Origin of the sequence: Micromonospora sp. NPDC051300 (assembly GCF_044455315.1) — a bacterium.
Taxonomy (GTDB): Bacteria; Actinomycetota; Actinomycetes; order Mycobacteriales; family Micromonosporaceae; genus Micromonospora; species Micromonospora robiginosa.
The window spans coordinates 275,061-330,937 of sequence record NZ_JBITEP010000002.1 but is presented as its reverse complement, the minus strand read 5'-3'; the positions used below and the strand labels follow the sequence as shown (position 1 = coordinate 330,937).

Genomic DNA, 55,877 nt, shown 5'->3' with positions numbered 1-55,877 from the left:
GACCGGCCAGCTCGATGAGCCGGTTGTCCAGGGCGACGTCGAGGCCGTGGTCCTGGGCGCGGACGCCCCGCCGGGCCGTGCCCTCGGGCAGCTCCGGCAGGTGCAGGACGCGGCCCAGGTCGAGGCCGTGACCCTTCCAGTGGTCGATCGCGCCGGCGACGTCGAGCAGCTCGGTGTGCCCGATCGCCTCGTCGATGCTGCGGAAGCCCAGCTCGGCCAGGTAGCCGCGGACCTCCTCGGCGAGGAAGAGGAAGAAGTTCTCCACGAACTCGGGCTTGCCGGTGAACCGCTCGCGCAGCACCGGGTTCTGGGTGGCGATGCCGACCGGACAGGTGTCCAGGTGGCAGACCCGCATCATGACGCAGCCCTCGACGATGAGCGGGGCGGTGGCGAAACCGAACTCCTCCGCGCCGAGCAGCGCCGCGACCAGCACGTCCCGACCGGTCTTGAGCTGGCCGTCGACCTGCACGGTGACCCGGTCGCGCAACTTGTTGAGCAGCAGCGTCTGCTGCGCCTCGGCCAGGCCCAGCTCCCACGGGGTGCCGGCGTGCTTGAGCGAGTTGAGCGGGGACGCGCCGGTGCCGCCGTCGTGCCCGGAGATCAGGATGACGTCGGCCTTGAGCTTGGCCACGCCGGCCGCCACGGTGCCCACGCCCACCTCGCTGACCAGCTTGACGTGCACCCGGGCGGCCGGGTTGACGCACTTCAGGTCGTGGACGAGCTGGGCCAGGTCCTCGATGGAGTAGATGTCGTGGTGCGGCGGCGGGGAGATCAGGCCGACGCCCGGGGTGGCGTGCCGGGTGCGGGCGATCCACGGCCAGACCTTGTTGCCCGGCAGTTGACCGCCCTCGCCGGGCTTCGCGCCCTGCGCCATCTTGATCTGGAGGTCGTCCGCGTTGACCAGGTATTCGCTCGTCACGCCGAACCGGCCGCTGGCGATCTGCTTGACCGCCGAGCGGCGGGCCGGGTCGTGCAGCCGGTCGACGTCCTCGCCGCCCTCGCCGGTGTTGGACTTGCCGCCCAGCCGGTTCATCGCGATCGCCAGGGTCTCGTGCGCCTCGGCCGAGATCGACCCGTACGACATGGCGCCGGTGGCGAACCGCTTGACGATCTCGGTGGCCGGCTCGACCTCGTCCAGCGGCACCGCCGGGCGGACGCCGGTGCGCAGCGTGAACAGCCCGCGCAGCGAGCCCGCCTTCGCGGCCAGCGCGTCGACCTTCGCGGTGTACTGCCGGAAGACGTCGTACTGGCGGCTGCGGGTGGCGTGCTGGAGCAGGAAGACGGTCTCCGGGTTGAACAGGTGCAGCTCGCCCTCGCGGCGCCACTGGTACTCGCCGCCGACCTCCAACCGGTCGCTGGCCTGGCTGCCCGGCGCCGGCCAGGCAAGCGCGTGCCGGGCGGCGACCTCGGCGTGGATGTCCGCGAGCCCGATGCCGCCGATCGTGCTCGGGGTGCCGCGGAAGTAGCGGTCGACCAGGCGGGTGTCCAGGCCGACCGCCTCGAACACCTGCGCCCCGCAGTACGACGACACGGTGGAGATGCCCATCTTGGACATGATCTTCAGGACGCCCTTGCCGAGCGCCTTGACGTAGTTGCGGACCGCCTTCACCCGGTCCACGCCGACGAGCGCGCCCGTGGAGATCATGTCCTCGACCGACTCGAACGCCAGGTACGGGTTGACCGCCGCCGCGCCGTAGCCGATCAGCACCGCCGCGTGGTGCACCTCCCGGCAGTCGCCGGACTCCACGACCAGCGCCACCTGGGTGCGGGTCTGCTCGCGGACCAGGTGCTGGTGCACCGCCGCGGTGAGCAGCAGCGACGGGATCGGGGCCAGGTCGGCGTTGGAGTCCCGGTCGGAGAGCACCAGGATCCGGACACCGTCCTCGATCGCCTCGGAGACGTGCCGGCAGATCTCGGTCAGCCGGGCCTTGACGCCGGCGCCGCCGTCGCGGATCCGGTAGAGGCCGGAGACCCGGACCGCCTTGAATCCCGGAAGGTCACCGTCCTCGTCGACGGAGAGGAGCTTGGCCAGCTCGTCGTTGTCGATCACCGGGTAGGGCAGCACGATCTGCCGGCAGCTCGCCGGGCCCGGGTCGAGCAGGTTGCCCTCCGGCCCGATGGTGGACGCCAGGCTGGTCACCAGCTCCTCCCGGATGGCGTCCAGCGGGGGGTTGGTGACCTGGGCGAAGAGCTGGTGGAAGTAGTCGTAGAGCAGCCGGGGCCGGGTGGACAGCGGCGCGATCGGGGTGTCGGTGCCCATCGAGCCGATCGGCTCCGCGCCGCTGCGGGCCATCGGGCCGAGCAGGATCTTCAGCTCCTCCTCGGTGTAGCCGAACGTCTGCTGCCGGCGGCGCACCGAGTCGTGGGTGTAGACGGTGTGCTCGCGCGCCGGCAGGTCGTCCAGCTCGATCAGGCCGGCGTGCAGCCACTCCTGGTAGGGGCGGGCGGCGGCCAGCTCGGTCTTGATCTCGTCGTCGGAGACGATCCGGCCGTTGACGGTGTCGACCAGGAACATCCGGCCCGGCTGGAGCCGGCCCTTGGCCACCACCGTCGCCGGGTCCAGGTCGAGCACGCCGGCCTCGCTGCCGAGCACCACCAGCCCGTCGCTGGTGTGCCACCAGCGGCCCGGACGCAGGCCGTTGCGGTCGAGCACCGCCCCGACGATCTCGCCGTCGGTGAACGCGACCGAGGCGGGACCGTCCCACGGCTCCATCAGGCTGGCGTGGAAGCGGTAGAACGCGCGCTTGTCGGCGCGCATGTCCGGGTCGTTCTCCCACGCCTCGGGGATCATCATCAGCACCGCGTGCGGCAGGCTCCGCCCGGCCAGGTGCAGCAGTTCGAGCACCTCGTCGAAGTTGGCCGAGTCGGACGCGGCCGGCGTGCAGACCGGGAAGACCCGCCGGATGTTGCCCGGGATGCTCGGGCTGCGCAGCAGCGCCTCCCGGGCCTGCATCCAGTTGCGGTTGCCGCGGATCGTGTTGATCTCGCCGTTGTGCGCGATGAACCGGTACGGGTGCGCCAGCGGCCAGGACGGGAAGGTGTTGGTGGAGAAGCGCGAGTGCACCAGCGCGATGGCGCTGTCCACCCGCTCGTCGGTCAGCTCCGGATAGAACGCCGGAAGCTGGTCCGGGGTGAGCATCCCCTTCCACACCATCGTCCGGCCGGACAGCGACGGGAAGTAGGCCGGCACGCCCCGCTCGGCGGTCTCCCGCTCGACCTGCTTGCGCAGGCAGAACGCCACCCGGTCCAGGTCGAGCCCGGTCAGCGGGTCACCTGCCGCGCCGGCCGGCGTGTCGGTCAGCCGGCGCGCGGCCACGAAGAGCTGCCGGACCCGGGGCATCGCCGCGAGCGCGGTCTCGCCGAGGTCGGACGCGTCGGTCGGCACCGTGCGCCAGCCGAGCACGTCGGCGCCCTCGACAAGCGCGTACTTGTCGACCACCTGGCGGGCGCGGGCCTCGGCCGCGTCGTCGTCGGGCAGGAAGACCAGGCCGGTGGCGTACTGCCCGGCCGGGGGCAGCGGGAAGTCGACTGTCGCGCGCAGGAACGCGTCCGGCACCTGGATCATGATCCCGGCGCCGTCACCGGTGTTGTGCTCCGCGCCCCGGGCGCCCCGGTGGTCCAGCCGGCGCAGCGCGCCGAGGCCGTTCGCGACGACCTGGTGCGAACGCCGCCCGTGCAGGTCGGCCACGAAGGCCACGCCGCAGGCGTCGTGCTCGTACGCGGGGTCGTAGAGACCGGGCGTCGGCGGGGCCGGCTGCGGGTTGTGAGGGTACGGAAAGGCCACCGGGCCTCCTGTCGTCACTCAGGTTGGTACATGGTGGGGACGACGTCGGCCCGCTGGGGTTTATTGAGTCTACGTTAGGGCGTACCGCGCAAGGCCACTTCAGATTGATCACACTTCCAGATGCTGGGACGTGTAGTCTCGCGCGGTGGATGTCGTACGTGGTGACGTGCTCGACCGGTTGGAGCGGTTCTACGACGCGGTGCCCCGCGACGGGGCCCGTACGGAGGAGTTCGACTCCCTGGTCCTGTTCGTCCGCGACGGCGCGGGTTGGCCGTTCTACGCCCGCCCCCGCCTCGACGCCACCGAGCCGCCCACGCTGGCCGAGGTGACCGCCGTCCGCGCCCGGCAACGGGAGCTGGGCCTGCCGGAGGCGTTCGAGTGGGTGCACGAGCACCAGCCGGACCTGCTGGCGGTGGCCCGCTCGGCGGGGCTGAGCGTGCTGGAGGCGCCACTGATGCTGCTGGAGGCGGATCGCCTGCCCGACCCGGGGACGCTCAGCGACGTACCGGTGCGGGTGCTGGATCCGGCGCACCCGAGCTTCGCGGCGGACATCGCGCTGCGCCGGGCCGTCGCCGCGGTCGGCTTCGCCCACGGCGGCACCGCCCGGGGCGAGGCCGGGCCGGCCGAGCGGGACGCCGCGCTCGCCCGGCTGGACGTGGACGCGCTGGAGGAGGAGGCGGCCCGGGTGGCCGACGGCCGGCGGATCTCCGTCCTGGCCGCCACCGCGCGGGAGGGCGCGCTCGCCAGCGGCATGGCGATGCGGGTCGGCGACGTGGCGGAGGTCGCCGGGGTGGCCACGCTGCCGTCGGCCCGGCGACGCGGCCTCGGCACGGCGGTCACCGCCACGCTGGCCCGGGAGCTGCGCGCCGCCGGCACCGACCTGATCTTCCTGAGCGCCGGCAGCGAGGACATCGCCCGGGTCTACCTGCGGGTGGGGTTCCGCCGGGTCGGCACGGCCTGCATCGCCGAACCGACCGCGGTCATCTGAGCGCCGGCCCGCGCCCGGTCAGGACGGCGGCTGCCAGTCGGCGGCGGCCGCCGCGGCCGTGTTGCGCAGCCGGGGGCTGATGGTGCCCAGCGCGGCGTCCCGGGCCCGCAACGCCAGCCGGCCCCGGGTCTGCAGCACGGCCGACATCCGGCGGGTCTGCCGGACCATCGTCGCGGCCCGGGGGCGACGCAGCCGGTCGTAGGCGCTCACCGCGTCCGGCAGCCGCGACTCGCGCAGCAGCGCGGCGAGCGTCGCCGCGTCCTCGAACGCGAGGCAGGCGCCCTGCCCGAGGTGCGGTGGCATGGCGTGCGCGGCGTCGCCGAGCAGCACCAGGCCGCCCGGACCGGCCGCGAAGCCGTACGCCCGGGGCAGCGGCCGCAGCTCGCGGACCTCCTGCTGCACCACGTCGGCCGGGTCGGTGGCGTCCAGCAGCGTGGCGATCGGCGCGGGCCAGCCGGCGAACCAGCGCTTGAGCAGGGCGAGCTGGATGTCCGGCGGCTCCGGGCGGGGCGCGCCCGCCGCGGTGGCCACCCAGTAGATGCCGCCCCGCCGGGACGCGCCGGCGGTGCCCCGCTCGCCCAGCGACGCGGCCACGAACCGGTAGCCGGCGCCCAGCGTCTCGCCGTTCGGCTGCTGGTCGTCGGGGAGCTGCGGGGCCCGGTACCAGGGAATGACCGCCCGCCAGGCGGCACAACCGGAACTGACCACGGCGGTCTCCGGGGCGAGCTGTCGGCGGATCTCGCTGTCGGTGCCGTCGGCCGCGACCACCAGGTCCGCCTCGAACAGGTGCCGGCCGTCGCCCACCGCGGGACGCTCGCCGGCCGTCGCGCGCACGCTCCGCACGCTCACCCCGGTACGCAGTTCCACCCGCTCGCCCAGCCCGGCGATGAGCGCGTCGTGCAGGTCCTCCCGGTGCACCACCACAGGCATCCGGTCGGCCGGCGTGGGGCGCGGCTGCACCAGCCACTGGCCATCCGGGCGACGGATCCCCCCGTCGGGCAGCGGGGTGGCGATCGCGTCCAGCCCGGCGCCGAGACCGAGGGCGCGCAACGCGCGTACCCCGTTCGGCCAGAGCACCACGGCGGTCGACTCCGGCCGCACCCGGTCGGCCTTCTCCAGCAGCGTGACCTGCCAGCCGGAGCGGGCCAGCGCGCCGGCCACCGCCATCCCGCCGAGGCCGGCGCCGACCACCACCGCGCTGCGCATGGCTCCCCCGCTCAGCTGTCCCGGTCTGTCGGGCGCCCGCCGGCGTCCGCCCGGCCGGCGTGTTCGGCCGCTTCCGTGCCGCCGATCGCGTCACGGTCGCCGGTCACCTCGCGGTCGCCGAAGACGTCCCGGTCCCCGGTCACGTCACGGTCGCCGGTCACGTCACGGTCGCCGGTCAGGTCCGGTCCGGGTCCGTCGCCGACCTCGGGCCGTCCGGTCGACTCGCGGGCGGTCACGTCGGCGTCGTCGGTCGCGTCCCGGTCGGTCGGGTCGGCGCCCCCCACCGCGTCGGGCTCGTCGTCCGTCGGGGGCAGCGCGCCGGTCTTCTTGTACGTGCGGAACTGCTCCTCGGTGACCACCCGGTAGCCCTCGGGCGCCACCGTCGCCGCCCCGCCCTCGCGGCGGGCGAGGTCGACCTGGGACACGTCGCCGGACGGCGTCACCGGCGCGGCCGGCTCACCCAGCGGGACGAGGTATTCGCGCGGCCCGCGCACCCGGATGAAATAGGCGAGCGCGCCGAGGAAGACCAGCGCCGCGGTCCAGACGTTGAGCCGGACACCGAGGATGTGGTTGGCCTCGTCGGTGCGCATCAGCTCGATCCAGAACCGGCCCGCCGTGTAGCCCATCACGTAGAGCGCGAACGCCCGGCCCCGGCCCAGCCGCAGCTTGCGGTCGAGCACCAGCACCAGCCCCGCGACCCCGAGGTTCCAGATCAACTCGTAGAGGAACGTCGGATGGTAGAGCCCCGGTTGCAGGACCGGGTTGCCGGCGTCGTCCCGCAACGCGTGGCCCGGGTTGTCCGGGTCCATCACGTGCACCTCGAGCCCCCACGGCAGGCTGGTGCGCCCGCCGTAGAGCTCGTTGTTGAACCAGTTGCCCAACCGGCCGACGGCCTGCGCCAGGGGCATGCCCGGGGCCAGCGCGTCGGCGACCACGGTGAGCGGGATGCCGAGCTGCCGGGCGGCGAGCCAGGCGCCGACCGCCCCGCCGGCCACCGCGCCCCAGATGCCGAGCCCGCCCTCCCAGATGGCGAACGCCTTGAGCGGCTGGCCGCCGTCGCCGAAGTATTTCTCCGGCGAGGTGATCACGTGGTAGATCCGGGCGCCGATGATGCCCGCCGGCACCGCCCAGACGGCGATGTCGAGCACCGCGCCGGGAGCGACGCCGCGACGGCGCAGCCGGTACTCGGTGACCACGCAGGCCACCACGATGCCGGCGATGATGCAGAGCGCGTACGCCCGGATCGGAACCGGACCGAGCTGCCAGACGGCGGTGCTGGGGCTGGGCATGGCCGCCAGGGAAGTCATCGGAGCGAGGGTCACGGGTGCACACGGTACCGGTGCGGACCGTGTCCGCGGCACCCCGGGCCGCTCCGCCGCGCGGGACGGGGCGGCGACGGCGCCCGGAGCCGGCTCGCCCCGGGCGGCTCGGAGTGTCCTGGCCGATGCCTGTCGAGCTGACATCAGAAACGACTCACCGACGCCCGACCGGCCAGCCCCTGACCAGAACGGAACAACCAGGACGGCCCGACCGGGACAGCACGGCCAGGACAGCGGCGAGCAGCCGATCCGCAGGCCGGCAGCGTCGGCGGGACGGCAGCGTCAGTGGGACGGCAGCGTCAGTGGGACGGCAGCGTCAGCGGGACGGGTTGCGGACGCCCTCGGCCAACTCGGCGCTGAGCTTGCGCAGCGCGGTCAGGCCGGCGGCCTGGTCGGGCGCGTCGAGCACGGTCCGCACCAGCGCGCTGCCCACGATCACCGCGTCGGCGTAGCCGGCGACGGTGGCGGCCTGCGCGCCGGTGCCCACGCCCAGCCCGACCCCGACCGGCAGGTCGGTGACCCCGCGCAGCCGGGAGACCAGGATCGGCGCCGCCTCCGAGGTCTGCGCGCGGGCGCCGGTCACCCCCATGATCGCGGTGGCGTAGACGAAGCCCCGGCAGTGCTCGACGGTCATCCGCAGGCGGGCGTCGGTGGAGGACGGCGACACCAGGAAAGTCCGGTCGAGGCCGTGCGCGTCGGAGGCGGCCAGCCATTCGGCGGCCTCGTCCGGGATCAGGTCTGGCGTGATGAGCCCGGTGCCACCGGCCGCGGCCATGTCACGGGCGAACGCGTCGACGCCGTACTGCTCGATCGGGTTCCAGTAGGTCATCGTGACCACCGACGCGCCGGTCGCGGCGACCGCCTCGACGATGCGCAGCGCGTCCGCGGTGCGTACGCCGCCGGCCAGCGCGATGTCGCTCGCCTTCTGGATGACCGGGCCGTCCATCACCGGGTCGGAGTAGGGGATCTCCACCTCGATGACGTCGACGCCCGCCTCGACCATGGCGGTCATGGCGGCGATGCTGCCCTCGACGGTCGGGAAACCGGCCGGCATGCAGCCGACCAGCACGGCCCGCCCGTCGGCCCGGGCCTTGTCGAAGGCGACCCCGATGCGGCTCACGCTGTCACTCCTTGTCGAGGATGCCGAAGTACGCCCCGGCCGTGTGCACGTCCTTGTCGCCCCGGCCGGAGAGGTTGACCACGATCACCGGCTCGCGACCCAGCTCGGCGGCGAGTTCCGGGGCGATCCGCCGGGCGCCGGCCAGCGCGTGCGCGCTCTCGATCGCCGGGATGATCCCCTCGGTGCGGCAGAGCAGCTCGAACGCCGCCATCGCCTCGGCGTCGTCGACCGGCAGGTAGGTGGCCCGGCCGGCGTCGTGCAGCCAGGCGTGCTCCGGCCCGACGCCCGGGTAGTCCAGCCCGGCCGAGATCGAGTGCGACTCGATGGTCTGGCCGTCGGCGTCCTGGAGCACGTAGGTGCGGGTGCCGTGCAGCACGCCCGACGAGCCGCCGGTGATGCTGGCGGCGTGCCGGCCGGTCGCCACGCCCTCGCCGCCGGCCTCGAAGCCGTAGAGCCGCACGTCGGCGTCGGGCACGAAGGCGTGGAAGATGCCCAACGCGTTGGAGCCGCCGCCGACGCACGCCGCGACCGCGTCCGGCAGCGCGCCGGTCAGGTCAAGGCACTGCTGCCGGGCCTCCACGCCGATGCCCCGGACGAAGTCCCGCACCATCTCGGGGAACGGGTGCGGCCCGGCGGCGGTGCCGATCAGGTAGTGGGTGTCCTCGACGTTGGCGACCCAGTCGCGCATCGCCTCGTTCATCGCGTCCTTGAGCGTGCGCGAGCCGGCGGTCACCGGGATCACGGTGGCGCCGAGCATCCGCATCCGGGCCACGTTGAGCGCCTGCCGCTCGGTGTCCACCTCGCCCATGTAGACCACGCACTCGAGGTCGAACAGCGCGGCGGCGGTCGCGGTGGCCACGCCGTGCTGGCCGGCGCCGGTCTCCGCGATCACCCGGCGCTTGCCCATCCGCCTGGTGAGCAGCGCCTGGCCGAGCACGTTGCGGATCTTGTGGGCGCCGGTGTGGTTCAGGTCCTCGCGCTTGAGCAGGATCCGCGCGCCCACCTGCGCGGAGAGCCGCCGGGCCTCGTACAGCTCCGAGGGTGTGCCGGCGTAGTCACGCAACAGGGCGTCGAACTCGGCGAGGAACTCGTCGTCGCCCATCGCCTTCCGGTACGCCGCGTCCAGCTCGTCCAGCGCGGCGACGAGCGCCTCGGGGACGAACCGGCCGCCGAACCGGCCGAAGTGGCCGGCGGAGTCGGGAACCTGGCCGGCTGCGGGTGCGGCGCTCATCGCGGGCGTCCTCTCGGATCGGGTGACCCGGCGCGGCTCAGCGCACCGGGCGGGGCGTGGCCGGGTGGTTACCGGCGTTGACCAGCTCGGCGACCGCCTCGCGCGGGCTCTTCTGGGTGACCAGGCCCTCACCCACCAGGACGGCGTCGGCGCCGGCCGAGGCGTACCGGATGAGGTCGTGCGGACCACGCACGCCCGACTCGGCGATCTTGACGACGCTGCTCGGCAGGCCGGGCGCGATCCGCTCGAACACCGAACGGTCGACCTCCAGGGTACGCAGGTCGCGGGCATTGACGCCGATCACCTGCGCGCCCGCCTCCAGGGCCCGGTCCGCCTCCTCCTCGGTGTGCACCTCGACCAGCGCGGTCATGCCCAGCGACTCGATCCGCTCCAGCAGCCCGACAAGCGCGTTCTGCTCCAGGGCGGCGACGATCAGCAGCACCAGGTCGGCGCCGTGCGCGCGGGCCTCGTGCACCTGGTAGCTGGACACCACGAAGTCCTTGCGCAGCACCGGCACGTTCACCGCGGCCCGCACGGCGGCCAGGTCGTCGAGCGACCCGCCGAACCAGCGACCCTCGGTCAGCACGCTGATCGCCCGCGCGCCACCGGCCGCGTAGTCGCCGGCCAGGTCGGCCGGGTCGGCGATCTCGGCCAGCCGCCCCTTGGACGGCGACGAGCGCTTCACCTCGGCGATCACGGCCACGCCGGGCCGGCGCAGCGCCGCGTACGCGTCCAGCGGCGGCGGCGCGGCGGCGGCCAGCTCACGGATCCGCTCCAGCGGAATCTGCTCCTGCCGCCGGGCGACGTCCTCACGCACGCCGGCCAGGATCTCGTCGAGCACGCCTGCGGACGTCGCCGCTCCGGCGTCGTCCCCCTCCGCGTGCGCATGCTCAGCAGTCACCAACGGACTCCCCTCTCCGGGTGTCATGGGCCGATGCTAGGGGGCGCCACCTGGCGACACGTGCCGGGGGGTATGGCGCACCTCACCACATGGGCTGTGGCATGATGGCCGACTTCCGGTGAACGCGATGTCACGCAGCGCCACCTGATGCATCGACCACCGCCCATGCCCTATCTCACCATGCCCGGGCGCGCGCCGCAGGCCGGCTGTGACCAAGCTCAAGGACCTCCGGCCCTGCCCAGGTCGGCCCCGCTGCGGGACCGTTGACCTGGGCGTCACGGCGGCGAAACGTGAGACCGGCAGCATCGTCCTCGGGCAGACTCGTCGAGGCGGCTGCCGACCGTCACCAAACGATCTCGTGTGGGGTGAACCATGAGCGCCAACGGGCCGAACCAGAACCTCGGGCTGACGACCATCTCCCGGACCGTCGCCTCGCTCGCCGTCGGGGCGGTGCACACGCTCGAACGCGCCGCGGCGGGCGACGGGCGGACGCGCACCGCCCGAGGCAACGCCTGGGAGGCGGTCTGCGCCGACCGGGCCCGGGCCGCCCAGCGCCGTGAGCTGGAGCGACTGGTGGCCGAGCTGACCGCCGCCCGGGCCGCGGCCCGGCACCGCCGCGACGCTCGCGAGGCGCAGCCGGTCAGGTGACCGTCGGGTCCTCGCCCCGGTCCAACGCGTCCCACGCGTCCCGGGTGCCCCGCTCGACCGCCGGCCGGTCCGCGTCGGCTGACCCGCCTGGCCCGGCCGCCCGCCGCTCGTAGCGGGCGCCCATCGCCGGCCAGCCGGCGCCGCGCGCCGCGGTGAACGCCCCGCCGGCCGCCAGCGCCAGGCCACCCACCAGCACCAGTGCCGGCCAGTGCCGGGTCACCCCGGCCTCGGTCAGCCCGACGCCGCCGCCGACCGCCACGCCCAGCCCCACGCCGGTCAGCAGCAGGCCCAGCGCCCGGCGCAGCCGCCCCCGGGTGGCCAGCACCGCGCCACCGCCGGCCAGTCCGACGTAGGCCAACGCCGACGCCCAGGGCAGCAGGTCCGCGCCGGTGCTCCGCCGCTGACCGGACGGCAGCGCGCCGCGCGCGGTCGGCTCGACCGACCAGCCCCGGGTCACCGCCCACGCCGCCAGGCCCGCCCCGGCGAGGCAGAGCAGCACCGCGTACGCCAGCTCGCGCCGGCCCGGGGCGGCGGCCCGGCCGGCCGCGGCGGTGACCGGCGCGCTCATCGGGCCGGCCGCAGCGTCTCGGCGGCGGCGATCGCGGCCAGCACGGCGGCGGCCTTGTTCCGGGTCTCCTGGTCCTCGGCTGCCGGATCGGAATCGGCCACCACCCCGGCGCCGGCCTGCACGTAGGCCCGGCCGTCGCGGATCAGCGCGGTGCGGATGGCGATCGCCATGTCCAGGTCGCCGCCGAAGGCGAAGTAGCCGACGGTGCCGCCGTAGACGCCGCGGCGGACCGGCTCCAGCTCCTCGATGATCTCCATGGCCCGCACCTTGGGCGCGCCGCTGAGCGTGCCGGCGGGGAACGTCGCGGCCAGCGCGTCGAACGCGGTGCGGTCGTCACGCAGCTCGCCGACCACCGTCGAGACGATGTGCATGACGTGGCTGTAGCGCTCGATGGTGGCGAACTCCGGCACCTGCACCGTGCCCGGGCGGCAGACCCGGCCCAGGTCGTTGCGGCCCAGGTCGACGAGCATGACGTGCTCGGCGCGCTCCTTCGGGTCGGCGAGCAGCTCGGCGGCGAGCCGGGCGTCGGAGTCGGCCGACCCGCCGCGCGGCCGGGTGCCGGCGATCGGGTGCAGCAGCGCCCGGCGGCGCCCGTCCGGGCCGGCGCTCACCTTGAGGTGCGCCTCCGGCGACGAGCCGACGATGTCGAAGCCGTCGAAGCGCAGCAGGTACATGTACGGGCTGGGGTTGGTGGTCCGCAGCACCCGGTAGACGTCGAGCGGGTCGGCGTCGGTGGCCCGTTCGAAGCGCTGGCTGAGCACGATCTGGAAGCACTCGCCGGCCCGGATCGCCTCCTTGGCGGCCTCCACCGCCTTCGGGTAGCCGCCGTCGGGCGTCCGGCTGGTCACCTCGCCCATGCCCGGCCGGTCGACAGTGGAGACCATGGGCGGAATCGGTCGGGACAGCGCGGTGGTCATCGCGTCCAGCCGGCCCACCGCGTGGTGGTACGCGGCGGCCACCCGCTCCGGCCGGTCGGGCGCGTCCGGCGGGGGCAGCACCGCGTTGGCGACCAGGATCGCCGAGCCCTCGTAGTGGTCGAGCACCACCAGGTCGGTGGCGAGCATCATGCCCAGCTCGGGCACGTCCAGCTCGTCCTCGGTCAGCTCCGGCAGCCGCTCGAAGCGGCGGACCAGGTCGTAGCCGAGGTAGCCGACCAGGCCACCGGTGAGCGGCGGCATGTCGCCGCCCGGGTCCCAGGCCGGGCCGGCGAGCGCGGCGACGGTCTCCCGCAGCACGGTGACCGGGTCGCCGGAGGCGGGCACGCCGGCCGGCGGGGCGCCGGTCCAGCTCGCCTCGCCGTCGCGCTCGGTGAGCGTGGCGGCGCTGCGGACGCCGATGAACGAGTAGCGCGACCAGGCCGTGCCGGCCGAGCCGACGCCCTGCTCGGCGGACTCCAGCAGGAACGTGCCGGGACCGCCGGCGAGCTTGCGGTAGACCCCGACCGGGGTCTCCGCGTCGGCCAGCAGCCGCCTGGTGACCGGCACGACCCGCCATCGGGCGGCCAACTCGGTGAACGCGGACCGGTCCGGGGTGACGGCGCCGTCGGTCACGGGGTCACCTCCGGCGAGCTGACCGGGAGGTCGGTGAAGAAGCAGGTCCGGTGCCCGGTGTGGCAGGCCGCGCCGACCTGTTCCACGCTGACCAGCAGCGCGTCGCCGTCGCAGTCCAGGGCTACCGAGCGGACGTACTGGTGGTGGCCGGAGGTGGCGCCCTTGACCCAGTACTCACCCCGGCTGCGGGACCAGTAGGTGGCCCGGCCGGTGGTGAGCGTGCGGTGCAGCGCCTCGTCGTCCATCCAGGCGACCATCAGCACCTCACCCGAGTCGTGCGCACGGACCACGGCGGCGACCAGGCCGTCGGGGCCGCGGCGCAGCTTCGCCGCGATGGCCGGGTCGAGCCGGGAGGGGCGGGCCGGGCCGGGGGCCACGGGGCGGGTGGGTGCGCCGGTCACCGGCGCGTCAGAGGCGGGCACGGTTGACCATTCTCCCGCACGCGGCGCCGGCACCGAAGACGCGTCCCGGGTGACGGGCGGCACCGCGTGCAGCGCGCGGGCGAGCTGACCGAGGTAGCGGTCCACCCGGCCGTCGGCGAGCGCCTCGGCCAGGTCGGCGCCGGCCACCGCGGTGACCTCGTCGGCGTACGGGCGGACCAGCGGGACGATCCCGGTGACCAGGCGGCCGGCCGCGGCACCGACCTCGGTCGGGTCGCCGGCGCGCAGCCCGAGGCAGAGCAGCATGTCGGCGCGGTAGCCGGGCGGCGCGACCGGCAGGTCCAGTGCGGCGGTCAGGGCGGCCCGCCGGGACACCACCCGGACCGACGGGTTGGCCAGCCGGAGCACCGAGGGGCAGAGCCGGGCCAGGTCGGCGGCGGCGAGCCGGACGCCGATCGGGTCACCGGCCCAGCGGGCGCCGGCCACCTTGCCCAGCGTGGCGATCAGTTCCTCCAGGCGTGGTTCGTCCGCGGGCTGGCAGAGCACCGGCAGGTCGATCCGGCGGCGCCACTCCGGCACCGCCCAGAGCAGCCGGGCGGGCGCGGTGACCGGGAGCCCGAACGCCCAGTCGGCGGGCTGGCCGAGCCGGTGCACCCAGGAGCGGACGTCCCGGGAGGCGACCGAGACGTGCACGAGGCGGCCGTCGAACTCGGTCAGGTAGGCGCGCCGCGCGGCGTAGGGGTCGGTGGGGCGGGGGCGGGTCGACGAGGCGGGCCGGTCGTCGTCGGCCGCGACCAGCACGTCCACGTCGACGTCGCTGTGCTCGGTGGCGGCCCGCCGGGCGTGGCTGCCGCGCAGCATGATCCCGACGACCGGGCGGTCCGCGGCCTGCCGGAGGCGGGCGGCCCAGTCGTCGAGGAATCCGGACTCGGGCAACGAAGCGGGACCCACCGCGACATGGTGCCGGAAGTCCGATCTTCGGCGCAATGACCGATGGCGGACCGGGTGTCCGCTGCGGGCGGCTTCAGCCCAGTTCCTCCTCGGCGCGCCGGTACGCGTCGATCTTGTGGTCGAGCACCTTCAGGTCCTCGGTCAGGTCGGCCATCCGGGCCAGCACCCGCACCCGGTGCGCCTCGAACAGCGCCCGGCGCGCGCCGAGCGTGCGGTCGCCCTGCCGGGCCAGCTCGGCGTAGCGGCGCATGTCGCGTACCGGCATGCCGGTGCGTCGCAGCCGGGTGAGCAGGAACAGCCAGTTGACGTCGGCCTCGGTGTAGCGCCGGCGGCCGGCGGAGTCCCGCCCGACCGGGGCGACCAGGCCCTCCTGCTCGTACCAGCGCAGCGTGTAGGTGGTCAGGCCGACCCGCTCGGCCGCCTCGCCGACGCTCAGGCTCTTCTCCCGGATACCGATGTCCACGCCGACCAGGCTTCCAGTTCGAGTCCACTCGAAGTCAACCGCTATTGCCGGGTGGAGAGAATTCATCTAGCGTTGATTTCATCAGTTGACGAATTGTCGGAGGCGGTCATGGACGGCGCGGTGTCGGTCCGCGACCTGGTGGTCGACCGGGGTGGGCGGCGGGTGCTGCACGGCATCAGCTGCGACGTTCCCCGGGGTACGGTCACCGGGTTGCTGGGCCCGAGCGGCAGCGGCAAGACCACGCTCATGCGGGCGGTGGTCGGCGTGCAGCGGATCGGCGGCGGCACGGTCGACGTGCTCGGCCGGCCCGCCGGCTCGGCCGAGCTGCGTCGCCGGGTCGGCTACCTCACCCAGGCGCCAAGCGTCTACGCCGACCTCACGGTCCGGGAGAACGCCCGCTACTTCGCCGTGCTCCAGGGCCGGGGCCGCGCCGAGGCCGACCGGGCGGTGACCGACGTCGGCCTGGCCACCGCGGCCGACCAACTGGTCGGCACGCTCTCCGGCGGCCAGCGCAGCCGCGCCTCGCTCGCCTGCGCCCTGGTGGGCGACCCGGAGCTGGTCGTCCTCGACGAACCCACGGTCGGGCAGGACCCGGTCCTGCGGGCCGACCTGTGGGCCCGGTTCCACACCATGGCCGCCGCCGGCACCACGCTGCTGGTCTCCAGCCACGTGATGGACGAGGCGGCGCGCTGCGACCGGCTGCTGCTGATCCGCGAGGGCCGACTGGTCGCCGACCACACCCCGGCCGCGGTCCGCGCCGCGACCGGCGAGGACGACCTGGAGGAGGCGTTCCTCCGCCTGATCCGCGACGCCGAGCCGGAGGCCACGTCATGAACGGTCGCATCCTGGCCGCCACCACCGGGCGGATCCTGCGCCAGCTCCGGCACGACAGGCGCACCCTCGCGCTGCTCGTCGTGGTCCCGGTCGTGCTGCTCACGCTCGTCTACTTCATGTACGTCGACCAGCCCACCCCGCCCGGCGCGCCGAGCACCTTCGACCGGGTCGCCCTGATCATGCTGGGCTTCTTCCCGTTCATCATCATGTTCCTGGTGACCAGCATCGCCATGCTCCGCGAGCGCACCACCGGCACGCTGGAGCGGCTGCTCACCACGCCGCTGGGCAAGCTCGACCTGCTCTTCGGCTACGGCATCGCGTTCGGCCTGGCCGGGGTGCTCCAGTCCACCGTCGCCTCCCTGGTGGCCTACCAGGTGTTCGGGCTGGACACCGCCGGCAGCCCGTGGCTGGTGGTGCTGATCGCCGGCGTGAACGCGGTGCTGGCGGTGGCGCTCGGCCTGCTCTGCTCGGCGTTCGCCCGCACCGAGTTCCAGGCGGTGCAGTTCATGCCGGTGGTGGTCGCCCCGCAACTGCTCCTCTGCGGGCTGTTCGTGCCGCGCGACCAGATGGCCGGCTGGCTCCAGGCGATCAGCGACGCGCTGCCGCTGTCGTACGCGGTCGAGGCGCTCCAGGAGGTCGGCGCGCACACCGACCCGACCGGCACCATGTGGCGCGACGTGGCGATCGTGGCCGGGGCGGCGGTGGTCGCGCTGGTGCTGGCCGCCGCGACGCTGCGCCGGCGCAGCGGATGAGCCCGCGCCGCGACGCCGCCGAGCCGGCGCGCCCGCGTCGCACCGGGCGGCGGCCCGGCAGCCCGGACACCCGCGAGGCGATCCTGAACGCGGCCCGGGAGGCGTTCGCCGAGCGCGGCTACGACGCCACGCCGATCCGGGCGGTCGCGGCGGCCGCCGGCGTGGACCCGGCGCTGGTGCACCACTACTTCGGCACCAAGGAGGACCTGTTCCGCGCCGCCATGGCGATCCCGATCGACCCGGCCGCGCTGGTGCCGCGGGTCATGGCGGGCGGCCCGGACGAGGTCGGCGAGCGGCTGGTCCGCACGTTCCTGTCGGTCTGGGACTCCCCGGCGGGCGTGGCCGCGGTGGCGCTGCTCCGCTCCGCGGTGAGCAACCAGTGGACCGCCCGTCTGCTGCGGGAGTTCCTGACCACCCAGATCCTGCGCCGGGTGGTCGCCCAGCTCGACCTGGACCCGGCCGAGGTGCCGCTGCGCGGCGCGCTTGTCGCCACCCAGGTCGCCGGCCTGGCCATGATGCGTTACGTGATCCATCTGGAGCCGGTCGCGTCCGCGTCGCCGGACACGCTTGCCGCCACGATCGGCCCGACCCTCCAGCGTTACCTCACCGGCCCGCTGGAGCAGACCCGCTAGCTGGCGGGCCTGCTCCAGCCCTGCCGGACCCGCAGGATCAGCGTGTCTGCTCCAGCCCTGTGGGACCCGCGGGATCAGCGGGTCTGCTCCAGCCCTGTGGGACCCGCGGGATCAGCGGGTCTGCTCCAGCCCTGTGGGACCCGCGGGATCAGCGGGTCTGCTCCAGCCAGGACGCGTAGAGCAGGGCGTAGACCGAGTCGGTGTCGCGCACCAACTCCTCGTGCGGGCCGCGCTGGACGATCCGACCCCGGTCCACCACGATCACCTCGTCGGCCGCCTGCGCGGTGGACAGCCGGTGCGCGATGGCGAGCGTGGTGCGCCCCCGGGTCACCGCGTCCAGCGTGCGTTGCAGGCGGACCTCGGTGGCCGGGTCGACCGCGCTCGTCGCCTCGTCCAGCACCAGCAGGTCCGGGTCGGCCACGTAGGCGCGGGCCAGCGCCACGAGCTGCCGCTCGCCGACGCTGAGCGCCTCGCCGCGTTCCCCGACCGGGGTGTCCAGCCCGGACGGCAGCCCGTCCAGCCAGTCGGCGAGGCCCAGCTCGGTGAAGGCGGCGGTGAGCCGCGCGTCGGTCAGGTCCGGCCGGGCGAAGCGGACGTTCTCCCCGACCGTGGTGTCGAACAGGAAGCCGTCCTGCGGCACCATCACCACCCGGGTGCGCAGCGAGTCGAAACGGACCTGGCGCAGGTCGAGGCCGGAGAGGAGCACCTCGCCCTCGCTCGGGTCCATCAGCCGGGTGAGCAGCTTGGCGAACGTCGTCTTGCCGCTGCCGGTCTCCCCCACCACCGCCACCCGGCTCTTCGCCGGGATGTCCAGCGTCACGCCGTGCAGCACCGGCGGCCCGCCCGGGTAGGCGAACGTCACGCCGGCGAAGCGGACGTCGAGCGGCCCGGCCGGCAGCTCCCGGCCCTGCTCGCCCGGGTCGGCCACGTCCGGGGCGACGTCCAGCACGTCGAGCACCCGGCGCCAGCCGGCGATCGCGTTCTGCGCCTCGTTGAGCACCTCGGTGGCGATCTGCACCGGCTGGATGAAGAGCGTGACCAGGAACAGGAACGCGGTGAGCTGGCCGACCGACAGGGTGCGGTCGACGCCGAGGCTCACCCCGACCACCACCACGCCGGCCAGCGCCAGGCCGGCGGCCAACTCACCGACGGAACTGCCCACGATGCTGATCCGGATGGCCCGCTGCTGGGCCAGTCGCTGCCCGTCGATCGCCGCGTCCAGCCGGCGCGCGGTGCGCCCGGAGATGCCGTACGCCCGGATCACCGGGGCGCCCACCACGCTCTCGCCGATCGCGCCGAGCAGCGTGCCGGTGCGCTGCCGGACCAGTCCGTACGCGCCGGCCAGCCGGCGCTGCAACAGTCGGATGATCAGCACCGCCGGCGCGAACGCGACGAGCACCACGAGCGTCAACTGCCAGGAGTACGCGAGCATCACCGCGGTGGTCACCAGGAGCTGGCCCAGGTTGACGATGAGGATCACGCCGCCCCACTGGAGGAACTGGGTGATCTGGTCGACGTCGCTTGTCACCCGCGAGACCAGCGACCCGCGCCGCTCCGACTGCTGGTGCAGCATGGACAGGTCGTGCACGTGCCGGAACGCGCGGGTGCGCACGCCGGCCAGCGCGGTCTCGCTCACCGTGAACAGCCGGCGCATCATCAGGTAGCCGCAGGTGGTGGTGACCACCAGCACGGCGGCGGTGATCGTCACGGTCAGCGAGATGACGTCCAGGTCGAGGCCGCCGACGATGCCGTGGTCGATGCCGCGCTGCACCGCCACCGGCACGGCCACCCGGCCGACCATGTAGACCAGCGCCAGCGCCAACGTGCCGGCGAGCCCGGTCTTCAGCTCCGGGGAGAGCGCCAGCCCCCGCCGCAGCGTCCCCCAGGTCGACTCGGCCGACTCCGCCGTGGGCCGCTGCGCCTCCGCCGAAACACTCACCGGTCAACCTCGATCTCCAGGCCGGAGGTCATCGGGGTGACCTCGTCGTACGTGCGGTTCTGCTCGCGCTCCTGCTCGGCCTGCTCGTACGCGGTGACCAGGTCGGCGTAGCCGGGCACGGTGGCCAGCAGCTCCGGATGGGTGCCGCGGGCGACCACCCGGCCGTGCTCCACGTAGATCACCTCGTCGGCGAGCGCGATGGTGGCCCGTCGGTAGGCCACCACCAGGATCGACGCCGGCGCGCCGCCGTCGTCGGGGGCGCGCAGGCCGGCCAGGATGGCCGCCTCGACCCGCGGGTCGACGGCGCTCGTGGCGTCGTCCAGCACCAGCAGCCGGGGCCGGCCGGCGATCGCCCGGGCCAGGGTGAGGCGCTGCCGCTGCCCGCCGGAGAGCGAGGTGCCCCGCTCGCCGACCATGGTGTCCAGCCCGTCCGGCAGCGCGGCCACGAAGCCGTCCGCCTCGGCCAGCCGCAGCGCCGCCCACACCTCGTCGTCGCCGATGCCGTCGCGGTCGAGCGTGATGTTGGCCCGGACCGTGTCGTCGAAGACGAACGGCACCTGGGCCACCAGCGCCACGGTGCCGGCGAGGGAGGCGGCGGTCAGGTCGCGCACGTCGACGCCGTCCAGCGTGACCCGGCCGGTGCGCGGGTCGACCAGGCGCACGGCCAGCGAGGTGATGGTGGACTTGCCGGCGCCGGTCGGCCCGACCAGGGCGACGGTCTTCCCGGCGGGCACGGTGAAGGTCACCTCGCCGAGCACCTCGGCGCCGGGCAGGTGCGCCTCGGCCGGCTCGTACGCGAAGTGGACGTCGGTGAAGCCCAGCGTGGCCGGCGTGCGGACGGCCGGGTCGAGCGTCACGTTTCCGTACGGCATCTCGCCGGTGGCGTCGAGGACCCGGCGGACCCGGTCCCAGCCGGCGACGCTGCGCGGCAGCTCGGCGAGCACCCAGCCGATGGCCCGCACCGGGAACGCCAGCACGGTGAACAGGAACGCGACGCTGACCAGCTCGGTCACCGTGATCGCGCCCTGGCGGAGCCGGATCGCGCCGACCACCAGCACGGCGAGCGTGCCGAGGCTGGGCAGCGTCTCCAGCATCGGGTCGAAGACGCCGCGCAGCCGGCCGACGGAGATCAGCGCGTCGCGCAGCTCGCCGGCGCGGGCGCCGAAGCGGGCCGTCTCCTGCGACTCACGGCCCATGGTCTTGACCACCAGCGCGCCGTCGAAGCTCTCGTGCGCGATGCCGCTGACCTCGGCGCGCAGCCGCTGCGCCCGGGCCTGCCGGGGGGCCATCCGGCGGGAGTAGACCACGTTGAGCGCGAACAGGGCGGGGAAGACCGCGAGGCCGACCAGGGCGAGCGCCCAGTCGGTGAGGAACAGCGAGGCCACGGCGCCGACCAGCATCACCAGCGTGCCGACCGCGAACGGCAGCGGCGCGATCGGGTACCAGGCGGCCTCCACGTCGGAGTTGGCGTTGGACAGCAGCGTGCCTGTGGAGTTGCGGTGGTGCCAGGCCAGCGGCAGGTCGAGGTAGCGGCGGGTGACCCGGCGGCGGTAGGCGGCCTGGAGCCGGTACTGCATGTAGCCGGCGCCGAGCCGTCGGCCGAAGATGCCGACCACCCGCAGCACGCTGATCCCGAACAGCGCGGCGGCGGCGAGCGCGAGCGCGCCGGTGGCCACCGAGCCGCGCTCCACCGCCGGCACCACCAGGTCGCCGACCACCGCGCCGACGACGTACGCGCTGGCGATCACGAGCAGGCCGAAGAGCACGCTGCCGGTCACCGCCACCGCGAAGATCCGGGGTTGTTCCCGGATCGCCCGGCCGAGCACCCGCAGTCCTCTGCCGAGCACGTCCCGACTTGTCCTGCTCGCCACGCTCTCCCCCGCCGTAAGCCGCAATTTTCTCCCCCATCCTTACCGCTCGCCGCCACCTCCGCCGACCCGGCCGGGATATGTCCGCCGTCACGTTCCCCGCGAGCCCGGGCCACCGGCTTCGGCCGCCGCGGCGCCCACGCCGCGCCGACGGCCCCGATCGGGCCTACCATCGGGGCCATGCCGCGGTACGCCCGGGCGGAGCGCGAGGCGCTCGCCGACCTGATGCTGGAACTCGGACCGGACGCGCCGACGGTCAACGAGGGATGGACCACCCGTGACCTGGCGGCGCACCTGCTGGTGCGGGAGCGCCGGCCGGACGCGGCCGGCGGCATCCTGCTGCCGCCGCTGCGCGGCCACGGCGAGGCGGTCCGCCGCCGGGTCGCCGCCGGTCCCTACGCCGACCTGGTGGCCCGGGTCCGCCGGCCGCCGGTGTGGAGCCCGGTGAGCAACCCCCTCACCGACGAGCTGGCCAACGGCGTGGAGTTCTTCATCCACCACGAGGACGTCCGGCGGGCCGGCGCCGGCTGGCGTCCCCGTGACCTGCCGACCGGCCAGCAGGCGATGCTCTGGAAGCGGGTCGGCCTGCTGGCGCGGATGGCGCTGCGGCGGTTCCCCGCCGAGGTGCTGGTGCAGGCGCCGGGGCACGGCGAGTTCCGGGTGGGCCGGGGCGGCGAGCGCCTGCGGCTGGTGGGCGCGCCGGGCGAGCTGATCCTGTTCGTGAGCGGCCGGCAGCGGGTGGCCCGGGTGCAGGTGGACGGCCCGACCGGGGCCGCGGACCGGCTGCGCGCCGCCGAGCTGGGTTTCTGACCGAGCGTACGCGGGTCATGACAAGCGCATTGTGAAAATTGCATATCCCAGCGATGGGTGCCGATTCACCCTGCCGTACGCTCCTGCCCGCCGGTCGAGACCACGGGCGGCGGACAGGGGGCAGGGATGCGTGGCTACGCGCTCTCGGCGCTGCACGAGCCGCCCTTCGCGGCCCGGCGGCACCCCGCGGTCGACCGGGTCGCCGCGGCGAGCGCCGACTGGGCCCGCGACCTCGGCCTGGTCGACGACCCGGCCGGGCAGCGGAGGCTGGCCGGCGCGCACGCCGCCGAGCTGGCCGGGCGGGCCTGCCCGGACGCGACGGTGGACGGGCTGCGGCTGCTCACCGACCTGATCACCTGGCTGTTCGTGGTGGACGACGCCTGCGACGACGGCGACCTGGGCGTGGACCCCACCCGGCTGGCGCCCACCGTGGCGACGCTGCTCACCGCGCTCGACCGGCACGGCGACCCGGCCGCGCCCGCGCCGACCGACGCCGGCCCGCTCGCGGTCGCCCTGCACGACCTGTGCCGACGGGCGCGCGACGTGCGACGGCCGGCGCTGCTGCTGCGCCTGGTCAGCCAGTTGCGGGAGTACCTGCTGGCGCTGCTCTGGGAGGCGGCCAACCGGGAGCACCGGCGGGTGCCCGGGGTGGCCGAGTACGTGCAGATGCGCCGGCACACCGGCGGCGTCCGGCCCAGCTTCACGGTGACCGACCTGGCCCACCCGGCGCGGCCCGGCCCGGCCCGGCGGGCGGATCCGGCGCTGGCCGCGCTGGACGTGCTCGCCACCGACCTGGTCTGCTGGTGCAACGACCTGTTCTCCTACGACAAGGAGCGCGGCGTCGCCCCGGGCTCGCACAACCTGGTGACCACGATCGCCGGCGAGACCGGGCAGGGCGAGGAGGCGGCGTTGCGCGCCGCGGCCGCCCGGTTCAACGCGACGCTCGACGTGTACGCGGAGCGGGACGCCGCGCTTGTCGCCGCCGCCGACGACGGGACGAGGGCCTTCCTCGCCACCCGGCGGGACTGGGTCCGGGCCACCTACGACTGGTCCCGCGCCGCCGCCCGGTACGCCTGAGCACGGCACCCCGACCGTTCGGCACTAGCCGCTGCCCGGGTGCACGCAATACTCTTCGGTAACCGCAGACCGGCGTGACCCCCGTCACGTCCCTCCACCCCTGAAGGCGGCTACCACGATGGCTCTCGATGTACCGTACCGTTCCGTACCGCACATGTTCCTCAAGCGCGTGGCGGATTCCCCCGACCGGCACGCGTTCGCCCACCCCGCCCAGGACGACTCGGGCCCGGTCTGGCTGACGTGGGAGCAGGTCGGGCAGCGCGCCAAGGCGATCGCGGCCGGGCTGCACGGGCTCGGTGTGGGCCTCGAGGATCCGGTCGCGATCCTGGCCAACACGCGGCTGGAGTGGGTGCTCGCCGACTTCGGCGTGATGTGCGCCGGCGGCGCCACCACCACCGTCTACCCGACCACCGAGCCGGAGGACGCGGTCTACATCCTCGCCGACTCCGGCTCGCGCGTGCTGTTCGCGGAGAATCCGGCCCAGGCGGCGAAGATCGCCGGCGCCGAGCTGCCGGCGCTGACCCACGTGGTGCTCCTGGACGGCACGCCGGACCCGGCCGCCGGCGTCCCCCAGCTCACGCTGGCCGAGCTGGAGGAACGCGGGGCGGCGGCGCTGGCCACCGAGCCCGACCTGGTGGACCGGCTGGTCGCCGGGATCGGCCCGGACCACCTGGCCACCCTGATCTACACCTCGGGCACCACCGGTCGGCCCAAGGGCGTGGAACTGCTGCACGGCGGCTGGTGCTGGGAGGGCGTGGCGCAGGCCGAGCTGGGCCTGCTGCGCGTCGACGACCTGCAATACCTCTGGCTGCCGCTGTCCCACTCGTTCGGCAAGACGCTGCTCTGCGGCGCCACCCACGTCGGACTGCCCACCTATGTCGACGGCCGGGTGGACAAGCTGGTCGAGCTGCTGGGCGTGGTGCGGCCGACGCTGATGTGCGGCGCGCCCCGGGTCTTCGAGAAGGTCTACAACAAGGCGGTGACCACCGCGCAGTCCGCCGGGGGCGCGAAGGCGAAGATCTTCGCCTGGGGGGTCACGGTGGGCAAGGAGAAGGTCGCGCTGGAGCAGGCCGGCAAGCCGGTCCCGGCCGGGCTGCGCCTGAGGTACGGGCTGGCCGAGAAGTTGGTCTTCAGCAAGCTCCAGGCGCGGCTCGGCGGCCGGATGCGGGTCCTGGTCTCCGGCGCGGCGCCGCTGAGCCAGGAGATCGCCACCTTCTTCGCCGCCGCCAACCTGCCCATCTCCGAGGGGTACGGCCTCACCGAGACCAGCGCCGGCGCGTTCGTCAACCCGCCCGACGGGCTCAAGATCGGCAGCGTCGGCCGGGCCATGGGCGACCTGGAGTGCCGGATCGACACCGACGGCGAGATCCTGGTCCGCGGTCGCCCGGTCATGCGCGGCTACCACAACCTGCCCGGCGAGACCGCGGAGGCGTTCACCGAGGACGGGTTCTTCCGCACCGGCGACATCGGCACGCTCGACGACGACGGCTACCTGCGCATCACCGACCGCAAGAAGGACCTGGTCAAGACGTCCGGCGGCAAGTACGTCGCGCCGTCGCACATCGAGGGCGTGTTCAAGGCCGTCTGCCCGTACACCTCGCAGGCGGTGGTGATCGGGCAGGCCCGCAACTACTGCACCATGCTGGTGACGCTGGACCCGGACGCGATCCAGGCCTGGGCCGCCGGCACCCGCCTGGAGGGCAGCGACTACACCACGATCGTCACCTCGCCGGAGGCGCAGGAGATGGTCGAGGGCTACGTGGCCGAGCTGAACGCCAAGCTCAACCGCTGGGAGACGATCAAGAAGGTGACGATCCTCCCCCGCGACCTCACCATCGCCGACGGCGAGGTCACCCCGTCGCTGAAGATCAAGCGCCGCAGCGTGGAGACCAACTTCGCCGGTGAGATCGACAAGATGTACGAGGGCACGCTCGCCGAGCTGTAGCCCGTCCCGGTCGCCGCGCCGGCCGTGCCCCACCGTCCCGGGGCACGGCCCGCGCGGGCCGGCCCGGCCGGCGTACCCCGGTCACAGGTGTTCCCGCCGCCACCGGCTCTGCTCGGTCTCGGCGGCGACCTGCTCCTCCAGGGCGAGCTGGCGCACCCGCCGCCGGCGGCCGTCCTCGCTGCGGGTCTCCCAGGCGACGCCGGCGGCGGTCAGCACCGCCAGCACGCCCAGCGCGAACACCTCCGGCACCCGGAACGCGAACGGGGCGGACGCGGCAAGCGCGGCCACCGTGACCAGCAGCGGGCGGTGCACCTCCCGCTCCGCCAGCCACCAGCAGCCGGCGATGCTGAGCAGGTAGAGCGCGACGCCGGAGAAGAGGACCCCGCCCCAGAAGCCGCCCAGCGGCCACCCCCACTGCGGGACGGCCGGGTCGGCGACCTCGGCCAGCAGGTCCTTCAGGCCGAGCGCGTAGAGGATGGTCCCGGTGGTCATCGGCAGGTGCAGGAACGTGTAGACCGAGCGGGCCAGCCGGAGCCGGGCGGACCGGTCGCGGGCGTGGTGCAGCGCCTGCTCCAGCGCGAACGCCAGGGTGTCGAAGTAGACCCACCAGAGCGCCGCCACGACGAGGATGCCGAGCAGGGCGGCCACCGCCACCGGACCGGTCAGCGGCAGCCCGGTCTTCGGGCCGAGCCCCAGCGCGATGATCGACTCGCCGAGCGCGACGAGCACCATCAGCGCGTGCCGTTCCGCCCAGTGCCCGGCCGACACCACCACCCACCAGTGCCAGGCCACGGTGGCCCCGACCCCGTACTCGACGAGCACGGCGAGCGTCCAGAGCGCCAGTTGCAGCCCGACGGCGAACCGGCCCTCCGGCAGCTCGGCGCGGACGACCGCGGCGACCACCAGCAGCGCGGTCGCCACCACCGGCACCAGCAGGCGCAGCAGGAACCGCCGCCGGCGCACCGGGTCGGGGCGGTCCACCCGGGCGAACACGAGGAGCTGGGCCATCCGGATCACGAAGTAGCAGCCGGCGAAGACCAGCGGGCCGGGCAGGCCGCCCGGCCGGTCCTGGAACGCGCCGGGCGCGCTGAGCACCAGCAGGAACGTCGCCGCCACGGTGACGAACCCGACGAGCGGCAGCATCCCCTGGTCGGCGCGGTAGGCGTTGCCCAGCCGGGCGAACCCGGTCCACGACCACCAGAGCAGCGCCAGCACCAGCAGGAAGCGGTAGAGGTTCGCCGGGGTCAGCTCCGAGGCGGTCAGTGTGGTGACGCTGAGGAACGCGAAGACGAAGACCAGGTCGTAGAAGAGTTCCAGCCGCGTGGTGCGGGAACCGGGGGCGGCCGCTCGTAGCGCCCACGACCAGCGGGCGTCGCTCCGGTTCCCCACCCGGGCAGTCTGCGGTGCGTGCCCGGCCCACCGGCCAGGTTCCGCCGATCCCCACCGGAACGGTCACCGGCTCAGGCGATGACGCTCGGCTCCCGCCACTGCGGGCGGCCGGCCCGGTCCAGGTCGTAGCGGACCGCGGCGAGCCGGCCCACCGCCTCCACCAGGTCGGCGGCCGGCAGCGTGAACGGCAGCCGGAGGAACCGTTCCAGCGTGCCGTCCAGCCCGAACCGGGGCCCGGGCGCCAGCCGTACGCCGACCTCCTCGGCCGCCCGGGCCAGCGCGCTGGAGATCGGGCCGTCCAGCTCGGCCCAGAGCGTGACGCCACCACGCGGCACGGTGACCCGCCAGTCGGGCAGCCGGTCGGCGAGCGTGGCGACGAGCGCGTCGCGCTGGGCGGCGAGCTGCGCCCGGCGGGCGGCGACGATGGCCGGCGCCTGGGCGAGCAGGTGCACCGCGACGAGTTGGTCGAGCACCGGGCTGGCCATGTCCACCCCGACCCTCGCCGCGGCCAGCCGCTGCACCTGGGGCGCGGAGGCGCGTACCCAGCCGATCCGCAGGCCGCCCCAGTAGGGCTTGCTCATCCCGCCGATGCTGATCACGCGGGAGTGCCTGTCGAAGACCGCGACCGGCGGCGGCAGCGGGGTGCCGTCCAGCGGCAGGTCGACGAAGGACTCGTCGACCACGAGGTCGGTGCCGGCCGCGTGGGCCGCGCCGACCAGCCGCTCGCGCAGGTCGGCCGCCATCAGGTGGCCGGTCGGGTTGTGGAACTCCGGGATGACGTACGCGAGCTTGGGCCGGGTCTGCCGCAGGCTGCCGAGCAGCAGGTCGGCGTCCCACCCGGTGTCGGAGAGCCCGTGCGTGGTGATCCGGGCCCGGCGGGCGGCCAGCGCGGCGAGCGCGTTGGGATAGGTGGGCGACTCGACGAGCACCGGGCCGCCGGGTGAGAGCGCCAGCCGCAGCACCAGGTCCAGCGCGTGCTGGGTGCCGCTGGTGACCATGATCTGCTCGGGGCTGGTGGGCAGTCCACGCTCGGTGTAGCCCCGTGCCACCGCCTCGCGCAGCTCGATGATCCCGGTCGGGTGGTAGCCGGCGCCGCCGAGATAGCGGGGCAGGTCCTCGGCCGCGGCCCGGGCGGCCGGGACGAGCTGGGGCGGGGCGGACAGCGCGGCCACCCCGAGGTCGATCATGTCCCGGTCGTCCAGCGGGGTCCAGAGCCCGGTGCTGGCCACCCGGTGGGTGCCGGGCAGCATGGTCCAGCTCCCGGCCCCGCGCCGGCTGGCCAGGTGGCCGGACTCGCGCAGTTCCCGGTAGGCGGCGGTGACGGTGGTCCGGCTGATCCGCAGCGCCTCGGCCAGTTCCCGCTCGGCCGGCAGGCGTACCCCGAGGGGGAGCCGGCCGTCGGCGAGCAGGCCGCGGACGGCGGCCGCGAGCGCGACGTAGTCGGGGCTGCGGCGGCGGCCGGGCAGGGCGTGCCACTGACCGAGCAGTCGCGCCAATTGGACGCCACGAACCTGGCTGGTCATAGCCACCCCTCCCCGATTGGCCTCTCCGCGGCCGGCAATTGGACCCTAGGGTGGCATGCATGGCACAGCTTGGCAATCTCCGGCACCGGCCCGTGCGGCGACTCACCCAGCTCTACGCCGGCCTGGTGCTCTACGGCGTCAGCATGGCGCTGATGATCCGCTCCGGGCTCGGCCTGGACCCCTGGGACGTGTTCCACCAGGGGCTCGCCCGGCAGACCGGCCTCTCCTTCGGCACCGTCACCATCGCCGTCGGCGCCCTGGTGCTGCTGCTGTGGATCCCGCTGCGGCAGCGCCCCGGCCTCGGCACGGTCAGCAACGTGGTGGTGATCGGGCTGGTCGTCGACGCCACAGTGCTCGTGCTGCCACCGGGCGAGGGGCTGCCGGTGCGCGCCGCGCTGCTGGTGGTCGGGATCGTCGCCAACGGCGCCGCCACCGGCCTCTACCTGGGCGCCGGCCTCGGCCCCGGGCCGCGCGACGGGCTGATGACCGGCTTCACCGCCCGGCACCCCCGCCTGTCGCTGCGGCTGGTCCGGACCGTCATCGAGGTCACCGTGCTCGCCCTCGGCTGGCTGCTCGGCGGCACGGTCGGCGTCGGCACCGTGGCCTACGCGCTGGCCATCGGACCGCTCGCCCAACTGTTCATCCCGATCTTCGCGCTGCCGGCCCGACCGGCGAACGCCTACGCTGGGTGAGCGCCGCCGGGCCCACCGCCACCGCGCGGGCCGAACCGGACGGCGCTGAGCTGCGACGACGTGCGACCGCAAAACCGGGTGTTTCCTCCGCCCTCGCGGGCGGGCATCATTCGTGCATGGGGGAGAACGGATGGCGTTGGAGCGACGCCTGGATCTTCGTGGCACTGGTCATCGCGAGCGGCGCCGGCCGGCACCGCCGGGCCGCCGCCACACGCCGCCCCGAAGGGGTACGCCTCGCCGACGTGCTCTCCACCGCCGACCACCTCAACCAGGCCATTCCGGAACGGCACGAGGTCGAGGGGGCGGTCCGTCGGCTCGCCGGGGCCGGCCTGGTCAGCGTCTCCGACGGATGGTTCCGGGTCACGCCGGACGGCGAACAGCTCTGGCGCACCCGGCCCAGCGCCGGGCTGGGCACCACTGTCGACACCGTGCAGGGCGTGCTCACCCGCCGGCACCCACCGGGCGAGGCCGAGTGGCAGCTCGCCGAGGACGACCACGCGGCGGCCGTCCAGGAATACGTGGTGCGGTCCATCCCGATGCCCCGCCGCTCCCCCGAGGGGCGTTCCGGCCGGCCCTGAGCGCCGGCCCGACGGGCGCTCAGCGCACCGGGTGACCCGCGCCGCGCAGCGCGTCCTTCACCTCGCCGACGGTCAGCTCGCCGAAGTGGAAGACGCTTGCCGCGAGCACCGCGTCCGCGCCGGCGTCGACCGCCGGCGGGAAGTGCGCCACCGCGCCCGCGCCGCCGCTGGCGATCACCGGCACGTCGACCACCTCGCGGACCGCCTGGATCAACGACAGGTCGAACCCGGCCTTGGTGCCGTCGGCGTCCATCGAGTTGAGCAGGATCTCGCCCGCGCCCAGCTCGGCGCCGCGCGCCGCCCACTCGACCGCGTCCAGCCCGGCGCCACGCCTGCCGCCGTGCGTGGTGACCTCGAAGCCGCTCGGCGTGCCGCCGGCCGGGGCGCGACGCACGTCCAGCGAGAGCACCAGCACCTGCCGGCCGAACCGGTCGGCGATCTCGGCGATCAGCTCCGGCCGGGCGATGGCCGCGGTGTTCACCCCGACCTTGTCCGCGCCGGCGCGCAGCAGCGTGTCCACGTCCTCGACCCGGCGGATGCCGCCGCCCACGGTCAGCGGGATGAAGACCGACTCGGCGGTGCGCCGCACCACGTCGAGCATGGTGCCGCGGTCGCTGGACGAGGCGGTCACGTCGAGGAACGTCAGCTCGTCCGCGCCGGCCCGGTCGTACGCCGCCGCCAGCTCCACCGGGTCGCCGGCGTCGCGCAGGTCGAGGAAGTTGACGCCCTTGACCACCCGCCCGGCGTCCACGTCCAGACACGGGATGACCCGTACCGCCACCGTCATGACCGGAAGCCTAGCCAACGCGCGGGCGGCGGCGACCGGCCGGTGAGGCCGATCACCGCCGCCCGGGGCGTGCACCGTCAGAGGCGGACGAGCATCTTGCCGAGGTTCTCGCCGCGCATCAGGCCGAGGAATGCCTCCGGGGCCTGCTCGATGCCGTCGACCACGGTCTCGTCGTAGGACAGCCGGCCCTCGCGCAGCCAGCCGGCCATCTCCTGGACGAACTGGTCGCGCAGGTGACCGTGGTCACCGACGAGGAAGCCGCGCAGGGTCAGCCGCTTGCCGATCACCAGCGCCAGGTTGCGCGGGGCGGCCGGCGGCTCGGCCGAGTTGTACTGGGCGATCATGCCGCAGATCGCGGCCCGGCCGTGCAGGTTCATCGCCCCGATCGCGGCCTCCAGGTGGTCCGAGCCGACGTTGTCGAAGTAGACGTCGACACCGTCCGGCGCGGCGGCCTTGAGCTGCTGGTGGACCGGGCCCTCGTGGTAGTCGAAGGCGGCGTCGAAGCCGAGCGCGAGGAGCCGCTCGACCTTCGCCGGGGAGCCGGCGCTGCCGATCACCCGGCCGGCGCCGCGCAGCTTCGCGATCTGCCCGACCATGCTGCCCACCGCGCCGGCCGCGCCGGAGACGAAGACGGTCTCCCCCGCCTTCATCGCGGCCACGTCGAGCAACCCGGCGTACGCGGTCAGCCCGGTCATGCCGAGCACGCTGAGGTAGGCGCTGACCGGGGCGATGCCCGGGTCGACCTTGCGCACGCCCCGTGCGTCGACGAGCGCGTACTCGCGCCAGCCGAGGCTGTGCAGGACGACGTCGCCCGGCTTGACGCCCTCGGCCTCGCCGGCCACCACCTCGCCGATCGCGCCGCCGTCGAGCGGGGCGTCCAGCGCGAACGGGGGCATGTAGGACTTCACGTCGTTCATCCGCCCGCGCATGTACGGGTCCACCGACATGAACTGGTTGCGGACCACGAGCTGACCCGGCCCTGGCGTCGGCACCTCGGTGGTGACGAGCCGGAAGTTGTCGGCGGTCGGCCAGCCCTCGGGGCGGGACGCCAGATGGATCTCCCGGTTCACGCTGCTGTCGCTGCTCACAGGGCCTCCCGGACGGTCAGCGCGACCTCGATGTTGCCGCGGGTCGCGTTCGAGTAGGGGCAGACCTGGTGGGCGGCCTCGACCAGCTTCTCGGCGGCCGACCGCTCGACCGCGGGCAGGTCCACCACGAGTGTCACGGCCAGGCCGTAGCCGCCGCTGCCGTTCGGGCCGATGCCCACCTCGGCCTCGACGACCGAGCCGGCGACGTCCGCCTTGGCCTGGCGGCCGACGATGCGCAGCGCGGAGTGGAAGCAGGCCGCGTAGCCGGCGGCGAAGAGCTGCTCGGGGTTGGCCGCGCCGCCGGCGCCGCCCATCTCCTTCGGGACGGCGAGGTCCAGCTCGACGGTGCCGTCGGAGGTGCGGACGTGGCCGTCGCGGCCGTCGCCGGTGGCCTTGGCGGACGCGGTGTAGAGGACCTGCATGGTCACTGCTCCTTCTGTCGGTGGATCGTCTCGGTGACCCGGGTGAGGGTGTCGCGCAGCCCGACCAGCTCGGCCTCGGTGAGGCCGGTGGCCCGGGCCACCCGCAGCGGCACGTCCTCCATCCGCGCCCGCAGCGCCCGGCCGGCGTCGGTGAGGCCGACCTCGACCCGGCGCTCGTCGGCGGCCGACCGGGTGCGCACCACCAGGCCTGCCGCCTCCAGCCGCTTGAGCAGCGGGGAGAGCGTGCCGGAGTCGAGCCGGAGCCGCGCGCCGAGCTCGGAGACCGTGGGGGCGTCGTCGCCGCGCTCCCAGAGCACCAGCAGCACCAGGTACTGCGGGTAGGTCAGGCCGTGCTCGTCGAGGATGGGCCGGTAGACGTCGGTCAGGGCGCGCGACGCCGCGTAGAGGGCGAAGCACACCTGCCGGCGCAGCACCAGATCATCGGTCACGCGTTGAACCGTAGCGCGCAATCGAGTTGTGCACAACTTATCTGGCCAGTGTGACCCGCACCGCAAGCCCGGAACGGAACGGCCGTGCGCCGACAAAGCAGCCTTACCCGGGACCCTGACTCCGGCCGATCGGCTGTGCCGGAGTCAGGGTGCCGGCGCAGGGGAGGTCAGGGCTCGGGGACCCATGCCTCCATCTCGACCTCGACCAGGTGGTCCGGATCGACCAGGCCGGCCACCACCACCATGGTGGCCACCGGCCGGACCGGGCCGAACACCGCGTTGTGCGCCCGACCCACCTCGTCAACGAAGAGCCGGTCGGTCACGTACATCCGGGTCCGCACCACGTCGGCCGGCCCGGCGCCCACCTCGGCGAGCGCGTCCAGGCCGATCCGGATCGCCTGCGCAGTCTGCGCCGCCGCGTCCCCCACGTGCGCCACCCGACCGTCCACCGTGGAGGTGCAGCCGGCGGTGATCGCCAGCGCGCCGGCCCGGACCACGCGGGAGTAGCCGTAGACCGCCTCCCAGGGGCCGCCCGAGCCGAGCCGGGTCACCACCGCGCCGTCGGCCGGCGACCCGCCCACCTCGACCGTCACGCGCCGGCCCGCAGCGTGGCGAGCGCCTCCGCGACGGTGAACGCGCCCGCGTAGAGCGCCTTGCCGGCGATCACGCCCTCCACCCCGACCGGTTCCAGCGTGGCCAGCGCCCGCAGGTCGTCCAGCGTGGACACGCCACCGGAGGCGATCACCGGGGCGTCGGTGCGGGCGCACACCTCGCGCAGCAGGTCCAGGTTCGGCCCGCGCATGGTGCCGTCCTTGGTGATGTCGGTGACCACGTACCGCGCCGCGCCCGCGCGGTCCAGGCGGGCCAGCACGTCGTAGAGGTCACCGCCGTCACGGGTCCAGCCGCGCGCCGAGAGGGTACGCCCGCGCACGTCCAGTCCGATCGCCACCCGGTCGCCGTACTCGCCGCAGATCCGGTCGCACCACTCGGGATCCTCCAGCGCCGCGGTGCCGATGTTGACCCGGGCCGCGCCGGTGCCCAGCGCCGCCCGCAGCGACTCGTCGTCGCGGATGCCGCCGGACAGCTCCACGCGTACGTCGAGCTTGCCGACCACCTCGGCGAGCAGCGCGGCGTTCGAGCCGCGCCCGAACGCCGCGTCCAGGTCGACCAGGTGGATCCACTCGGCGCCGTCGGACTGCCAGGCCAGCGCCGCGTCCAACGGATCGCCGTAGGCGGTCTCGCTGCCGGCGGCGCCCTGCACGAGGCGGACGGCCTGGCCGTCGGCGACGTCCACGGCGGGCAACAGGTCAAGGCTCAACGGTTGTCTCCTCGCATCCTCAACGACGGTCCAGCGCGATCACCACGATCGCCGGCAGGACCAGCAGCAACAACACGACCAACGCCAGCCGCAGCGCGAGGTCGTCGACGAAGTTCCAGATGCCGACCACCGCGACGGCGGTGAACAGCACGATCGCCGCCCGCTCGCCCCGGCTGTGCCGGCGCAGCCGACCGGTGCGGCCCCGACGCAGCCGCGGCGTCAGCAGGCGTACCACCGAACGGCGCCGCTCCCGGCGGGCCACCCGGCGGGCCCGCGCGGCCCGTTCCCGCTCCTGGTCGGCCTCGCGCGCCGCCCGGCGCCGGGCCCGCTCCTTGCTCAAGAGCCGCCCTTCGTTCGCGACCGCGGGGCTCGCAGACCCGGCTCACTCCTCGCGCTCACCCGATCGTTCCGAGCCAGTTGCGCAGCAACGCCGCGCCGGTGTCGGCCGACTTCTCCGGGTGGAACTGGGCGGCCGACAGCGCGCCCCGCTCGACCGCGGCGACGAAGTCGGCGCCGTGGTGCGCGGTGGTCACGGTGGCGCCGGCGGCGGCCAGCGCGGCCGGGTCGGTGACCCCGTAGGAGTGCACGAAGTAGAACCGGGCGTCGGCCGGCACGCCGGCGAACAGCGCCGAGCCGGCCGGGGCGTGCACGGTGTTCCAGCCCATGTGCGGCAGGCGCGGCGCGGGCAGCCGGGTCACCCCGCCGGGCAGCAGCCCGAGGCCCTTGGTGACCACGCCGTGCTCCTCGCCGTGCCCGAAGAGCACCTGCATGCCGACGCAGATGCCGAGCACCGGGCGCCCGGCGGCGACCCGTTCGGCGATGACCGGACCGGCGCCCAGCTCCTCGATCCCGGCCATGCACGCGGCGAACGCGCCGACGCCCGGCACCACCAGGCCGTCGGCGGCCGCGGCGGCGGCCAGGTCGGCGCTGACCGTCACGTCGGCCCCGGCCCGCTCCAGCGCGCGCTCGGCCGAGCGCAGGTTGCCCGAGCCGTAGTCGAGCACCACCACTCGCCGGCCCATCAGCCCTCCCCGGGCAGCAGCCACAGCACGCCGCCGGCGGTGGCCAGCACGGCCAGCAGGCCGACCACCACCACGGCGGCACGCGGCGCGCCCTGCTTGTGCAGCGACCACGTCCCGCCGACCAGCACGCCGGCCAGGATCAGCAACAGCGTCGGCAACACCTTCACGGTCAGTGCCGCCCTTCATCCGCGACCGCGGGACTCCGCTGCGCTGCGTTCCTCGCGCTCATCAGAGAGCGCCCTTCGTGGAGGGCACCACGCCGGCGCTGCGCGGGTCGATCGCGGTGGCCTCGCGCAGTGCGCGGGAGACCGCCTTGAACTGGGCCTCCACCACGTGGTGCGCGTCCGGGTGCCCGCCCGGCCGGGCCGCCCGCAGCACGTCGACGTGCAGCGTGACCCGGGCCGACTGGCCGAACGACTCCCAGATGTGCCGGGTCATGCTGGTCGGGTAGACCGGCCCGATGTACGGCGACAGCGCCGGCTCGTCGTGCACCACGTACGGCCGGCCGGACAGGTCGACCGCGGCGCGGACCAGCACCTCGTCCATCGGGACGGTGGCCGAGCCGTACCGCCGGATGCCGGCCTTGTCGCCCAGCGCCCGGTCGAACGCCGCGCCCAGCGCGAGCGCGGTGTCCTCCATCGTGTGGTGCGCGTCGATCTCCAGGTCGCCGACCGTGTGCACGGTCAGGTCGAAGCCGCCGTGCCGGGCGATCTGGTGCAGCATGTGGTCGTAGAAGCCGACGCCGGTCTCGATGTCGGCCTTGCCGGTGCCGTCCAGGTCGATCTCGACAAGCACCTTGGTCTCGTTGGTGACCCGCTCGATCCGGGCGGTGCGGTTCATGGCAGCTTCTCCATCGCGGACAGGAAGGCGTCGGTCTCGGCCGGGGTCCCGGCGGTCACCCGCAGCCAGCCGGGCAGGCCGACGTCGCGGACCAGCACGCCGGCGTCGAGCAGGGTACGCCAGGCGGCGCGCTGGTCACCGCCGACGGCGAAGAGCACGAAGTTGGCGTCGCTGTCGGCCACCCGGTGCCCCCGCGCGCGCAGCTCGGCGACGATCCGGTCGCGCTGCTCCATGATCGCGGTGACGGTGCCGAGCAGCGCGTCCCGGTGGGCCAGCGCGGCGCGGGCGGCGGCCTGGGTGAGCGCGGAGAGGTGGTAGGGCAGCCGCACCAGTTGCACCGCCGCCACCACCGCCGGATCGGCGGCCAGGTAGCCCAGCCGGCCGCCGGCGAACCCGAACGCCTTGCTCATGGTGCGGGTCACCACCAGGCGCGGGTGACCGGGCAGCACCGCCAGCGCGCTGACCGTGCCGGGCCGGGCGAACTCGGCGTACGCCTCGTCCACCACCACCATGCCGGGCGCCTCGGCCAGCACGGCGGCGACCACCGACGGGTCGAGCGCGGTGCCTGTCGGGTTGTTCGGCGAGCAGAGGAAGACCACGTTCGGCCGGTGCGCGCGCACCTGGTCGACCGCGTCGGCGGCGGTCAGCCCGAAGTCGGCGCCCCGGACACCGGGCACCCACCCGGTGCCGGTGCCCAGCGCCAGCAGCGGGTGCATCGAGTAGGCCGGGGTGAAACCGAGCGCGGTGCGCCCCGGGCCACCGAACGCCTGCAACAACTGCTGCTGGATCTCGTTGGAGCCGTTGGCCGCCCACACGTGGTCGACGGTCAGCCCGTGCCCCAGGTAGCCGGCCAGGTCGGCGCGGAGCGCCACCGCGTCCCGGTCCGGGTAGCGGTTGAGGTCGCGCAGCTCGGCCGCGACGGCCTTGCCGATCGCCTCCACCACCGGCTCGGGCACCCGATAGGAGTTCTCGTTGGTGTTCAGCCGCACCGCCACGTCGAGCTGCGGCGCCCCGTACGGCGTGCGGCCCCGCAGGTCGTCCCGGATCGGCAGGTCGTCGAGCGAGGTCACGACACGCCCCCGGGGAACCGGACGCTTACCGCCTGGCCGTGCGCCGGCAGGTCCTCCACGCCGGCCAGCGTGACCACGTGCGGGGCCACCTCGCGCAGCGCCTGCTCGGTGTATTCGACCAGGTGCACGCCGCGCAGGAAGGACTGCACGGACAGGCCGGAGGAGTGCCGGGCGCAGCCGCCGGTGGGCAGCACGTGGTTGGAGCCGGCGCAGTAGTCGCCGAGCGACACCGGCGACCAGGCGCCCACGAAGATCGCGCCGGCGTTGCGCACCCGCAACGCCCACTCGCGCGGGTTCTCGGTCTGGATCTCCAGGTGCTCGGCCGCGTACGCGTCGACCACCCGCAGCCCGGCCTCCAGGTCGTCGACGAGGACCACGCCGCTCTGCTCGCCGCGCAGCGCGGTGCCGATTCGCTCGGCGTGCTTGGCGGCCGGCGCCTGCCGGGCCAGCTCGGCGTCGACCGCGTCGGCCAGCTCGGTCGACGGGGTGACCAGCACGCTGGCCGCCAGCGGGTCGTGCTCGGCCTGGCTGATCAGGTCGGCGGCCACGTGCGCCGGGTCGGCGGTGTGGTCGGCCAGGATCGCGATCTCGGTCGGGCCGGCCTCGGCGTCGATGCCGACCACGCCGCGCAGCAGCCGCTTCGCGGCGGTGACCCAGATGTTGCCCGGTCCGGTGATCATGTCGACCGGCTCGCAGCGCTGCTCGCCGGCCGGGTCGACGGTGGCGCCGTAGGCGAGCATGGCGACCGCGTGGGCGCCGCCCACCGCGTACACCTCGTCTACGCCGAGCAGCGCGCAGGCCGCCAGGACCCGGCGGTCGGGCAGGCCGTCGTTCTCCTTCTGCGGCGGGCTCACCACCACCAGCGAGCGCACCCCGGCCGCCTGGGCCGGCACGACGTTCATCACCACTGTCGACGGATACATCGCCAGGCCGCCGGGGACGTAGAGACCGACCCGGTCGACCGGCAGCCACCGCTCGGTCACCGTGCCGCCGGCCACGACCCGGGTGGTGTGGTCGGTGCGGCGCTGGTCGGCGTGCACCCTGCGGGCCCGGGTGATCGACTCCAGCAGCGCGGCGCGGACCTGCGGGTCCAGGTCGCCCTCGGCGGCGCGGATCACCTCGACCGGCACCCGCAGGTGCTCCGGGGACACGCCGTCGAACCGCTCGCTGGCCTCCCGGATCGCCGGGTATCCATGCTCCCGGACCGCCTCGACGAGGGGACGGATCCGCTCGACCGCCACGGAGACGTCGAGCTGGGCACGGGGCAGCAGGCGGCGCGGGTCGGGCACCCCGCCGCGCAGGTCGATCCGAGTCAGCACGCCTGCGAGTCTAGGCCGCCGCCGGTCGGACCGGCCGGGCGCGCCCGTACGCCGGGACGGTGAGCCGGGACACGCCGACGCGGGCGCGATGGGGATACCCTCGATCACGTGAGCGCACGGCTGCCGGTGTTCCCGCTCGGGACCGTCCTCTTCCCCGGGCTGGTCCTTCCCCTGCACATCTTCGAGGAGCGCTACCAGGCGCTGGTGCGCCACCTGGTGGGGCTGCCCGAGGGCGCGCCCCGCGAGTTCGGCGTGGTGGCGATCCAGGCCGGCTGGGAGGTGGCGCAGGCCGGGCCGCCGGGGCGCACCGAGGCCGGGCTGGCCGGCGGCGAGGTCACCCTGCACGAGGTGGGCTGCACCGCCGAGCTGCGGCAGGTCACCGAGCTGACCGACGGCGGGTTCGACATCGTCACGGTGGGCCGGCGCCGGTTCCGCATCGCCGAGATCGACGACGCCGCCGAGCCCTATCTCACCGCCGAGGTGGAGTGGCTTCCCGAGCCGGCCGGCGCGGACGAGGTGGCCGACGTGCTGGCGGCCCGGGTGATCTCGGTGTTCCGGCACTACCTCGGGCTGATCCGCCCCGACCAGGAGGAGATCTCCGAGCAGCTCCCGGAGGATCCGACGGTGCTGTCGCACCTGGTCGCGGCGACCGCCGCGCTGACCGTCGCGGACCGGCAGCGGCTGCTCGCCATCGACGACACCCCGGACCGGCTCCGCGCCGAGCTGCGCCTGCTCAACCGGGAGACGGCGCTGCTGCGCCAGGTCCGGGCGGTGCCGGTGCCGCTCAGCGAGCTGGCGGGTCTCCCGGCGCCCAACTGAGCCCCGGCGGCGGTGACTGCCCGCCCCCGGCGCCGGGCGCGGGCGGCCAGGCGCCGTCGGGCTCCGGCTCGGGGCGCAGCGACGGCCAGCGCGACCAGCCGGCCAGCAGCGTGTACGTGACGGCCGCGCCGAACGCCGCGAGCAGCAGGTTGCCGTGCGGCAGGGGCAGCGGGCCGAACCAGTCGACGCCGCCGGCGCGCAGGTCGGCGGGCTTGGTGAAGTCGGTGCCCGGCGGCGCGGTGTCCACCAGCCGCTGGAACGTGGCCAGCCCGATCCGGCGGCCCACCTGCCAGGCCACCACGGCCGCGCCGAGGCCGCCCAGGGTGACCGCGAGCAGCCCGGCCGGGCCCCGCCGGCGGCGCAGCAGCACCCACAGGCCGATCGCGGAGAGGACTCCGAAGCCGAGCGCGAGAAGGCTGAACCAGCCGTCGGCAGCGATCGGCTGCTCCGGCTGCGGCACGGCGTAGACCGCGCCGTCCGGGGTCTGCCGCACCGGCGTGCCCGGCGCCAGCCACGCCCAGAGAAGCCCGAGCGGCGCGCCGAGCGCGGTGAGCGACGCCGTCACGCCGAGGGCCGTCGCCACCGACCGACCGCCACCGCGTCGTGCGACAGTCGTCTCCGGCGGCGGCGCGAACGGGGGATGACCCGCCCACGGTGCGGCGCCGGTCGGCCACTCCGTCGGGCCCTGGTGACCGGCGGACGCGTCCATGCCGGTCGTCCGCTCCGTCGGGCGCGCGGGCGCGGCGGGCGGGCTGTCGGGCCCGGCCGGGGGCCCCTCGACGGGCGGGCGGTCGGCTGCGCCGGAGCGGTCGGCGCTCCGCTCGGGATCAGGGGTGTCCGGGCTCACCCGGTGATCCTCTCAGGCCCGGGCCGGCCGTGGGGCGGTGGTCGGCGGTCAGCGCGCGAACGGCTCCAGCATCACCGAGGCCGCCTTGAGCCAGGCGTTGCGGGTCTCCGCCTGGAGCTGGGGGTATTCGATCGAGGAACCGGTCTCCAGCGCGGGATCGTAGGGCACCACGGCGACCGCCCGGGTGCGGGTGGCGAAGTGCCGCTCCAGGTCGTCCAGGAGCGAACTGCGGCCCGGCGTCGGGCAGGAGATCAGCGTGACCGCGTTGTCGGCCAGCTCGCCCATGCCCACCTCGTGCAGCAGGTCGAGCATCCAGTCGGCGCTGAAGGCGGCGTCCTCGCGCGGCACGGTGGTGACCACGAGCTGGTCGGCCGCCTGCATGACGGTGCGCCAGTTCGGGCTCTCCACGTTGTTGCCGGTGTCCACGCAGACCACCTCGTGGGTGCGGCGCAGCAGCTCCAGCACCCGCTTGACGGTGAACTGGTCGAGCCGCTGGGCGAAGCGCGGGCTCTCCTCGCCGGCCAGCACGTCGTACGAGCCGTCGGCGGCGTGCCGCAGGTAGTCGTCGAGCTGCGCCAGCAGGGCGTCGCCCTCCAGGATCTCGATCTGGGCGAGATCCTGCACCAGGTGCCGGATGGTGCGCGCGTGCCGGGCGCTGCCGGCGCGCAGGCCGAGCGTGCCCCGCAGTTCGTTGTCGTCCCAGGCGAGCACGCCGCGCCCGCGGACGCTGCCCACGCTGGCCGCGGCGAGCACCGTCGCGGTGGTCTTGTGCACGCCGCCCTTGGGGTTGGCGAAGGCGAGCACCCGGGGGGTGCCCAGCTCCCGGCGGAGCACCCCGGTCGCCCGCTCCAGCTCGGCGTCCGGTTCCGGGGCGCGCCACTTCGCCCGCGCCGGGTCGAGCCGGCCGGGTCGGGCGTCGGCCGGGCGGCGCGGGGCGGGCACCACCGGCTGCTCCGGCGGCGGCGCGATGCCGGGGCGGTAGCGGCCCCGGTCGAGCAGGGCGTAGCGGGACTCCGGCGGCGGCGCGGCCGGCCGGTAGCCGCCGTCGAGCAGGGAGTAGCGCGACTCGACCGGCGCCTCGGCCCGCCCGCGCGGCTCCGGCTCGGCCCGCCAGGACGGCTCGGCCGGCGGATCGACCGGGTAGGAGGGGTCGGCACGCCAGGACGACGGCTCGGCCCGTGGCTCGATCGTCGACTCCGCCGGGTAGGACGGGTCGGCGCGCCAGGACGGCTCGGCGCGCGGCTCGGGCGCGTAGGACGGCTCGGGCGCGTAGGACGGCTCGGCCCGCCAGGACGGCTCGGCCGCCGGCTCCGGGTCGGTGCGGTACGCCGGCTCCGCACGGTAGGCCGGCTCGCCGTCGTAGCGGGGGTCGGCGCGGAAGGCCGGGTCGACCCGGAACGTGGCCTCGGCCCGGTAGCCGGGTTCGGCGCCGTACGACCCGTCGGCGGCGCGCCCGACCGGGGCGGCGCGACCGGTCCAGCCGGTGCCGGCGCCGCGACGGGGCAGCGGATCCGGGGGCGGCACCGGGCTCTCCTCGACGCGCCGGTCGGCGTCGGTGTGCTCCGCGCCGCGACCGCCGAGCCGGGCCCGGTCGAGCAGCGCCCGCCACCGCGGTGCCGGCTCGCCCTGCCGACCCCAGCCGGTCTCGCTGCCGTCCAAGGATTCGCCCTCCCCCAGCCCATCGATCTCCGCCTGACAGGCTACGAACGAAACCCTATTCGGACCACTCCCCGCGCCGCACATCGCCCGGTGGCCCTCCTCACCGTGGCACCCCACCGACGATGACGCGCCCGGGCGTCTCAGGAGGTGGGAGCGGGATTGGGTGAGGCGGACCCGGCGACGCGCGCCCGGCCGGTGGGTGAAGGTGCGCTCACTGTCGGTGCGGCTTCCGACGAATCGCCCATTCCGCCGCCCGCGTCCGCCCCGGTGTCGGCCGGCGGCCGGGCCACGTCCCGCTGCTCCGGCAGCGGCGGAGTGAACACGGTCCGGTCCAGCCGGGTCACCTCCGGCGCCGGGTCGACCGCCCGCACCCCGGCACGCGCGGCGAGCGCGCGCAACACCGCCGGGGCGCCGCGCACCACCGCGGCGTAGACGCAGGCGCACCCGCTCCGGTAGCCGGCCGCCTCCCGGGCCGCGACCGCGGCGTCGGTGTCGTACCGGCGGCGGAGCCCGGCGTCGGCGGCGGCCGCCGGGGCGGCGGCGCGGGCCCGGTAGTCCGCCGCCTCCCGGTCCTTGCGCCCGGCCACCTCGGCCATCCCGCCGACCACGTCGTCGGGCAGGCGCAGCGCGGCGATCCGGACGATCTCGGTCTGCCGGCCCGGCAGCGGCACCCGCGCGACCACCGCCGACACCGGTGCGCCGGCCAGCGTGGTCGCCACCCGGGCCGGGGTCAGATAGTCCCCGAAGGAGACCAGCGCCCAGCCGTCGGGCGCGTCCAGCCGGGCCAGCTCGTCGGCGGCGGCGCCGAGGTAGGCCGGCACGGACGCACCGTCGACCACCCCCACCCGGGTCACCTCGCCGACCGTGCGGTCGCCCACCGGCTCGTCCCGCCGCTGCGCCATCGCGACCAGCAGCACCACCAGCGCGCAGCCGAGCGCGAGCCAGCTCAGCAGCGGCCCACGGGACCGGCGCGGCGGCCGGGCGTCGTCGCTCACGGTCAGTCGCGCAGGATCTCCAGCGCCCGGGCCAGGTCGTCCGGGTAGTCGCTGACGAACGTGACGTCCTCGCCGGTGCGCGGGTGCCGGAAGGTCAGCGAACGGGCGTGCAGCCACTGCCGGGACAGCCCGAGCCGGGCCGACAGGGTCGGGTCGGCGCCGTAGGTCAGATCGCCCACGCAGGGGTGTCGCAGCGTGGAGAAGTGCACCCGGATCTGGTGCGTCCGCCCGGTCTCCAGCCGCACGTCGAGAAGGCTGGCCGAGGGGAACGCCTCAAGCGTGTCGTAGTGGGTGATGCTGGGCTTGCCGCCGGAGACCACCGCCCAGCGGTAGTCGTGGTGCGGGTGCCTGTCGATCGGCGCGTCGATGGTGCCGCGCAGCGGGTCCGGGTGGCCCTGCACCACAGCGTGGTAGCGCTTCTCCACCTCGCGTTCCTTGAACGCCCGCTTCAGCGCGGTGTAGGCCAGCTCGCTCTTGGCCACCGCCATGATCCCGGTGGTGCCCACGTCGAGGCGGTGCACCACGCCCTGCCGCTCGGCCGCGCCGCTGGTGGAGATCCGGTGGCCGATGCCGGCCAGCCCGCCGATCACGGTCGGGCCGGTCCAGCCGGGGCTCGGGTGCGCCGCCACCCCGACCGGCTTGTCCACCACCACGATGTCGTCGTCGGCGTAGACCACGGTCAGTCCGGCCACCGCCTGCGGCACCACCGTCGGCGGGGCGGCCGGCGCGGGCAGCGTGACCTCCAGCCAGGCGCCGGCGCGCACCTTGTGCGAGTTGGCCCGGGCCACCCCGTCGACCAGCGCGTCGCCGGCGTCCACGAGCGCCGCGGCGGCGGTGCGGGACAGCCCGAACAGCCGGGACACGGCCTGGTCCAGCCGCATGCCGTCGAGGCCGTCCGGGACCGGCAGGGACCGCTGGTCGCCGCCGGTGGCGTACGCGGCGGTCATGCGCGCTCACGCTCGTCGGCCGGGGCGTCGTCGGCGGCCTTCTCGGCGCGGGCCCGCGAGCCGTCGCGCTGCCGGCCGGTCAGCTCCAGGAAGACCGCCAGCACCACGCCGCAGCACAGCGAGCTGTCGGCCAGGTTGAACACCGGGTAGTACTCGCCGTACGGGCCGAACAGGCTGATCATGTCGACCACGTGGCCGACGAAGTGGCCGGGGGCCCGGAAGATCCGGTCGGTGAGGTTGCCCAGCGCCCCGCCCAGCACCAGGCCCAGCGACACCGCCCAGGGCAGCGAGCGCAGCCGCAGCGCCATCCAGCCGATCCACCCGATCACCGCGAACGTGATCAGCGGGAAGACCCAGGTGTGGTCGGAGCCGATGCTCCAGGCGGCGCCGCTGTTGCGGGTCAGGGTGAAGTAGACGGCGCCGCCGAGCACCGACACCGGCTCCCGGCCGGGCAGCTCGCTCAGCGCGAGCTGCTTGGTGCCCAGGTCCGCGAGGAGCGAGACCAGGGAGACGCCGAGCAGCAGCGTGACCGCCCTGCGGCGGGGCGTGCCGGCGCCTGTCTCGGTGGTGCCGGACCCGGCGGGCGGTGCTGCGGTCATCTGCTCCCCATCGACGCTCGCGACGGTGGCGGTCACCGTCTGCCGTTCGGCCGCCGGGGAACGGACGTCAGCGCCGCTCCTCCAGCTGCTTGCAGCTCACGCAGAGGGTGGCCGACGGGAACGCGGCGAGCCGCTCCACCGGGATCGGGTTGCCGCACCGCTCGCACCAGCCGTAGCCACCCTCGTCGAGCCGCTCCAACGCGCGCTCGACCTGCGTGATCCGCTCCTTGATGCTGTTGGCGAGTGAGATCTCCTGCTCGCGCTCGAACGTCTTGGTGCCGGTGTCGGCCTGGTCGTCCCCGGCCGAGTCGGTCAGCCGGTCGCGCTGCAGCTCGGTGATCTCGCTCAGCGTCTGATCGTACTCGGCGTTGAGTTCGTCCCGCCGTGCCGCCAGCGCGGCCCGGATCTTCTCGGTCTCCGCCGCGCTGCGGGTGGCCTTCGCCACCGGCTTGCGGCCGGCGGTCCTGGTGTCGGCTGGCTTCGCCATCGTCAGCTCCCTCAGCCGCGTGGCGCGGCGGTCAACGGTACGTGGGCAGGGGGCAGCGGCGCGTCCCCCGCGAACGGAACGGGCACGCGGCGACCTCGCCGCGTACTCCGGAGGTTGGCAAGAATACGGAACGTACAGGCGTCCGACAACGTGCCGCACCGTCGCTCCGCGTTTCAGCCCCTAACAGCCACCAATCGGGGCAAAGGGAACGCTAGCAGATCAGCCGGTCCGGTCCTCGCCGTACTCCCCAAACCACCGGGCCAGGCGACCCCGCCGGCTCACCGCCCGCAACCGCCGCTCGGCGGCGTCCCGCACCCCGGCCGTGGCGACGATGAGCAGGCTGTCCCCCACCTTCAGCCGGGTGTCCGGGCCGGGCACGAAACCCACCCCGTCGCGGAGCACCAGCGTGACCGCCGCGCCCACCGGCAGCCGCAGCTCGTCCACGTGCACCCCGGCCAGCCGGGAGCCGGCCGGCACCTCCAACTGGAGCAGGTCGGCCCGCATCCGCTCCAGCGGAGCGGTCTCCAGCAGGATCTCGCTCGCCTCCGCCGGCGCGGTCACCCGCAACCGGCGGGCCGCCGGCGCCAGCGTGCCGGCCTGGAGCAGCGTGAAGATCACCACGAGGACGAACACCGCGTCGAAGAGCCGGTCCGCGCCGGGCACCCGCAGCGACAGCGGGATGGTCGCCAGCACGATCGGCACCGCGCCGCGCAGCCCGGCCCAGGAGAGGAAGAGCTGCTCACGCAGCGGGACCCGGAACGGCAACGCGGAGACCGCCACCGACAGCGGCCGGGCGAACAGCAGCAGGGCCAGCCCGGTGATCACCGCCGGCAGCACCGCGGCGTCCAGCCGGCTCGGCGAGACGAGCAGGCCCAGCAGCACGAACAGGCCGATCTGGGCCAACCAGGCCAGCCCGTCGGCGAAGCCGAGGATCGCCTGCCGGTGCGGCAGGCGGGAGTTGCCCAGCAGCACGCCGGCCACGTAGACCGCGAGGAAGCCCGACGCGTGCAGCACCGAACCGGCCGCGTACGCCAGGACGGTGAAGCCGACCACCGCGATCGGATAGAGACCTGACGACGGCAGCGCGGCGCGGCGCAACGCGTACCGCCCGGCCAGGCCGGCGCCCACCCCGACCGCCGCGCCGACCCCCAGCTCGTAGCCGAGCAGCAGCACCTCGTACCACCACGGGTGGGCGGCCTCGGCCCCGGCGCGGGACAGCAGCAGCACCAGCAGGACCACCGGGGCGTCGTTCATCCCCGACTCGGCCTCCAGCGTGGCCACCAGGCGCGGCGGCAGCCGCAGCCGGCGCAGGGTGGCGAAGACCGCCGCGGCGTCGGTGGAGGAGAGCACCGCGCCGTAGAGCAGCGACAGCCGCCAGTCCAGGCCGAGTAGCAGGTGCACCACCACGCCGACGACCGCGATGCTCACCACCACGCCCACCGTGGAGAGCGCGGCCGACAGGCCGAGCACCGGCCGCAGCAGGCTCCACCGGGCGCTCAGCCCACCCTCGGCGATGATCACGATGAGCGCGCAGAAGCCGAGCACCCGGGTCAGCTCGACGTCGTCGAAGTCGATGCCCAGGCCGGCCTCGCCGATGAGCACGCCGAGCGCCAGGTAGACCAGCAGGCTGGGCACGCCGAGCCGGGTGGAGAAGCGCACCGCGCCCACCGCGACCAGCAGCACGGCGGCGCCCACCAGCAGCGCGAGGTTCAGCCCCGGGGTCATCGCCGACCGGCCCGCCGGTCGGTCACCCGGCGCTGCCGTCGCGCAGGCGACGCAGCGCCTCGGGCAGGCCGTCGGCCGGACGGTCGACGAGGAAGAGCTTGTCCCGGCTGGCCGCGCCGGACCGCAGCGACACCGCCGCCGGCCGGACGCCGAGCGCGTCGGCCAGCGCCCGCCGGGCCGCCTCGGTGGCCCGCCCGTCCACCGCCGGCGCGTGCACGGCGACGACCAGGGCCGGACCGTACGGCCCGTCGAACCGGCCGCCGACCCGGGCGCGGGCCGCACCGGGCTTCACCCGCACCGCGACGGCGAGCGGGGTGTCCGCGATCGTCATGGTCAGCGGGGCCGGGCGTCGGCGAGCAGCGTGGTGGCGGCGGCGCAGTGGGCGCACGGGGTGAACCCGAGCCCGACCGCCTCGGCGACCGGCAACGCCTCGTCCAGCCGACCGACCAGGTGCGGGCAGTCGTCGAGGTGGAAACGGGGGTGGCCGTCGACCACCCGGACCTCGTCGGAGCGCCGTGCCAGCCGGGCCACCTGCCCGGCGGAGAGGAACTCGGCAGGCGGATCGCCGTCGAACGGGCCGTCCGGCGCCGGCGACGTGGGCGACGGCGAGCCGGGCTCGGCCGCGGGCGAGTACGGCTCGGTCGCGGGCGAGTACGCGGCGGTCGCGTCGTACGGCTCGGCCACCGGTGACCCGGGCGGTTGCCGCCACCCGGGTCCACCGGCGCCGCCCGTGGACGTGTGGTGCGGGACCGGGCTCACCGGCTCGTCCGGGGACGGGCCGGTGGGTGCGGTCCGGGAACGCGGGCCGGCCTCGCGACCCGCCGCGGCCCGGGTCGCGGCCGCCTGGCGGGCGAACGCGACGAAGGCGACGGCGGACAGCAGGCTGGCCGCGATCGAGACGATCAGCAGCGGGCTGGACCCACCGGCCAGCCCGACCACCAGCAGCACGACGGCGACGAGGATGAGCAGGACGCTGGCGGCTATCACAGCTCACCCCCGGCCGCGTCGTGACGGTCTGGTGCGGTCGGTGGCCGTCACCGGGACGGCCACCGACGTGGGCTCAGCGGCCGGACTCGAGCGAGCCGCCGCGGCCGCCCCCGAAGGAGCCGGCGAGACCTGCGGTGGCGAGGCCGTTGCTGCCGCCGGCGGCACGGTTGCCCTCGCGGTTCATCTCGACCTCGATGCCCTGGCCGCGACCGTCGAGGTCACGCAGCTGGCTCTCGAGGTAGGCCTTGAGGCGGGTGCGGTACTCGCGCTCGAACTGCTTGAGCTCCTCGATGTGCTTCGACAGCGCGGTGCGCTTGGCGTCCAGGCCGCCCATGGCCTCCTGGTGCCGCTGGCGGGCGTCCCGCTCCAGGGCGTCGGCCTTGGCGCGGGCCTCGCGGGTGACCTCCTCGGCCTTGGAGCGGGCCTCGGACAGCAGGCTGTCGGCCTCGCGCCGGGCGTCGGAGACGTGGTCGTCGGCGGTGCGCTGGGCCATCATCAGCACGCGCAGCGCCTGCTGCTCGCCGTCCCCGGTCACCCCCGCCGGGCCGCCCTGGGCGCGGACCTGCTCCAGCTCGGACTGCATCGCCCGGGCCGCCTGCTCGGCGGCCGCCTTGTCGCGCTGCACCCGGTCGAGCTGGGCCTTGACGTCGTTGAGCTCCGCCGCGAGCCGGGCGTCGCCGCCGGGGCCGGCGGGTGCGCCACCCCGACCGCCGCGCTCCACCTGGGCGCGCAGCTCGTTGTTCTCCTCGATCAGACGGGCCAGCTCGCGCTCGACCTCGTCCAGGAAGGCGTCGACCTCCTCCTCGTCATACCCCCGCTTGCCGATCGGCGGCTTTTTGAAGGCGACGTTGTGGACGTCGGCCGGGGTCAGCGGCATCGAAACTCCTCGGGTCAGTTGCGGCCGCGAAAGCGCTCTGGTCAGGCGAACGCCACGATCAGGCGCTGTAACACGAACTCCATCAGCACGAACAGGATAACCAGGAGCACAAGGGAGGCCAGGTCGATGCTCACGGTACCAATTCGCAGTGGTGGGATCACACGCCTCAACGCGCGCAGGGGCGGATCAGTGACGCTCCACACGACTTCCAGTCCCGCCGACGCCCCCCGCCCCGGTTGCCACCGACGACCGTAGGCCAGCACGGCCCCCAGGACAAATCGGGCCAAGAGGACAAGCAGGAAGAAGTAGAGCAGTAGATAGAGCACCTGGAACAGGATCGACAACACGGCAGGCGACGTCCCTCGGTCGTGCGGGATTAGCTCAGACTGAAAAAGCCGCCCTCAGCGATCTTGGCCTTGTCCTCCGCGGTGACCTGGACGTTGGCCGGTGAGAGCAGGAACACCCGGTTGGTCACGCGCTCGATCGTACCGCGCAGGCCGAACGCGAGCCCGGCGGCGAAGTCGACCAGTCGGCGGGCGTCCGCCTCGTCCATCTCGGTGAGATTGATGATCACCGGCACCCCGTCCCGGAAGTGCTCGCCGATGGTCCGCGCCTCGCGGTAGGTGGTCGGGTGCAGCGTGGTGATCTGGTAACGCTGCTCGTCCTCCGGCGCCACCGTCCGCTCGCGTGGCGAGGACTGCGGCGCCAGGGCGAGATTGTCCCGGGTGTGGTAGGTCAGCGAGCCGGACGAGTCGCCGGTCGAGGACCGGGTGATCGACCGCACGCTGGACCGCTCGGTGCGCTCCGGGCGGTCGAGTCGCTCGGTCTCGGACCGGTCGTTGTCGACCGCGCGGCCGGTGGTGCGCTCGGACAGCCGACCCCGGTCGCCGGTCCGGGCCCGGGGCGCCGGCGGCTCCTCGGACTCGTCGTCGTCCTCGTCGGCGAACTCCTCGGCGTACCGGCTCGACCGGTAACGCGAGTCACGGTAGCCACCCTTGTCGTAGCCGCCGTCCTCGTACGCCCGCTCGTCGTCCTCCTCGACGAGACCGAGCCAGACCCCCGCCTTGCGCAGTGCACCCATCCCCGCGCCCTTCCGTCCGCCATGCGGCACGCGCCCCCGTGCCGTGTCGCTTGATCACAAGTGGACGATCATGCCCACCGGACCGGATCGGCAATCCCCTGGCGCGCGGTTCGCGGCCCGCCCGCCACGGCCCCCGGCTACGGGAACGCCGTCCTGAACAACACTGATGTAATTTGCTTCCGTCGCGGCCAGGCTACCCCAGCGTGGGGCGCATTCCGAGCAACGCGCTGCCGACGCGGACATGTGTCGCGCCGTGATTGATCGCGCTCTCCAGATCGCCGCTCATCCCCGCCGACACCGCCGTCGCGCCCGGATGGTCGGCCCGCAGCCGCGCCGCCACCTCGGCCAGCCGGGCGAACGCCCGGTCCGGCTCCCAGCCCAGCGGCGCCACCGCCATCAGGCCGGCCAGCCGCAGCCCGGCCGCGCCGGCGACCGCCGCGGCCACCGGGTCGAGGCCCCGCTCCGGGTCGGCCACGCCCGGCAGCGCCCCGCCCCGGGCCGGGTCGCCGTCGATGCTCACCTGCACCAGCACGTCCAACGGTCGGTCCCGGACCTCGGACGCGGCGGCGTCCAGCGCGGCGGCCAGCCGGACGCTGTCCACGGACTGGACCACGTCGGCGTACCGGACGACCGAGCGGGCCTTGTTGCGCTGCAGCCGGCCGATGAAGTGCCAGCGCGGGGCCACGCCCGCGCCGGCCACCTCCGCCGCCTTGGGCGCCGCCTCCTGGTCGCGGTTCTCCCCCATGTCGGTGACCCCGAGCCCGGCCAGCGCGACCACGTCGGCGGCCGGGTAGGTCTTGGTCACCGCGACCACGGTGACCTCGCCGGCGTCCCGGCCGGCAGCCGCGCAGGCGTCGGCGACGCGGGTGCGTACCCGGGCCAGCCCGGCCGCGATCTCGGCGCGACGCTCGGGTCGCACCGCGGTGGGTGAGTCCGTCATCGGCGCGGCTCAGGACCCGTTCTTGAGGAAGTCGGGCACGTCGACGTCGTCGAAGAGCACCCGACGCGACGGCTGCTGCGGGGCCGGCATGGTGGCCGGCGGGGTCACCGGCGTGCTCGGCTGCGCCGGCGGGTTCTGGTTGCTCTTGCGCGGCGGGTCGACCGCCTTGTACGCCGGCGTGCCCCCGTCGAAGCCGGCCGCGATCACGGTCACCCGCACCTCGTCGCCGAGCGCGTCGTCGATGACCGCGCCGAAGATGATGTTGGCGTCCGGGTGGGCGGCGTCGGTGACCAGCTGCGCCGCGTCGTTGATCTCGAACAGGCCGAGGTCCGAGCCACCGGCGATGGAGAGCAGCACGCCCCGCGCGCCGTCCATGCTCTGCTCCAGCAGCGGGCTGGAGATGGCCGCCTCGGCCGCCTCGACGGCGCGGTTCTCGCCCCGGGCGCTGCCGATGCCCATCAGCGCGCTTCCGGCGCCGCTCATCACGCTCTTCACGTCGGCGAAGTCCAGGTTGATCAGACCCGGCGTGGTGATCAGGTCGGTGATGCCCTGGACACCGGAGAGGAGCACCTGGTCCGCGGTGCGGAAGGCGTCCATCATGGAGATGTTGCGGTCACCGAGAGCGAGCAGCCGGTCGTTGGGGATCACGATGAGGGTGTCGCACTGGTTGCGCAGCTCCTCGATGCCCGCCTCGGCCTGCACCTGCCGGCGCTTGCCCTCGAACGAGAACGGCCGGGTGACCACGCCGATGGTGAGCGCGCCGAGCTTGCGGGCGATGTTCGCCACCACCGGCGCGCCGCCGGTGCCGGTGCCGCCGCCCTCGCCGCAGGTGACGAAGACCATGTCGGCGCCCTTGAGCACCTCCTCGATCTCGTCGCGGTGGTCCTCGGCGGCGTTCTTGCCCACGTCCGGGTTGGCGCCCGCGCCCAGGCCACGGGTCAGCTCCCGGCCCACGTCCAGCTTGACGTCGGCGTCGCTCATCAGCAGCGCCTGCGCGTCGGTGTTGATCGCGATGAACTCGACGCCCTTGAGCCCAACCTCGATCATCCGGTTGACGGCGTTCACGCCGCCGCCCCCGATGCCGACGACCTTGATGACCGCCAGGTAGTTGTGCGGAGGTGTCATCTCCGGTCCTTTCCCTTCGAGATTGGCATGGGCCGACCCCACACGGCTTGGCCGGACCAGAGGAGAACCCTCACCCTCTACTAGAGGCTTAGAGTTATGTCAACCACTGATCTCTTCGGGGCAACGTATGCGCCGCCGCGCCAGGAGCCAAGGACCCCCTCCGGCGTGTCGCCGTTCGAGCGGCCCGCGACACACCTGCCGGTCGCTGACTCGCGGGTCACTGGAACGTGACCACGTCCGGCGCGCTGACGTCGATCCGGTCGGCCCGGCGGGGCAGCAGGGTGGTGGCCACCGTGGACTTGTCCGCGCTGCGCGAGGCGTCACCCCAGAAGACCTGCCGCTCCCCGCGCAACAGCAGGGTGATCCGGGCCAGCCCGGCCACGTCCACCGCGACCAGCTCGGCGCGCAGCTTCGCCCCGAGCGAGGCGAGCACCGCCAACCCGGCCCGGGTGCCCGGGTCGTCCGGTCCCGGCGCGGCGACCCGGACGAGCGGCAGCCCCTCCGGCGCCCGGTCCGCGCGCTGGAACACCACGCCCGCGGCGTCGACCACGACGAACCGGTCCCCCTGCGGCACGGCCGCCACCGGCACCCGCTCGACCACCCGGACGACGAGCGCGCCCGGCCAGTCCCGCTCCACGGTGGCCCGGGCCACCGGCGGCAGCGCGCCGACCCGGCGGGCGGTCGCGGCCAGGTCCACCCGGGCCAGCGGCGTGTCGTCCGGCACCGCCGCCGCGTCCCTGATCTCCACCGGCGTGACCAGCCGCGCCCCGACCACCCGCACCTCGCGGACGCCGAACAGCCCGGTGCCGAGCACCGTCCAGGCGACCAGGGCGGCGACCGACAGCACCGCCGCCGCGACCGCCCAGGGCATCGCGGCCCGCATCCGCCGCTGCCGGGCCCGGGCCATGAAGCGACGGGTCGACGGCGGCACCGCGTCCGCGCCGGCCCGCACCAACTGCCAGCGCCGGACCGGGCTGCGCCGCCCCGCCCCGCCGTCCTGGCCGGGGGTGCGGCCGCGGGCCGGGCCGGGGCTCATCCGGCCGGGGTCGCCGCGCCGTCCGGGCCGACGCCCAGGGCCGCCGCCCCACCGGTACGGGCCAGCAGGGCGTCCAGCAGTTGGTCACCCATCAGCGAGATCGGCGGCGCACCCATGGTCACCACCACGTCGCCGGGGCGGGCCCGGCGGGCCACCTCGGCCGGCACGTCGTCCCACGCGTCGACGAAGACCTTCCGCTCCGCCGGCAGCGGCACCGCCTCGACCAGCGCGGCCGACCCCTCACCGGGCTGGCGCAGCTCGCCGGGGCCGAACACCTCCAGCAGCACCAGCTCGTCGGCGATGCCGAGCGCGGCGGCGATCTCCGCCTGCAGGTCCCGGGTGCGGTAGAGCCGGTAGGGCTGGAAGACCACGATCAGCCGCCCGTCGCCGGCCACCTCGCGCAGCGTCTGCAGCGCCAGCGTCATCGAGGTCGGGTGGTAGGCGTACTCGTCGTAGACCAGCACGCCGTCGGCGACGCCCTTGCGCTCGAAGCGCCGGCGCACGCCCGGGAACGCGCCGAGTGCGGCCTCCGCCGCCGCCACCGGCAGCTCCAACAGGTACGCGGCGAGCACCGCGGCGGCGCTGTTGAGCGCCATGTGCCGGCCCGGGACCGGCAACCGGATCTCGCCCAGCGACCGGCCCTCGACCTCGGCGAGGTAGCGCACCCCCTGCGCCGACGAGGTGACGTCGCTCATCCGCAGGTCCGCGTCGGCGGACTCGCCGTACGTCCAGACCCGGCGGCCCCGGGCCCGCAGCGCCTCCGCCAGCCGCCGCCCACCGGCGTCGTCGGCGCAGGTGACGATGAAGCCGTCCGGGTCGGTGAGCGCGGCGAACTCGGCGAACGCCGCCTCCAGGTTGGCCAGGTCGCCGTACGTGTTGAGGTGGTCCGCCTCGACGTTCGTGATGATCGACACGTACGGGCGGTAGATGAGGAAGGAGCGGTCGCTCTCGTCCGCCTCGACCACGAAGTGCTCGCCGGTGCCGTGGTGCGCGCCGGAGCCGACCTCGGAGATCTCGCCACCGATGACGAAGGACGGGTCGGCGCCGGCCTGCTGGAGCACCATGGTGACCATCGACGTGGTGGACGTCTTGCCGTGCGTGCCGGCCACCGCCACCGTGCGGCGGCCGGTCATCGCGGCGGCCAGCGCCTCGGAACGGTGCAGCACCCGCAGGCCGCGCCGGCGCGCCTCGACCATCTCCAGGTGGTCCTGCGGGATCGCCGAGGAGTAGACGACGGTGTCCACCCCGTCCAGGTTGGTCACCTCGTGACTCATGTGGATCGTCCCGCCCAACGCCCGCAGGCCAGCCAGGGACGGCCACTCCCGCAGCTCGCTGCCGGAGACCGGCAGGCCGCGGGTGAGGAAGAGCCGGGCCAGCCCGGCCATCCCGACCCCGCCCACCCCGATCAGGTGGATCCGGCCCAGGTCCTCCGCCGTCATCGTGCCGGCTGGCGTGAACTGCGCGGTGTTCATCTCAGGTACCTTCCCGTCGCGACGCCCGGCATCAGCGGGCCACCGCCTCGTAGACGAAGTTCAGCAGGGCCACGTCGCCGTCGCGGCGGCCGTAGCCGGCCGCGGCGTGGCTCATCGCCCAGAGCCGCTGCGGGTCCCGGATCAGCGGGATCACCGTGCGCTCCACCCAGGCCGGGGTCACCTCGGCGTCGTCGACGAGCAGCCCGCCGCCGGCCTCCACCACGGGCAGCGCGTTGCGCTTCTGCTCCTGATTGCTGTGCGGGTAGGGCACGTAGACCGTGGGCAGGCCGATCGCGGCCACCTCGGCGCAGGTCATCGCACCGCCGCGGCCCAGCATCAGGTCGGCCGCCGCGTAGCCCAGCTCCATCTCGGACAGGTAGGGCAGCGTCACGTACGGCACCGGCAGGTCGGTGGGGACGGAGACCGGCTCGTTGCGGGCGCCGATCACGTGCAGCACCTGCACGCCGTTGCGGGCCAGCTCCTTGGCGGCGCCGGAGACGGCCAGGTTGATCGAGCGGGCGCCCTGCGAGCCGCCGGCCACGAAGAGCACCGGCAGGTCGGGGCGGAGCCCGAAGTGGGCGCGGGCGGCGTCGCGCAGGGCGGCGCGGTCCAGCCCGGCGATGCCCCGGCGCAGTGGCACCCCGACCACCCGCGCGTCGCGCAGCGACTCGGCCTGCGCCGGCTGGTGCGGGAAGCCCACCGCGACGTTCTTGGTGAACTTCATGCCCATCCGGTTGGCCACGCCCGGCGGCACGTTCACCTCGTGGATGACGATCGGCAGGTCACGCCGCCACGCGGCCAGGTAGCCGGGGACCGAGACGTACCCGCCGAAGCCGACCACGGCGTCGGCCTGCACCTCGTCGATCACCTTGCCCGCCGCGCGGGCCGCCTTCCACATCCGGTCGGGGGTGCGCACCAGGCTCATGTTGACCGACCGGGGGAGCTGGTAGGCCGGGATCTGCCGCAGGTCGTAACCGGCCGGCGGGATCAGCTCGTTCTCCAGGCCCTTCGGCGTCCCCAGGCAGGTGATGCGGACGCTCGGGTCGTGTCGGCGCAGGCAGTCGGCGAAGGCGAGCAGCGGGTAGATGTGCCCACCCGTGCCCCCTCCGCAGAGCACCACCGAACGCAGCGGACCCATCAGCGTCTCCTCTCGCTCGCCGAGCCGGCGCGCGTCCGGTCGGACCGGACGCCGCGGGCCGCGGCCTGATCGTCCTGCCGACGCTGGCGGGACCGGGGCACGGACCCTCGGTCCGCCGGGGGCGGCGCCGGTCGGCGACGCCGGCCGGGAAGCGGCGGCAACGGGGCCCACACTAGTCGGACCCATCGGGCCGGCGGACGGGCGTGCAGCGCGCGGGCCGCGTCCGGCTCGGCGCGGGCGAAGGAGGCGAGCATGCCGATCGCGGCCAGCGTCACCACCAGGGCGCTGCCGCCGTCGGAGATGAACGGCAGCGGTACGCCGGTCAGCGGCAGCAGGCCGGTGACCCCGCCGATGTTGATCACGGCCTGGCCGACCAGCCAGGCGGTGACGCCGGCGGCGGCGAGGCGGCGGAACGGGTCCTCCACCCGACGGGCGATCCGCATGCCGGTGTAGGCCAGCACGGCGAAGAGCACCAGGATCACGGTGCAGCCCACCACGCCCAGCTCCTCGGCGACGATCGCGAAGATGAAGTCGTTGTGCGCCTCGGGCAGCCAGCCGTACTTGAAGCTGCTCTGCCCCAGCCCGACGCCGAACCAGCCCCCGTTGCCGATCGCGTAGCGAGCCTGGATGAGCTGATAGCAGTTCTCCAGCTTCTCCTCGAAGCAGGTCTGCGGGGACGGCGGGTCGAGCCACATGGTGAGCCGGCCGAGCCGGTAGTTGTCGGCGTCGCGGGAGCCGGAGCCGGCGCCGAGCGAGGCCACCGCGACCAGCAGGCCGATGCCGAGCAGGCCGATCGCGGAGAGCGTGGCGAAGACCCGGCCCCGCACGCCGGCCGCCCAGAGCAGGCCCACCACCAGCGCCACCAGGCAGAGCATGCTGCCCAGGTCGTTGAAGCCGACCAGCACGAAGAGCAGGCCGACCACCGGGAACAGCGGGGTGGCCAGCTCCCGCCACCAGCCCAGCGTGGCGCCCTTGCGGGCCAGCACGTGCGCGCCCCACAGCACCAGCGCGAACTTCGCCACCTCGGCCGGCTGGAGCGAGATCGGGCCGAGGGAGAGCGAGAGGAGTTCGCCCTTCAACGGCCCGATGGACGCCACCCCGAACAGCGACTCCAACGCGACCAGCAGGTTGAGCAGGAGCAGCAGCGCCACCGCCACGCCGAGCGCGGGGCGGCTCACCGCCCGGAACGTGCGCGCGGGCAGCCGCTGGCAGGCCCAGAACGCGCCCACCCCGATCACCGCGAACACCGCCTGCTTGGTCAGCGAGGCCGAGGCGTCGCCGTCCAGCACGTAGTCGCGCACGCTCGTCGCCGAGAAGACCATGGTGAGGCCGATCAGCAGCAGCAGGCCGGCGCTGGAGAGCAGCAGGTAGTACGACGCCAGCGGCCGGGCCAGCAGGCCGCGCAGCGCGGCCAGGCCGCCCGCCGGGTCCCACCGGGTGGCGTCGGCCGGCGTGTCGACCGGCGGCGTGGCCGCGGGCGCGCGGCGGACCGGCGGATCGTTGGTGACCTGGATGTCTCGTCCCTCCCCCACCCGCCCATCATGGCGGCTGGACCCGCCCGCCCGTGGCGCAACCGCGCGGTCGGCGTGTCGGAGTGGGAGGGGGGGGGGGGGGGGGAGTTTTGGGGTGGTACATAGTTGAGCAGCGAGAGCCAGAATGAACAACGGTGGGGCAACCCAG

55 protein-coding genes and 1 pseudogene (1 of these 56 only partly in view) are annotated in these 55,877 nt (G+C 74.7%); 11 read left to right on the top strand and 45 right to left on the bottom strand.

Annotated features, from left to right (window positions below):
- Window positions 1-3,784, bottom strand: partial view of a glutamate synthase large subunit gene (gene gltB, locus ACIA5A_RS04620; protein WP_396756382.1) — the 5' portion only. Its footprint begins 875 nt before the window's first position; only the first 3,784 of its 4,659 coding nucleotides appear in the window; it begins with the start codon at window positions 3,782-3,784; the stop codon falls past the left edge of the window.
- 145 nt (window positions 3,785-3,929) lie between these two features.
- On the opposite strand from gltB, the gene ACIA5A_RS04615 reads away from it, so the two are divergent.
- Complete coding sequence (locus ACIA5A_RS04615; protein WP_396756380.1) at window positions 3,930-4,772, top strand: GNAT family N-acetyltransferase; 843 nt, start codon at window positions 3,930-3,932, stop codon at window positions 4,770-4,772.
- An 18-nt stretch (window positions 4,773-4,790) separates the two neighbouring features.
- Here the strand turns inward: ACIA5A_RS04615 and ACIA5A_RS04610 are convergent, their stop codons facing one another.
- From ACIA5A_RS04610 to trpC, 5 genes are all read right to left on the bottom strand, one after another.
- Entirely contained in the window at window positions 4,791-5,978 is a 1,188-nt protein-coding gene (locus tag ACIA5A_RS04610; RefSeq protein WP_396756378.1) for an FAD-dependent oxidoreductase, read from the bottom strand.
- An 11-nt stretch (window positions 5,979-5,989) separates the two neighbouring features.
- A complete protein-coding gene (gene lgt / locus ACIA5A_RS04605) occupies window positions 5,990-7,300 on the bottom strand; it encodes a prolipoprotein diacylglyceryl transferase (RefSeq protein WP_396756376.1) in 1,311 nt (436 codons plus the stop codon).
- Window positions 7,301-7,613: 313 nt separating this feature from the next.
- Entirely contained in the window at window positions 7,614-8,417 is an 804-nt protein-coding gene (gene trpA, locus ACIA5A_RS04600; protein ID WP_396756374.1) for a tryptophan synthase subunit alpha, read from the bottom strand.
- 4 nt (window positions 8,418-8,421) lie between these two features.
- Complete coding sequence (trpB, locus tag ACIA5A_RS04595) at window positions 8,422-9,648, bottom strand: tryptophan synthase subunit beta (RefSeq protein WP_396756372.1); 1,227 nt, start codon at window positions 9,646-9,648, stop codon at window positions 8,422-8,424.
- A gap of 37 nt (window positions 9,649-9,685) precedes the next feature.
- Window positions 9,686-10,489, bottom strand: a complete 804-nt coding sequence (gene trpC, locus ACIA5A_RS04590) for an indole-3-glycerol phosphate synthase TrpC (protein ID WP_278109900.1) — start codon at window positions 10,487-10,489, stop codon at window positions 9,686-9,688.
- 432 nt (window positions 10,490-10,921) lie between these two features.
- Between trpC and ACIA5A_RS04585 the strand changes: the two genes are divergently transcribed.
- The gene (locus ACIA5A_RS04585) at window positions 10,922-11,197 is read left to right on the top strand and encodes a hypothetical protein (RefSeq protein WP_396756370.1); all 276 of its coding nucleotides are present in this window, start codon (window positions 10,922-10,924) and stop codon (window positions 11,195-11,197) included.
- On the opposite strand, the gene ACIA5A_RS04580 is transcribed toward ACIA5A_RS04585, so the two are convergent.
- The 5 genes and pseudogenes from ACIA5A_RS04580 to ACIA5A_RS04560 all read right to left on the bottom strand — a co-directional run bounded on the left by ACIA5A_RS04580 (window position 11,190) and on the right by ACIA5A_RS04560 (window position 15,109).
- The gene (locus tag ACIA5A_RS04580; protein WP_396756368.1) at window positions 11,190-11,765 is read right to left on the bottom strand and encodes a Trp biosynthesis-associated membrane protein; all 576 of its coding nucleotides are present in this window, start codon (window positions 11,763-11,765) and stop codon (window positions 11,190-11,192) included. The two genes, ACIA5A_RS04585 and ACIA5A_RS04580, sit on opposite strands and share 8 nt — an antisense overlap.
- On the bottom strand, window positions 11,762-13,315 hold the full coding sequence (locus ACIA5A_RS04575) for an anthranilate synthase component I (protein WP_396756366.1): 1,554 nt from the start codon (window positions 13,313-13,315) through the stop codon (window positions 11,762-11,764). Before ACIA5A_RS04575 ends, ACIA5A_RS04580 begins: the two co-directional genes overlap by 4 nt.
- Window positions 13,312-13,737, bottom strand: a complete 426-nt coding sequence (gene hisI, locus ACIA5A_RS04570; RefSeq protein WP_396756509.1) for a phosphoribosyl-AMP cyclohydrolase — start codon at window positions 13,735-13,737, stop codon at window positions 13,312-13,314. The genes ACIA5A_RS04575 and hisI overlap by 4 nt, the downstream gene beginning before the upstream one ends.
- A gap of 180 nt (window positions 13,738-13,917) precedes the next feature.
- Window positions 13,918-14,556 (bottom strand): annotated as a pseudogene (locus tag ACIA5A_RS04565) (phosphoribosyl-AMP cyclohydrolase); the annotation flags it as partial.
- A gap of 163 nt (window positions 14,557-14,719) precedes the next feature.
- A complete protein-coding gene (locus ACIA5A_RS04560) occupies window positions 14,720-15,109 on the bottom strand; it encodes a MerR family transcriptional regulator (protein ID WP_396756364.1) in 390 nt (129 codons plus the stop codon).
- Between the two features lie 108 nt (window positions 15,110-15,217).
- Between ACIA5A_RS04560 and ACIA5A_RS04555 the strand changes: the two genes are divergently transcribed.
- From ACIA5A_RS04555 to ACIA5A_RS04545, 3 genes are read left to right on the top strand one after another with little or no spacing between them, the layout of a single operon-like run.
- Window positions 15,218-15,943 carry an ABC transporter ATP-binding protein gene (locus ACIA5A_RS04555; RefSeq protein ID WP_396756362.1) on the top strand — a complete coding sequence of 242 codons (726 nt, stop codon included), beginning with the start codon at window positions 15,218-15,220 and terminating at the stop codon, window positions 15,941-15,943.
- Entirely contained in the window at window positions 15,940-16,695 is a 756-nt protein-coding gene (locus ACIA5A_RS04550; RefSeq protein WP_396756360.1) for an ABC transporter permease, read from the top strand. The genes ACIA5A_RS04555 and ACIA5A_RS04550 overlap by 4 nt, the downstream gene beginning before the upstream one ends.
- Entirely contained in the window at window positions 16,692-17,327 is a 636-nt protein-coding gene (locus ACIA5A_RS04545; RefSeq protein ID WP_396756358.1) for a TetR family transcriptional regulator, read from the top strand. Before ACIA5A_RS04550 ends, ACIA5A_RS04545 begins: the two co-directional genes overlap by 4 nt.
- Window positions 17,328-17,475: 148 nt before the next feature.
- Here the strand turns inward: ACIA5A_RS04545 and ACIA5A_RS04540 are convergent, their stop codons facing one another.
- Window positions 17,476-19,266, bottom strand: a complete 1,791-nt coding sequence (locus ACIA5A_RS04540; RefSeq protein WP_396756356.1) for an ABC transporter ATP-binding protein — start codon at window positions 19,264-19,266, stop codon at window positions 17,476-17,478.
- A complete protein-coding gene (locus ACIA5A_RS04535; protein ID WP_396756354.1) occupies window positions 19,263-21,137 on the bottom strand; it encodes an ABC transporter ATP-binding protein in 1,875 nt (624 codons plus the stop codon). Before ACIA5A_RS04535 ends, ACIA5A_RS04540 begins: the two co-directional genes overlap by 4 nt.
- A 177-nt stretch (window positions 21,138-21,314) precedes the next feature.
- Here ACIA5A_RS04535 and ACIA5A_RS04530 point away from each other — a divergent pair, with 177 nt between their 5' ends.
- The 3 genes from ACIA5A_RS04530 (at window position 21,315) to ACIA5A_RS04520 (ending at window position 24,966) form a co-directional block, all read left to right on the top strand.
- Window positions 21,315-21,944 (top strand): TIGR03085 family metal-binding protein, encoded by a 630-nt coding sequence (locus ACIA5A_RS04530; protein ID WP_396756352.1) that lies wholly within the window; start codon window positions 21,315-21,317, stop codon window positions 21,942-21,944.
- 126 nt (window positions 21,945-22,070) lie between these two features.
- Window positions 22,071-23,021, top strand: a complete 951-nt coding sequence (locus ACIA5A_RS04525; RefSeq protein WP_396756350.1) for a terpene synthase — start codon at window positions 22,071-22,073, stop codon at window positions 23,019-23,021.
- Window positions 23,022-23,139: 118 nt separating this feature from the next.
- Window positions 23,140-24,966 (top strand): AMP-dependent synthetase/ligase, encoded by a 1,827-nt coding sequence (locus tag ACIA5A_RS04520; protein ID WP_396756348.1) that lies wholly within the window; start codon window positions 23,140-23,142, stop codon window positions 24,964-24,966.
- An 81-nt stretch (window positions 24,967-25,047) separates the two neighbouring features.
- On the opposite strand, the gene ACIA5A_RS04515 is transcribed toward ACIA5A_RS04520, so the two are convergent.
- Both ACIA5A_RS04515 and ACIA5A_RS04510 read right to left on the bottom strand, forming a co-directional pair.
- Window positions 25,048-26,355, bottom strand: coding sequence for a low temperature requirement protein A (locus tag ACIA5A_RS04515; protein WP_396756346.1), 1,308 nt, complete (start codon window positions 26,353-26,355; stop codon window positions 25,048-25,050).
- A 71-nt stretch (window positions 26,356-26,426) separates the two neighbouring features.
- Window positions 26,427-27,878, bottom strand: a complete 1,452-nt coding sequence (locus tag ACIA5A_RS04510; RefSeq protein WP_396756344.1) for a PLP-dependent aminotransferase family protein — start codon at window positions 27,876-27,878, stop codon at window positions 26,427-26,429.
- Between the two features lie 59 nt (window positions 27,879-27,937).
- On the opposite strand from ACIA5A_RS04510, the gene ACIA5A_RS04505 reads away from it, so the two are divergent.
- Window positions 27,938-28,570, top strand: coding sequence for a YitT family protein (locus ACIA5A_RS04505; RefSeq protein ID WP_396756342.1), 633 nt, complete (start codon window positions 27,938-27,940; stop codon window positions 28,568-28,570).
- Between the two features lie 116 nt (window positions 28,571-28,686).
- A complete protein-coding gene (locus ACIA5A_RS04500; protein ID WP_396756340.1) occupies window positions 28,687-29,148 on the top strand; it encodes a hypothetical protein in 462 nt (153 codons plus the stop codon).
- Between the two features lie 19 nt (window positions 29,149-29,167).
- Here ACIA5A_RS04500 and hisF read toward each other — a convergent pair whose 3' ends face one another.
- The 12 genes from hisF to hisD all read right to left on the bottom strand — a co-directional run bounded on the left by hisF (window position 29,168) and on the right by hisD (window position 37,463).
- Window positions 29,168-29,935: an imidazole glycerol phosphate synthase subunit HisF gene (gene hisF / locus ACIA5A_RS04495; RefSeq protein WP_396756338.1), complete on the bottom strand. Its 768-nt coding sequence runs from the start codon at window positions 29,933-29,935 to the stop codon at window positions 29,168-29,170.
- 77 nt (window positions 29,936-30,012) lie between these two features.
- Window positions 30,013-31,023 (bottom strand): NADP-dependent oxidoreductase, encoded by a 1,011-nt coding sequence (locus ACIA5A_RS04490; protein ID WP_396756336.1) that lies wholly within the window; start codon window positions 31,021-31,023, stop codon window positions 30,013-30,015.
- Window positions 31,020-31,445, bottom strand: coding sequence for an organic hydroperoxide resistance protein (locus ACIA5A_RS04485; protein ID WP_181572933.1), 426 nt, complete (start codon window positions 31,443-31,445; stop codon window positions 31,020-31,022). Before ACIA5A_RS04485 ends, ACIA5A_RS04490 begins: the two co-directional genes overlap by 4 nt.
- Before the next feature lie 2 nt (window positions 31,446-31,447).
- Window positions 31,448-31,894, bottom strand: coding sequence for a MarR family winged helix-turn-helix transcriptional regulator (locus tag ACIA5A_RS04480; protein WP_396756334.1), 447 nt, complete (start codon window positions 31,892-31,894; stop codon window positions 31,448-31,450).
- 167 nt (window positions 31,895-32,061) lie between these two features.
- Complete coding sequence (locus tag ACIA5A_RS04475; protein WP_396756332.1) at window positions 32,062-32,487, bottom strand: Rid family hydrolase; 426 nt, start codon at window positions 32,485-32,487, stop codon at window positions 32,062-32,064.
- Window positions 32,484-33,212, bottom strand: coding sequence for a bifunctional 1-(5-phosphoribosyl)-5-((5-phosphoribosylamino)methylideneamino)imidazole-4-carboxamide isomerase/phosphoribosylanthranilate isomerase PriA (priA, locus tag ACIA5A_RS04470; protein ID WP_396756330.1), 729 nt, complete (start codon window positions 33,210-33,212; stop codon window positions 32,484-32,486). Before priA ends, ACIA5A_RS04475 begins: the two co-directional genes overlap by 4 nt.
- 19 nt (window positions 33,213-33,231) lie before the next feature.
- Complete coding sequence (locus tag ACIA5A_RS04465) at window positions 33,232-33,552, bottom strand: hypothetical protein (RefSeq protein WP_396756328.1); 321 nt, start codon at window positions 33,550-33,552, stop codon at window positions 33,232-33,234.
- Between the two features lie 55 nt (window positions 33,553-33,607).
- Window positions 33,608-34,234, bottom strand: coding sequence for an imidazole glycerol phosphate synthase subunit HisH (hisH, locus tag ACIA5A_RS04460; protein WP_396756326.1), 627 nt, complete (start codon window positions 34,232-34,234; stop codon window positions 33,608-33,610).
- Window positions 34,234-34,392: a hypothetical protein gene (locus tag ACIA5A_RS04455; protein WP_396756521.1), complete on the bottom strand. Its 159-nt coding sequence runs from the start codon at window positions 34,390-34,392 to the stop codon at window positions 34,234-34,236. Before ACIA5A_RS04455 ends, hisH begins: the two co-directional genes overlap by 1 nt.
- A 70-nt stretch (window positions 34,393-34,462) precedes the next feature.
- Window positions 34,463-35,074, bottom strand: coding sequence for an imidazoleglycerol-phosphate dehydratase HisB (gene hisB, locus ACIA5A_RS04450; protein WP_091059669.1), 612 nt, complete (start codon window positions 35,072-35,074; stop codon window positions 34,463-34,465).
- Window positions 35,071-36,144 carry a histidinol-phosphate transaminase gene (locus ACIA5A_RS04445; RefSeq protein ID WP_396756324.1) on the bottom strand — a complete coding sequence of 358 codons (1,074 nt, stop codon included), beginning with the start codon at window positions 36,142-36,144 and terminating at the stop codon, window positions 35,071-35,073. Before ACIA5A_RS04445 ends, hisB begins: the two co-directional genes overlap by 4 nt.
- Window positions 36,141-37,463 (bottom strand): histidinol dehydrogenase, encoded by a 1,323-nt coding sequence (gene hisD, locus ACIA5A_RS04440; protein ID WP_396756322.1) that lies wholly within the window; start codon window positions 37,461-37,463, stop codon window positions 36,141-36,143. Before hisD ends, ACIA5A_RS04445 begins: the two co-directional genes overlap by 4 nt.
- Before the next feature lie 108 nt (window positions 37,464-37,571).
- Here hisD and ACIA5A_RS04435 point away from each other — a divergent pair, with 108 nt between their 5' ends.
- Window positions 37,572-38,282, top strand: a complete 711-nt coding sequence (locus ACIA5A_RS04435; RefSeq protein ID WP_396756320.1) for an LON peptidase substrate-binding domain-containing protein — start codon at window positions 37,572-37,574, stop codon at window positions 38,280-38,282.
- Here ACIA5A_RS04435 and ACIA5A_RS04430 read toward each other — a convergent pair.
- From ACIA5A_RS04430 to ACIA5A_RS04345, 18 genes are all read right to left on the bottom strand, one after another.
- On the bottom strand, window positions 38,248-39,129 hold the full coding sequence (locus ACIA5A_RS04430; protein WP_396756318.1) for a DUF2567 domain-containing protein: 882 nt from the start codon (window positions 39,127-39,129) through the stop codon (window positions 38,248-38,250). The two genes, ACIA5A_RS04435 and ACIA5A_RS04430, sit on opposite strands and share 35 nt — an antisense overlap.
- 48 nt (window positions 39,130-39,177) lie before the next feature.
- Window positions 39,178-40,788, bottom strand: coding sequence for an ATPase (locus tag ACIA5A_RS04425; RefSeq protein WP_396756316.1), 1,611 nt, complete (start codon window positions 40,786-40,788; stop codon window positions 39,178-39,180).
- A gap of 140 nt (window positions 40,789-40,928) precedes the next feature.
- Complete coding sequence (locus ACIA5A_RS04420; RefSeq protein WP_396756314.1) at window positions 40,929-41,783, bottom strand: hypothetical protein; 855 nt, start codon at window positions 41,781-41,783, stop codon at window positions 40,929-40,931.
- Between the two features lie 2 nt (window positions 41,784-41,785).
- Window positions 41,786-42,730 (bottom strand): RluA family pseudouridine synthase, encoded by a 945-nt coding sequence (locus tag ACIA5A_RS04415; RefSeq protein WP_396756312.1) that lies wholly within the window; start codon window positions 42,728-42,730, stop codon window positions 41,786-41,788.
- On the bottom strand, window positions 42,727-43,329 hold the full coding sequence (lspA, locus tag ACIA5A_RS04410; protein ID WP_396756310.1) for a signal peptidase II: 603 nt from the start codon (window positions 43,327-43,329) through the stop codon (window positions 42,727-42,729). Before lspA ends, ACIA5A_RS04415 begins: the two co-directional genes overlap by 4 nt.
- Before the next feature lie 67 nt (window positions 43,330-43,396).
- Window positions 43,397-43,816, bottom strand: a complete 420-nt coding sequence (locus ACIA5A_RS04405; RefSeq protein WP_091268039.1) for a TraR/DksA C4-type zinc finger protein — start codon at window positions 43,814-43,816, stop codon at window positions 43,397-43,399.
- A gap of 219 nt (window positions 43,817-44,035) precedes the next feature.
- Window positions 44,036-45,541, bottom strand: coding sequence for a potassium/proton antiporter (locus ACIA5A_RS04400; protein ID WP_396756308.1), 1,506 nt, complete (start codon window positions 45,539-45,541; stop codon window positions 44,036-44,038).
- A 22-nt stretch (window positions 45,542-45,563) separates the two neighbouring features.
- Entirely contained in the window at window positions 45,564-45,872 is a 309-nt protein-coding gene (locus tag ACIA5A_RS04395; RefSeq protein ID WP_396756306.1) for a DUF167 domain-containing protein, read from the bottom strand.
- Between the two features lie 2 nt (window positions 45,873-45,874).
- On the bottom strand, window positions 45,875-46,528 hold the full coding sequence (locus ACIA5A_RS04390; RefSeq protein WP_396756304.1) for a hypothetical protein: 654 nt from the start codon (window positions 46,526-46,528) through the stop codon (window positions 45,875-45,877).
- Between the two features lie 73 nt (window positions 46,529-46,601).
- Window positions 46,602-47,405, bottom strand: a complete 804-nt coding sequence (locus tag ACIA5A_RS04385; protein ID WP_181569516.1) for a DivIVA domain-containing protein — start codon at window positions 47,403-47,405, stop codon at window positions 46,602-46,604.
- Between the two features lie 41 nt (window positions 47,406-47,446).
- Window positions 47,447-47,752 carry a YggT family protein gene (locus tag ACIA5A_RS04380; RefSeq protein ID WP_091059628.1) on the bottom strand — a complete coding sequence of 102 codons (306 nt, stop codon included), beginning with the start codon at window positions 47,750-47,752 and terminating at the stop codon, window positions 47,447-47,449.
- Between the two features lie 29 nt (window positions 47,753-47,781).
- Window positions 47,782-48,486 (bottom strand): cell division protein SepF, encoded by a 705-nt coding sequence (locus ACIA5A_RS04375; RefSeq protein ID WP_396756301.1) that lies wholly within the window; start codon window positions 48,484-48,486, stop codon window positions 47,782-47,784.
- Between the two features lie 193 nt (window positions 48,487-48,679).
- Entirely contained in the window at window positions 48,680-49,426 is a 747-nt protein-coding gene (locus ACIA5A_RS04370) for a YggS family pyridoxal phosphate-dependent enzyme (RefSeq protein ID WP_396756299.1), read from the bottom strand.
- 9 nt (window positions 49,427-49,435) lie between these two features.
- Window positions 49,436-50,551, bottom strand: coding sequence for a cell division protein FtsZ (gene ftsZ / locus ACIA5A_RS04365; protein ID WP_396756297.1), 1,116 nt, complete (start codon window positions 50,549-50,551; stop codon window positions 49,436-49,438).
- 217 nt (window positions 50,552-50,768) lie between these two features.
- On the bottom strand, window positions 50,769-51,587 hold the full coding sequence (locus ACIA5A_RS04360) for a cell division protein FtsQ/DivIB (RefSeq protein WP_396756295.1): 819 nt from the start codon (window positions 51,585-51,587) through the stop codon (window positions 50,769-50,771).
- A complete protein-coding gene (murC, locus tag ACIA5A_RS04355; RefSeq protein WP_396756293.1) occupies window positions 51,584-53,059 on the bottom strand; it encodes a UDP-N-acetylmuramate--L-alanine ligase in 1,476 nt (491 codons plus the stop codon). Before murC ends, ACIA5A_RS04360 begins: the two co-directional genes overlap by 4 nt.
- 31 nt (window positions 53,060-53,090) lie before the next feature.
- A complete protein-coding gene (gene murG / locus ACIA5A_RS04350) occupies window positions 53,091-54,197 on the bottom strand; it encodes an undecaprenyldiphospho-muramoylpentapeptide beta-N-acetylglucosaminyltransferase (RefSeq protein WP_396756291.1) in 1,107 nt (368 codons plus the stop codon).
- On the bottom strand, window positions 54,197-55,612 hold the full coding sequence (locus ACIA5A_RS04345) for an FtsW/RodA/SpoVE family cell cycle protein (protein ID WP_396756506.1): 1,416 nt from the start codon (window positions 55,610-55,612) through the stop codon (window positions 54,197-54,199). Before ACIA5A_RS04345 ends, murG begins: the two co-directional genes overlap by 1 nt.
- Window positions 55,613-55,877: the final 265 nt, after the last annotated feature.

What these genes read in the sequence shown, in the direction of transcription:
- murG (WP_396756291.1), bottom strand. Translation starts at nt 54,197, where the DNA reads ATGGGTCCGCTGCGTTCGGTGGTGCTCTGCGGAGGGGGCACGGGTGGG.
- ACIA5A_RS04505 (WP_396756342.1), top strand. Translation starts at nt 27,938, where the DNA reads ATGGCACAGCTTGGCAATCTCCGGCACCGGCCCGTGCGGCGACTCACC.
- ACIA5A_RS04555 (WP_396756362.1), top strand. Translation starts at nt 15,218, where the DNA reads ATGGACGGCGCGGTGTCGGTCCGCGACCTGGTGGTCGACCGGGGTGGG.
- ACIA5A_RS04525 (WP_396756350.1), top strand. Translation starts at nt 22,071, where the DNA reads ATGCGTGGCTACGCGCTCTCGGCGCTGCACGAGCCGCCCTTCGCGGCC.
- ACIA5A_RS04545 (WP_396756358.1), top strand. Translation starts at nt 16,692, where the DNA reads ATGAGCCCGCGCCGCGACGCCGCCGAGCCGGCGCGCCCGCGTCGCACC.
- ACIA5A_RS04500 (WP_396756340.1), top strand. Translation starts at nt 28,687, where the DNA reads ATGGGGGAGAACGGATGGCGTTGGAGCGACGCCTGGATCTTCGTGGCA.
- ACIA5A_RS04485 (WP_181572933.1), bottom strand. Translation starts at nt 31,445, where the DNA reads ATGCAGGTCCTCTACACCGCGTCCGCCAAGGCCACCGGCGACGGCCGC.
- ACIA5A_RS04395 (WP_396756306.1), bottom strand. Translation starts at nt 45,872, where the DNA reads ATGACGATCGCGGACACCCCGCTCGCCGTCGCGGTGCGGGTGAAGCCC.
- murC (WP_396756293.1), bottom strand. Translation starts at nt 53,059, where the DNA reads ATGAACACCGCGCAGTTCACGCCAGCCGGCACGATGACGGCGGAGGAC.
- ACIA5A_RS04375 (WP_396756301.1), bottom strand. Translation starts at nt 48,486, where the DNA reads ATGGGTGCACTGCGCAAGGCGGGGGTCTGGCTCGGTCTCGTCGAGGAG.
- ACIA5A_RS04405 (WP_091268039.1), bottom strand. Translation starts at nt 43,816, where the DNA reads ATGGCGAAGCCAGCCGACACCAGGACCGCCGGCCGCAAGCCGGTGGCG.
- ACIA5A_RS04510 (WP_396756344.1), bottom strand. Translation starts at nt 27,878, where the DNA reads ATGACCAGCCAGGTTCGTGGCGTCCAATTGGCGCGACTGCTCGGTCAG.
- ACIA5A_RS04415 (WP_396756312.1), bottom strand. Translation starts at nt 42,730, where the DNA reads ATGACCGCCGCGTACGCCACCGGCGGCGACCAGCGGTCCCTGCCGGTC.
- ACIA5A_RS04385 (WP_181569516.1), bottom strand. Translation starts at nt 47,405, where the DNA reads ATGCCGCTGACCCCGGCCGACGTCCACAACGTCGCCTTCAAAAAGCCG.
- ACIA5A_RS04530 (WP_396756352.1), top strand. Translation starts at nt 21,315, where the DNA reads ATGCCGCGGTACGCCCGGGCGGAGCGCGAGGCGCTCGCCGACCTGATG.
- ACIA5A_RS04585 (WP_396756370.1), top strand. Translation starts at nt 10,922, where the DNA reads ATGAGCGCCAACGGGCCGAACCAGAACCTCGGGCTGACGACCATCTCC.
- ACIA5A_RS04400 (WP_396756308.1), bottom strand. Translation starts at nt 45,541, where the DNA reads ATGACCCCGGGGCTGAACCTCGCGCTGCTGGTGGGCGCCGCCGTGCTG.
- ftsZ (WP_396756297.1), bottom strand. Translation starts at nt 50,551, where the DNA reads ATGACACCTCCGCACAACTACCTGGCGGTCATCAAGGTCGTCGGCATC.
- hisH (WP_396756326.1), bottom strand. Translation starts at nt 34,234, where the DNA reads ATGGGCCGGCGAGTGGTGGTGCTCGACTACGGCTCGGGCAACCTGCGC.
- ACIA5A_RS04610 (WP_396756378.1), bottom strand. Translation starts at nt 5,978, where the DNA reads ATGCGCAGCGCGGTGGTGGTCGGCGCCGGCCTCGGCGGGATGGCGGTG.
- ACIA5A_RS04580 (WP_396756368.1), bottom strand. Translation starts at nt 11,765, where the DNA reads ATGAGCGCGCCGGTCACCGCCGCGGCCGGCCGGGCCGCCGCCCCGGGC.
- hisF (WP_396756338.1), bottom strand. Translation starts at nt 29,935, where the DNA reads ATGACGGTGGCGGTACGGGTCATCCCGTGTCTGGACGTGGACGCCGGG.
- lspA (WP_396756310.1), bottom strand. Translation starts at nt 43,329, where the DNA reads ATGACCGCAGCACCGCCCGCCGGGTCCGGCACCACCGAGACAGGCGCC.
- trpB (WP_396756372.1), bottom strand. Translation starts at nt 9,648, where the DNA reads ATGAGCGCCGCACCCGCAGCCGGCCAGGTTCCCGACTCCGCCGGCCAC.
- ACIA5A_RS04520 (WP_396756348.1), top strand. Translation starts at nt 23,140, where the DNA reads ATGGCTCTCGATGTACCGTACCGTTCCGTACCGCACATGTTCCTCAAG.
- ACIA5A_RS04360 (WP_396756295.1), bottom strand. Translation starts at nt 51,587, where the DNA reads ATGAGCCCCGGCCCGGCCCGCGGCCGCACCCCCGGCCAGGACGGCGGG.
- hisB (WP_091059669.1), bottom strand. Translation starts at nt 35,074, where the DNA reads ATGAACCGCACCGCCCGGATCGAGCGGGTCACCAACGAGACCAAGGTG.
- ACIA5A_RS04370 (WP_396756299.1), bottom strand. Translation starts at nt 49,426, where the DNA reads ATGACGGACTCACCCACCGCGGTGCGACCCGAGCGTCGCGCCGAGATC.
- ACIA5A_RS04550 (WP_396756360.1), top strand. Translation starts at nt 15,940, where the DNA reads ATGAACGGTCGCATCCTGGCCGCCACCACCGGGCGGATCCTGCGCCAG.